This window comes from Lentzea rhizosphaerae, from assembly GCF_042649515.1.
In the GTDB taxonomy this organism is placed as follows: domain Bacteria; phylum Actinomycetota; class Actinomycetes; order Mycobacteriales; family Pseudonocardiaceae; genus Lentzea; species Lentzea aerocolonigenes.
Genome location: NZ_JBHRZI010000004.1, coordinates 289,902 through 335,630, shown reverse-complemented (window position 1 = coordinate 335,630; position 45,729 = coordinate 289,902). Strand labels below are relative to the sequence as shown.

The window sequence follows — 45,729 nt, the reverse complement described above, 5'->3', positions numbered from 1 at the left end:
CCTGGGCGGGAAACTCGCCTACTCCCTCTACCAGGACGACCCCGAGCCCCGCGACCCCGACCCGACACCGCCGCCTGCGAACGAGCACTTGATGCAGTGGAAGAACGGGCGGCTGGAGATCCGGGCGAAGCTGGACAAGGTCACCGGCGCCAAGTACGAGGCACTGCTCGATCCCTTGGCCAAGCCCCGCCCGGACACCGGCGAAGGCCCGGACCCGCGCACCCGCTCGCAGCGCGAAGGCGACGCCCTGGCCGAGCTGATCGAGTTGATGCTGCGCGCCGACCAGCTGCCCGAGCACGGCGGTGAGCCGGTCACGATGACGGTGACGATGCGCTACGAGGACCTGGTCAAGCAGATCGGGCAGGCGATGCTGGACACCGGCGAGCACCTCCCCGCCGATCAGCTCCGCCGGGTGGCTTGCGACGCGGGCATCATCCCGGCGGTGCTGGGCGGTGAGGGTCAGCCGCTGGACATCGGCCGCAAGACTCGTAGCTTCCCGGCCCGGATCCGCCGGGCCCTGGTTCTCAGGGATCGTGGCTGTGCCTTCCCTGGGTGTGACAGACCGCCCCGGCACTGCGACGGCCACCACGTCCGCCACTGGGCCGACGGCGGGGACACCTCGGTCGACAACGCGGTGCTGCTGTGCCGTGCGCACCACACGCTGATCCACCAGAGCAAGTGGGAAGTCCGGATGATCAACGGCATCCCGACCTTCTACCCGCCAGCCTGGCTCGATCCCCAGCGAACGCCCAGACGCAACCTGATCAACACCGCCTGACCACGGCCAAGCGGTGCCGATGAAGGCCGCCCCGGTCACGGCCAGGTGCCTCGCGTGCGACGACGTCCGGGCCGGACAACGCCACCGCGAGCCGCCAACGCCGACTTACCGACGGCTGCGTGGGGTACCGGCCGCTTGATCGCCTCGACCTGCGCGGTGTCACCGGCGACCTGCCGCAGCTGGTGTGCCTCGGTGCGGACCACATCGGCCAGCACATGCGCGTCCGCCGGATCACTCTTCGCCCCCGACACCCGATGCCGGTCCCGGAACCGCGACACCGACATCGGATTGATCGCGAACACCGAGTACCCCGCCGCGACCAACGTCTCCACCCAGGGGCCACGATCGGTCTCGATCCCGACCCGCACCTCGACATCATCCGGATCGGCGTCACCAGTGTGCTCGGCGATCAACGCATGCAACCGCGCCATCCCGGCCACCCCCTCCGGCAACCGCGCCTTCGCCAACCGGCGCCCACTGGCGTCCATCCACTCGACATCGTGGTGATCCTCGGCCCAGTCATCACCGACAAGCAACAACACCCTGTTCTCCCATCCCGCTACCGCGAATGTCAGCAGCCCGGGGAGAACTCGTCGCAAGCTGATGAACAGTGCTCACGCCACACTCGACGGGCACGACATCCCAGCAGCGATCACGTTCTCCCACCACTGGTGAGGGCACAGTCTTCGCCAAGGACTCCACAACTCCACCGAGCCAGAGTGCTCACCCACCAACGGCCACAGGTCGAGCCTGCCAGACGACCGGCTCAGCACTCATTAGCCGAGCCGGACAGGGCAATGCGTCATCGGGCAAGCGGTAATGGCGGAAGCCGAACAACAAACGCGACCACGCACGCTTGCGATTGGGGCTTGGCTTTGGGAGCGAGGTGCTAGCCTTTTCGGGTCGGGCGGGTGCGGAGCATCCGACCTTTTCCGCCCGACACAGCGCCTCGCAAGGGCCCCGAAGTCAAGCCCCAATCGCAATCGTCGCGAAGCGGCGATGACGCAACCAAAGCTCGTCATACGACCCAAAGCGGCCACCAACACAGGGGCGACCAAGACCAGCAAAAGAGCGCCTCCACCCGGCTCGTCGCGGGCAGTCCGGCCGCCGAGGTCGGGCCCGGTGAAACCCTCTGTCCACTGTGGTCGGCCTCCGCGACGGCGAACCGGGTGGCAGGGGCGAGTTCAGCGTCCGGCTGAGACCGTCCGGTTGACACCGGTGCATCGGCCACGAACACTTGGCGCGCCCAAAATGTGATCGCTAACATCATGGAGAACTCGTGCGTGCACAGCCTGGTGGTTCGGCGGCGGTGATCGCGCTCCTCCTCGCGGCCCTCAGCGCACCGGGCGCGGTCGCACAACCCGGCGGCAGGGACGTCACCGCCGACGTGCGCGCCAACAAGAACATCATTCTGAGCGGCGACACCGTCGTGCGCCTCCCCGGTGGCGTCACCACCTACACGGGCGTGATCTCCGGCGAAGGGGTCTTCACCGTCGGTGGAACCGGCACCCTGGTACTGGTGAAGAACAGCGACTTCACCCTGCCGAAGGACCGCCAGCGGCAGAAGATCCGCACCGTCGGCGGCAACCACCCGGTGACCACGATTGAGAACCCCGACCCGCCCGCCGTGGTCGTGCAGCGCGGGGCGACCCTCCAGTACGGCAGCGGATCAGGCGGCGACGGCGTCATCGCGCACTACACCCGTGCGCCCGAGGTGTCGCTGAACACGCTCAACCACCAGGTCGACGGCACCCTGGACCTCGCAGTGCACAGCCGGCTGAACCTCGGCGTCATCAGCGGCTCGGGCCTCGTCAAGCAACGCAGGGGCACGTGGCCCGGCATCGACCTGCCGGGCACGCACCCGTTCACGGGCACGCTCTACGTCGGCACCGGCGCGGACTACGGCAGCCTGCACTACCTCACCTCCATGGCGAAGGTGCGCAAGGTCGTGAACCAGGGCTCGTTCATTCACAACGCCCCGGACGCCGAGGTCGTCACCGATGCCGCCGACATCTACTCGCAGTACTACGGCAACGACATCAACTTCCACACCTGGGGCTCCGGCGTCGTGCGGATGTCGGGCGTGTACAGCTGGTCCGACAACGGGTCGGACACCGATCCCGCGCTCAGCGACCCCTCCCGCAACTTCACGACCGTGCCGCACCGCGACAACAAGCGCGGCATCAACATCGAGGGCGCCACGGTGACGTGGGGCGACGGCACGCACAACCGCTTCTTCCTGCCGGGCAACGAGAACACCGTCTACATCAACATGCACGCCGAGCGGAACGGCACCCGCAGCGTGCTGACGTTCGACTACAACGGACCGGTCACCCTCGACGCGCCCATCTCCGGCGGCAAGTACCACGACACGATGGCCGAGGTGGGCCGAGGCGACGTCGTCATCGCGGCGACACGCGGCAACGCGGTCACCTTCACCGCACCGCAGAACTACGACGGCAACACGACGATCGGCGAGGGAGCGTCGCTGCGGCTGGGCGACGGCAGTCCGCAGGGCGACAGCGCACTGCTGAGCACCGGCAAGATCGTCGACAACGGCGAGCTGATCCTCCAGAACGCCGCCAAGGGCCTCCAGCTCGGCCGGATCAGCGGCAAGGGTTCGCTGACCCAGGCCGGCCCGGCCACCACCACCCTGACCGGCGACCTCACCTACCAGGGCAAGACCACGGTGAAGGCGGGCACCCTCGCGCTCACCGGCGGCACCCTCGCCGCGAGCGCCGCCGTCGACCTGCCCGTGTCCGGCACGACACTGGACCTCGCCGGGGACCAGACGCTCAACAACCTCTCCGGTGCCGAGGGCAGCACGGTGAAGGCCGCCGGTGCCGTGACCCTCCACGCCACGACCGCGACGACGTTCGGCGGCACCATGACCGCCGGCAGCGTCACCAAGACCGGTGCCGAAACGCTCACCCTGACCGGGTTGGTGCAGGCGAAACAGCTCACCGTGGAACCCGCTGCCCCGCTGCGTGCCTCGGGCACGGTGGAAGGCGACGTCGACAACGCCGGAACGGTCGCAGCCGCCGGCCTGACCGTGCGCGGTGCCTACACCCAACGGCCCGGCGCGCGCCTGACCGGGAGCCGGATGAACGTCACCGGCGCGGTGACGCTCGCGGGCACGCTGGAAGCGGACGGCTCCGGCGTGATCATCGACAACCAGGGCACCGGTCAGGTGAACGGCACCTTCGACGGCCTGCCAGAGGGTGCCGCGGTGGGCGCGTTCCGGATCACCTACCGCGGTGGTGACGGCAACGACGTCGTCCTGACTGACGGTTCCGGCACGAGCGGGACCGACACCGTTGCGCAGGCTGCGACGACGTCCGGCTCCGGGTCGTGGTGGTGGTGGTTCGCGATGGCCGGCGCACTTGTGCTGCTGATCGCGGTCCTGTGGTTCCTCAGGCGATCGCGGCGCGAACGAGCGCGGGTCGCCGACTGATTCGTCGAATTCGACTGAGTTGTCGAACGGTGAAATGCTTCAGTGCGGCCGAGTGTGATCGGAATTAGCGACGCACGAGTGCCGATTGCGCGAGTCTGTGCTGGTCCCGGCCATGGGCCTCGCCCCTCGTCCGAGCTAAAGAATCCGCGGCAGTTTTAGCTTTTTCGACAATTCGGGCCGTGAGTCTTTGTCGCGTCTTGACCGTCCGGAGATGATCCTCCACAGTTTGAAGCGGTAATGCTTTTCGTTCAGAAGGGCGCGCGAAGACCACTCGGCGCAAGCGGTCGTTCGAACGTTGCCCGTGCCGCGAATTTGCCCGACCTCGACGATGAGGAGCACGCCCATGTCCGGATCAGGCCACCATCCGCCCGTCTCGGTGCCGCGAGGTCGCAGACGTCGTGCAGCGGGTCTCGCCGCCGCCGTCGCCGTGCTGCTCGGCGGGCTGGTGACGGCGTTCAGCGCGGCACCCGTGTCGGCGGCGACCGTCGACACGAGCGCCTGGTACGTGCTGGTCAACCGCAACAGCGGCAAGGCCTTGGACGTCTACAACTCCGCCACGAACGACGGCGCGCGCATCACCCAGTGGGCCCGCAACGACGGCAACCAGCAGCAGTGGCAGTTCGTCGACTCCGGCGGTGGCTACTACCGGCTGAAGTCGCGGCTGTCGAGCAAGGTCCTCGACGTCTACCAGCGCTCCACCGCCGACGGCGGCAGCATCGTCCAGTGGAGCGACAACAACGGCACCAACCAGCAGTTCCGCCTCGCCGACTCCGACGGCGGCCACGTCAGGTTGATCAACCGCAACAGCAACAAGGCCGTCGAGGTCCAGGGCGCCTCCACCGCCGACGGCGGCAACGTCGTCCAGTACAACGACTGGGGTGGCGCCAACCAGCAGTGGCAGCTCGTGCGCGTCGACGGCGGGACGGGTCCCACCACGACGACGACCACCCCGCCTGGCACGTGCTCGCTGCCGTCGACCTACCGCTGGTCGTCCACCGGCCCGCTGGCGCAGCCGAAGCAGGGATGGGTGTCGCTCAAGGACTTCACCCACGTCATGTACAACGGCAAGCACCTGGTCTACGCGACAACGCACGACACCGGCACGCGGTGGGGCTCGATGAACTTCGGGACCTTCACGAACTGGTCCGACATGGCCTCGGCCCCGCAGAACGGGATGAACAGCGGCACCGTCGCGCCCACGTTGTTCTACTTCGCACCGAAGAACATCTGGGTGCTGACCTACCAGTGGGGCGGCACCGCGTTCAGCTACCGGACGTCGACCGACCCGACCAACGCCAACGGGTGGTCGGCGCAGCAGACGCTGTTCACCGGCAGCCTCCCCGACTCCGGCACTGGTCCGATCGACCAGACGCTCATCGGCGACAGCCAGAACATGTACCTGTTCTTCGCCGGTGACAACGGCAAGATCTACCGCGCCAGCATGCCGATCGGGAACTTCCCCGGGAACTTCGGCTCGTCGTACACCACGATCATGAGCGACACGCAGGCCAACCTGTTCGAGGCCGTCGAGGTGTACAAGGTCCAGGGGCAGAACCAGTACCTCATGATCGTCGAGGCCATGGGCCGCAACGGGCGCTTCTTCCGCTCGTTCACGTCCAGCAGCCTCAACGGTTCGTGGACCCCGCAGGCCGCCACCGAGAGCAACCCGTTCGCGGGCAAGGCCAACAGCGGTGCCACGTGGACCAACGACATCAGCCACGGTGACATCATCCGCAGCAACCCCGACCAGACCAAGACCATCGACCCCTGCAACCTGCAGCTGCTCTACCAGGGACGGGACCCCCGCTCCGGTGGCGACTACGGTCTGCTGCCCTACCGTCCGGGTCTGCTGACCCTGCAACGCTGATCGCCTGAGACGGGTCCAGCATCCTCAGCTTGAGGGTGTTGGACCCGCTCTCACAGTGCTTACATGGACCGAGTTCTCGCGCTGCCGCCGCCACGGGACCCGACGAGGTCAAGGAGGCATGCATGGGATTTCGTGAAAGTCTGCTTCTCGCAACGGCTGTGGTCACGGGCCTGGCGTTGACACCGGGCACCGCCGCCGCCGTCGAACGTGACATGGCGACGAACCTGGCCGTTCCGTGGGACATCGCGTTCCTGCCGGACTCCTCCGCGCTGGTGACCGAGCGCGGCACCGCCCGTGTGCTGTCGATCAGCGGCGGCACCACGCGCGAGGTGGCCCAGATCCCCGGCGTCTCGGCGCAGGGGGAGGGCGGCCTGCTCGGCATCGCCGTGTCACCGAGCTACGCCACCGACGGGTACGTGTTCGTCTACTACACGTCCGCTTCGGACAATCGCATCGCCAGGTTCCGCCTCGGTGAGACACCGGTGCCGATCGTGACCGGCATCCCGCGCGGCACGTCGATCCACAACGGTGGCGCGCTGTCGTTCGGGCCGGACGGTCTGCTCTACGCGGGCACCGGCGACGCGGGCAACACCGCCAACGCGCAGAACCCCGCTTCGCTGGGCGGCAAGGTGCTGCGCATGACGACGACCGGCGCGCCCGCACCGGGCAACCCGTCCGCGTCCCTGGTCTACAGCCTGGGGCACCGCAACGTGCAGGGCCTGGCCTGGGACGGCGGAGGCCGGATGTTCGCGGCCGAGCTGGGCCAGAACCGCCTCGACGAGCTCAACCGCATCCAGCCCGGTGGCAACTACGGCTGGCCGACGTGCGAAGGCGCCTGCAACAATCCGAGGTTCGTCGATCCGGCGTTGACCTGGTCCACCGCGGCGGCCTCACCCAGCGGCCTCGCTTTCCACCAGGGCAACCTGTACATGGCGGCGCTGCGCGGGCAGCGGCTGTGGAAGATCCCGGTCGCCGCAGATGGTGCCGTCGGCCAACCGCAGGCGCTGTTCCAGGGCGTGTACGGCCGCGTGCGGGCTGCGGCTTCGTCTCCGGACGGCACGCTGTGGTTCTCGACGTCGAACCGCGACGGCCGCGCCACCCCGCGTCCCGGTGACGACCGCGTCGTCAGCACGACGGGCTGACCTGCGTGACGACCTCCGCCTCGACGCCGGGGCGGAGGTCCGTCAGGAAGCGGGGTACTGGGCGCCGGTCGGAACGTACGTCTGCCGGTCGCGGCCGGACATCCCGTCGCGGACCCCGGCGAGCAACGCCGTGAGGCAACTCCAGCGCTGCGGCTCGAACAGCGCGGTCTTGACCGTCCACCGCGCCAGGTACCGCACGGCGCCGAGCGACCAGCGCCAGTCCTTCGCGCGGCGCTCGCGCGCAAGAACGGTGCTGTTGCGCGCAATCCAGTAGTGCCGCCAAACCGGATAGTGCAACACGTGCGTCCGCAACGGACCGATCCGGTGCTCGCGCCGGTCTCCCAACGAATGCGGCAGCAGGACCGTGGTGTCCTGCACGACGCGGAAACCGCTGTCGCGCACCCGCAGGCAGAAGTCGAAGTCGACCCAGTCGACGAAGAAGTCCTCGCGGAACCGGCCGACGGCCCGCAGACAGTCGCGTCGCACCAGCATCCCGGAGGTCATGACCCCGTACCGGTTCACGAGAGCCGGTCCCGCCGCTCGCACGAGTTTCTCGTAGGACCCGCCGTGCACGGCGTCCCACGGATTCGGTGCGACCACTCCGATCGACGCGTCGGCGAGGTGGGCGGCGAGCGAGGGCACGAGGTCCGGTGGCAGCACGGAGTCCTGGTCCAGCAACAGCACCACGTCCGTGTCGGCGGGCAGCTCGTCGGCCGCCGAGTTCAACGCCGCGGCCAGACCGCGGTTGAAGCCCGTCCGCAGCACGGTGACCCTCGGGTCGTCGAGCTTCTCGGCCACCGAGGGCGACGTCGCCGGGGTGTTGTCGGAGACGATCACGCCGGAGCAGGTCAGCAGCGCGGACTCGACCACGGCCGCGAGCCGGTCGTCCGGGTGGTACGCCGTGACGAGAGCGGTCACCTTCACGGGCCCAGGCTAACGATCGTCCACTGTGGAACGCCGGTCGGTGCCTTCCGGGTGCTCGACCTCGACGAGGTGACGAAGCACAGCGGCCACGTAGCCGGCAGGCTCCTCGACACCACGCGCCAGCACCACGGCGCGCCCGTCTTCCTCGAAGGTCACCACGGCCCCGGGCCCCGGATCCGGCCCGAGCAGGTAACCGGGTTCACCGTCCAGCGCCGCCGCGAAGTCGTCCCAGTCCTCGTGCCGGAACCCCTTGAGCCGGTTGGCCCGGCGGATCTGGCGAGCCTTGCCCGCCGGGGGTGTGAACACGAACAGCCTGCGGTGCGCCCCCAGCTCCCTGATCACTCGGAACTCGTAGCGCAGCTCCGGCCAGTCACCCGGTGCCATGACCACGCACCGGGCCTCCGCGACCAGGTCGGCGAAGTGCTCGCGCCACGAGTCGTCGTTGGCGTAGTGGCGGTCGATGCCTTCGGGCGGGAGGTAGTCGCGTGGGTTGCCCAGGCCGTAGCCGCGGCCGAGTTCCGCGGCGATCGCCGGTGCGAAGTACTCGTCGAACGACATCGGATCCGGGCGGCGGCTGAAGATCTTCCTGAGCTCCGGGCGCTCGCGGGTCTCCTCCTTGTCGCGTCGCCGGAAGCCGAACAGGCGGCGTTCGTTGCCGAATCCGCGGATCCACACCACGGCCGGGCGCGGGTCGACCGGTGGCAGCGCGTCGAGGCGGTCCGCTCGCCGCGCGGCGGAGTGGCACAGGGCCGACAGCATCGCCATCGGCAGCATCAACTGGGCACCGGCCGTCGCGGGTCTTCCGTTCAGCAGCAGCACCGCCATCAGCAGCAGTGGTGTCGCCACCGCCAGGTTGCCCAGCACCCGGAACGGTGTTCGCGGCCGCCGTCGCCGGCCGGACCTGATGGGCCGTACGGGCACCAGGTGCACGGCCAGAGCAAGCCCCGCCAACGCCGCCACGACGCCGAACACCATACCGATGATCCCGCCGGCGTTGGGAGGGATCAGCACGGCGCCGAGGAATGTGGCGCCGATCGGAACGGTGAACACGGTCATCGTGAGGATCAAGGGCGTGACAGGGCCGGTGTACCCCTTTGCCTGCGCCCGCCGCCACACCCGCATGAAGGTCACGAGCGCCGAGTAGCACAAGACCATCGCCACGGCCACCGCGGCGGCGATGGCGAGCAGGCCGAGCACCACGCGGACCGTCACGACGTGCCGGCCGACTGGGCCGCGTCGACGAGCAACACCACCGGCACCTCCCCGTGGCCGTGGACGAGTCATGTCTATGCCCGCCGCGCCCGCGCTCGGCACCGCTGAACAGGGGATTCACGACGAGGCCCGTGGGAGCCGTCCGCGGCCAGGCTGCGCCGTTCGAGTGTCCGGCGCTAACGGCTCGATCGTGCTCCCGATGATCTCGGTACGTCCGAGGTCTGTCCCACGTGCGAGGAGTAGACGTGTACGACGCCTTCCTTTCCTACTCGCACAGGGACAAACACCTCGCCGCCGCCATCCGGGCGGCGATGCGCAGGCTCGGCACCCCACGCCGGCGCAGGTCGACGCTGCGGATCTTCCGCGACGACACGGACCTCGCCGCGACGCCGGAGTTGTGGCCGGACATCGCGGCCGCGCTCGACGCGTCGGCGCACCTGATCGTCATCGCCTCGCCGTCGGCGAGCCGCTCGGCGTACGTGGGCGACGAGATCACGCACTTCCTCGCACAGGAGCCGCGGCGGCCCGTGTACGTGGTGCTGGCCGACGGCACGCTGGTGTGGGACCGCGACACCGGGCGCTTCGATCCGGAGGTGTCCGACGCCGCGTTGCCCACGCTGGCCGAGGCGTTCCCGGTCGAACCGCTCGTGGTGGACGTTCGGACGTCCGCGCGATCGCGCTGCCGTCCGACGACGAGGTGGTGATCGCTGCCGCGTCCGGGTCGGTGACCAACTGGAACATCCGGACCGACAAGGCGGAGGAGTGGCGCCCGGCCGAGGGTGTGCCGTTCCTCGATCCGTCCGGTGAGTTCGTCGCGGTGGCGGACGAGGACAACGTGCTGACGATCTGGCGCCAGGACCACACGCGCGTCGCGACATTGCCGGCGGTGACCGAACAACCGGCCGTCGTCACCTTCAGCGCCGACCGGACCGGGGTCGCCGTCGTCGCGGATCGCGTGCTGTCGACGTTCCGCCTGCCCGGTGGTGAGCCCGCGCGCGAGCCCGTGCCGCTGGGTTCCGGTTACACCAGCGGCATCGCGGTGAGTCCGGACTTGAGCCGCGTCGTGGCCGACATCCGGGCCGCCGACGGCCACCTCGCGCTGACGGACCTCACCACCGGCGCCGTGGTGAAGCTGCCGCGGATGGGCGGGACCACGATCACGGCGCGGTTCAGCCGCGACGGCAGCAAGATCGTCGCCGGTGAGGAGGGCGGCCGGGTCGGCCTGTACGAGGTGACCGAGAACTTCGCTTCGTCGTACCGGGTCACCGCGGTGCCGGGACACGTCGGCCTCGTCACGGCCGTCGCCGTCGATGCGGCCGGCGAGCTCGCCGCCAGCGTCGACCAGACCGGGCGGGTGATCGTGCGTGACATCAGCATCCACGACGACATGGACAACGGACCGTTCGCCGAGGCACCCCGGCTGCGCATCGGCCGCGGCCGCGTGTCGTCGGTGGGCTTCGACATCACCGGCACCCGGCTGCTCAGCTCGGAGGGCTCGGGCACGACCCGGCTGCACGACCTGCGCGACGGCACGGCCCGGTCCCTGACCACCGCCGGTCTGCGTCTCGGCGTCACCGAGATCGTCGGCTCCGCCTTCACCGCCGACCAGGCCTTCTTCCTGCGGGACAACGCGTTGGTGCGCCAGCCCGTCAACGGCGGCACCGAGGAACGAATCGGCGACGTCGGCCCGCAGGCGGTGGTCGCGGCCTCGGGCGACACCGCGATCACCGGCGATCCCAAGGGCAAGACACTGCTCTGGCGCCGCGGGGACAACGGCTGGTCGAGCAGCGACCTGGCCGGCGACCCGGAGAAGGTGACGTCCGCAGCGATCAGCGCGGACGGGAGGTTCGCCGCCGTCGGCCGCTCCCCGGACCGTGTCGACGTCTGGGAGCTCGCCGGACCCACCAAGATCGAGACCATCGAAGGCGTCGACCGCGCCATCGTCGGCCTGAACAGCCCGGTCGTCGCCTTCCAGGCAGGCACCGCGACCCTTGCGATCGGCCGTGGCGACGGCACGGTGCTGATGTGGGACGCGGTGGCGCGCACCAGGTCCGAACCGTTGGTGGTGAGCGACAAGAGCATCGAGGCGATCGCGGTCAGTCCGGACGGGCGGTTCCTCGCGACGGGCCTCGCCAACACACCCGACGTCACCCTGTACGACCTGCCGTCACGGCAACCGATCGGCACGCTGCAGGCCAACCTCGGCACGGTCACCGCCCTCGGGTTCGCACCGGACGGTGGCCGGTTGGCCGCAGGGGACAACTCCGGCCGGGTCGCCGTGTTCGACACGTCCGTCGCGTCGTGGCGCGATCGGTTGTGCCGCATCGCCGGCAGGCCGTTCTCGGATGCCGAGTGGGCCGCGCTGATCGGCGCCGCCGACCGGCCGGCCGCGTGCAGGACCTGACTCAGCGGGCGGGAACCGCGTCAGGCTGCCACTCCCGCCTGAGCAGCCCGTACACCCACGAGTCCGACACGTCGCCGTTCACGACGCAGTCCTCCCGCAACGTGCCTTCACGCACGAAACCGAGCTTCTCCAGGACGCGGGCACACGCGGTGTTGCGCGTGTCGGCCTCGGCCTGGACCCGGTTCAGGTCCAGCGCGCCGAACGCCCACCGCAGTACGGCGCGCGCGGTCTCCGTCGCGTAGCCGTGGCCCCACGCCGCTTCGGTGAAGCAGTAACCCAGGGAGGCGCTGCGATAGTCCGGGTTCCAGCCGTACAGACCGCACCAGCCGATGAACGTCCCGTCGGACACGCGGTCGACGGCCAGCCTCGCCCCTGTGCCCTCCTCCTCCAACCGCCGGCACACCTCGATGAAGCGCTCGGCGCGGGCAGGGTCGTCCCACGGCGGCGAGTCCCAGTAGCGCAGCACGTGGGCGTTGCTGTGCAAGGAGAAGAGGGCGTCCGCGTCCGCGTCGGTGAAGGGACGCAGCCGAAGGCGAGTGGTGTGCAGCGTTGGAGTGGGCAGCGGCACAGGTGGGTCCCTCCGGTGAGTGGTGGCCGATCAACCTGACATCCGGTGACGGCCACTCGCAACGGGGTTTTTCGGTTGCACTGGAGGGCCGGGGCCTGCTCAACTGCGCATGACCAGTCATCCGGACAAGGAGAGGCACATGCGCGTGGCGTCCGTGTTCACCCAGAAGGTATTCGTTGCCTATCTAGAGGACATGACGCTTGTCGCGCACCTTGAACTTGGGAATTCTGGCTCACGTCGACGCTGGTAAGACCAGCCTCACCGAGCGGTTGCTGCACACCGCCGGTGTCATCGACGCACTCGGCAGCGTGGACGCCGGAAACACGCAGACCGACTCGCTCGCGCTCGAACGGCAGCGCGGCATCACGATCAAGTCCGCCGTGGCGTCGTTCGCCGTCGGTGACGTCGTGGTCAACCTGATCGACACACCGGGCCACCCGGACTTCATCGCCGAGGTGGAGCGGGTGCTCGACGTGCTCGACGGCGCCGTGCTGGTGGTGTCCGCCGTCGAGGGTGTGCAGGCGCAGACCCGCGTGCTCATGCGCACGTTGCGGCGCCTGGAGATCCCGACCGTCGTGTTCGTGAACAAGATGGACCGCCGCGGCGCCGATGGTGAGCGCGTGGCGCGCGAGGTTGCCGAGAAGCTCGCGACCGAGGCGCCGATCTACTTCGGATCCGCGATCACCGGTGACGGAGTGCGCGAACTGGTCGCCGGTGTCACTTCGTCGCTCGCGGTGGCCGACGTGCCCGACGGTCCGCTGTCCGGCACCGTGTTCAAGGTCGAACGCGGCCACGCGGGGGAGAAGGTCGCGTTCGTGCGGCTGTTCTCCGGGACCGTCCGAGTGCGTGACCGCGTGAAAATTGGTGAGAGGGAAGGCAAAGTCACCTCGATCGCGGTGTTCGAAGGCGGCACGGCGCCGCGTCGCACCGCCGCCAGGGCTGGGCAGATCGCGAAGCTCTGGGGCCTCGACGTCCGCATCGGCGACACCATCGGCGCCCCTCGGCACCACCGCGTCCACCACTTCGCGCCACCGACGCTCGAAACCGTTGTGGAATCAGAGAATCGCGTGGCTCTGCACGCCGCGCTCCTGCAACTCGCCGAGCAGGACCCGCTGATCAACCTGCGGCTCGACGGCGACGACATCGTGGTCTCCTTGTACGGCGAGGTGCAGAAGGAGGTCATCGAGGCGACGCTCGCGCTGGAGCACGGCATCGCCGTCACGTTCCGCGAAACGAGAACGGTCCGCGTGGAACGTCCGCGGGGCGTGGGCGAGGCGGTGCGGTTCCTCGGCCAGAACCCGTACGCGGCCACCATCGGGTTCAGGGTGGAACCGGGACCGGAGGAGTTCCGGCTGGAGGTGGAGCTGGGTTCGTTGCCGCTCGCCTTCTTCAGGGCCACCGAGGACGCCGTGCGCGACACGTTGTGCGCCGATCGGATCCATGACTGCACGGTCACGATGACGCACTCCGGCTACTCCTCACCGGTGACCGTGGCGGGCGACTTCCGCGGCCTCGCACCGATCGTGCTGCGGGAAGCGTTGCGCCGAGCGGGAACCGTGACGTGCGAACCGGTGCACCGCTTCCGGCTGGAGATCCCGGCGGACGCGCTCGCCGCGGTGCTCACCGCGCTGGGCAAGGTCGGCGGCGTTCCGCTGACGACGACCGCGACCGTCCTCGAAGGACACGTTCCCGCCGCACGGGTGCACGAGCTGCAACGACGACTGCCGTCGCTGACCCGCGGGGAGGGTGTGCTGGAAAGCGAGTTCGACCACTACGCCTGAGGTCAGGCCCTGGTCCACAGGGTGATGTCGCTGCTGGTCGCCACCACCTGCGATGCCCCGGAAGGGGAGAACCCGGCCGCACGCAGCTCGGAGTGGGTCGATGTGCCACCACGTCTCGCCGTGGGCACCGCCGGTGTACGGACTTCCGGTGGACAACAGCACCCGCTCGTGCGGCCAGTCCGGGCTGGCGACGTCCACCGACCACCCCGCGGTGCCGGTGCTCACCGGTGACGGTGTCGAACAACCCGAGCCCGCGGGTGGACGCGACCAGCAGCAGGTCGCGGCCGCTGCCGGGATCAGCGGCGAACCCGACGCCGAGCCATGAGACATCCATCCCGTTGCACGACACGGCGTTTCATGGCTTCGTCTGGTGTGGGCACCCTGACCTGCGGCATGCGACCTCGATGGTGGCCGGTTCAGCCTTTTCGTTGCACAGAAAGGAATTTCGTGCCCTCTGCGGCAGGTCAATACCTTCGAATTCATGAGCTTTCAGACGGCCCAGGAGCAGCTGACCGCGTTGCGTGCGGGTGAAGTGACGTCGATCGAGCTGACCGACGAGACGATCGCCCGCATCGAGCGGGAGGACGGAGTGATCAACGCGATCTGCGTGCGGGACTTCGACCGTGCGCGGGCTGCGGCGCGCGAGGCCGACCGGGCGCGTGCCCGCGGCGAGGACCGGCCGCTGCTCGGCGTTCCGGTGACGGTGAAGGAGTGCTACAACATCGCCGGACTGCCCACGACCTGGGGCATGCCGCAGCACCGTGACCACGTGCCGGCCGAGGACGCGGTGCAGGTGTCGCGGGTCAAGGCCGCGGGCGCGGTGGTGCTGGGCAAGACGAACGTGCCGTTGGGGCTGCAAGACCTGCAGAGCTTCAACGACATCTACGGCACCACCGCCAACCCGTGGAACCACGACCGCACGCCGGGCGGTTCCTCCGGCGGATCGGCGGCGGCCCTGGCGGCGGGGTTCGGCGCGCTGTCCCTCGGCACCGACATCGCCGGCTCGCTGCGCACCCCCGCGCACTTCTGCGGTGTCTACGCGCACAAACCGACAGTCGGCCTGGCGGCGACCCGCGGCATGGTCCCGCCCGCCACGCCGGCCCTGCCGGTCGAGCAGGACCTCGCCGTCGTCGGCCCGATGGCGCGCACCGCCCGCGACCTCACCCTCCTGCTCGACGTCATGGCCGGACCGGACCCGTTGACGCTCGGCGTGGCGCACAACCTGACGCTGCCGCCCGCACGCCACGATCGTCTCGCCGACTTCCGCGTGCTCGTCCTCGACGAACATCCGTTCCTTCCCACCGGATCCGCCGTGCGGGCGGGCGTGAACCGCGTGGCCGACGCACTGGCCGACGGCGGCGCCCGCGTCGAACGGCACAGCCCGCTGCTGCCCGACCTGGCCGAAGCCGCGACGCTCTACACGCAACTGCTGTTCTCGGGCTCCGTCGCACACTTCCCCGTCGAAGCGCTCGTGACCCGCGCCGCCGAACTGAGCGACCAGAGTCTCGGCGCGGCACGGCTGCGCGGCATGGCGCTCAGCCACAGCGACTGGCTGCAGGTGAACTCCCGTCGTGAGCTCCACCGCCACGGCTGGCGGCAGCTCTTCGCCGAGTTCGACGCCGTGGTCTGTCCGATCACACCGACCCCCGCGTTCCCACACGACCACAGCCCCGATCTGCTGCAACGCCGCATCGACATCGACGGCGTCGAGCACCCGTTCTTCGACCAGCTCGTCTGGCCAGGCCTGGCCACGATGCCCGGCCTGCCCGCCACCGCGGTGCCGGCGGGACTGTCTCCCGACGGCCTGCCGGTGGGCGTGCAGCTCATCGGTCCGATGTTCGAGGACCGCACGCCGTTGCGCCTGGCCGAACTTCTCGAACGGAAGATCGGGGGCTTCCGGGGACCGGCCAAGATCACGGCGGCCGGAGGTTTGGAGGCCCGCGGCGAGAGGTAGCTCTGTGCATCCGGTGCGGAGGTACCGATACGGCACGAATCGAAGAGGAGATCCGTCGTGCTGACTGAATCGGCCACGGTGAAGCAGTGGCTCGCGTTGTCCCACAACGATCTGGTGAGTCACGTCGACCGGTTGGCCCGTGAACGCGGGGCGGACGACGCGGTCTGGACGCAGCTGACGGCTCATCCCGTTCTGGCTGCACGAGTGCGCGGCATTCTCTCCGCTCTTCGCTCCGAAGACCGCCGGCCGAGGCACGTGCCGCCGGTCGTGTTCATCGCTCCCGGCCAGGCGGTCCCCGACGCGGTACCTGGTCGCTCGGTGGAACTGTCCGCTCAGGGCCGGAGCGGCAGCAGGCGGGGACGAGCCCGACGGCGGTGAGGGCGCCGCTGGAACGGGTGGGCGCGGTGGTGTCGGTCATGATCTCTGTCCGAGGCACCGGGCCGCACGTTGCGCATGAGTGAGCTGGCCGGGCTCGCCGAGGGCTCGTTGTCCCGCCTTTCGCAGGCCGTCTCGCGGCTCGAAGCCAAGGGGTGGGTGCGCCGCACGCCCGATCCGGAGGACACGGGCGCTACACCCTCGCGATCCTCACCGCCATCGACCCCGAGGGCGACTTCCTCGTCGATCCCACCCGCCAGCGCCGGTCCTGACCCGTTCGACAGCGAATCGACGGCGTGACGGTTCGACGATTCTCGTGCGATCGTGCTGTCGATGAGCGACAACACGGAAGCAACGCTCGTGGTGGACTCGCGGTTCACCATCGCACCGCTGGACCCGCGACTCTTCGGATCCTTTGTCGAGCACATGGGTCGTGCCGTCTACACAGGACTGTTCGAGCCCGGTCACCCGGCCGCGGACGACAACGGCTTCCGGACCGACGTGCTCGCGCTGACCCGCGAACTGGGCGTGACGGTCGTGCGGTACCCCGGCGGCAACTTCGTGTCGGGTTACCGGTGGGAGGACGGTGTCGGGCCGGTCGGCAGCAGGCCCGCTCGCCTCGACCTGGCGTGGCGCCAGATCGAGAGCAACCGGTTCGGCCTGGACGAGTTCGTGCGGTGGGCACGTCTGGCCGGCGTGGAGCCGATGATGGCGGTCAACCTCGGCACACGTGGTGTCCAGGAAGCGTGCGACGTGCTGGAGTACGCGAACCACCCGGGAGGAACGCGGCTCTCGGACCAGCGCATCGCGAACGGTGCCGCGGACCCGCACGGGATCCGGCTGTGGTGCCTGGGCAACGAGCTCGACGGCGACTGGCAGATCGGGCAGAAGACGGCTCACGAGTACGGCAGGCTCGCCAACGAGACCGGCAAGGCGATGCGTCTGGTCGACCCGGACATCGAGTTGGTGCTGTGCGGCAGCTCCGGCTCCGCCATGCCCACGTTCGGCCGGTGGGAAGCCGTTGCGCTCGAAGCCGCGTACGACGTCGTCGACTACATCTCGCTGCACGCCTACTACGAAGAACGGGACGGCGACCTCGCCAGCTTCCTGGCGAGCCCCGTCGACATGGACGGCTTCATCTCCTCCGTCGTCGCCACGGCCGACCACGTCCGCGCGGTGCTGCGCAAGCAGAAGAAGATCATGCTGGCGTTCGACGAGTGGAACGTCTGGTACATGAGCCGCATGGCGTCGGCGCCGGACTGGCGGCACGCGCCACCCCTGGCCGAGGACCCCTACACCGCCGCCGACGCGGTTGTCGTCGGCGGTTGCCTGATCACGCTGTTGCGGCACGCCGACCGCGTGCGCATCGGGTGCCTCGCCCAGCTGGTGAACACCATCGCGCCGATCAGGACGGAAGCGGGCGGTCCCGCGTGGCGGCAGAGCACCTTCCACCCGTTCGCGCTCACCGCCCTGCACGCGCGCGGAACCGTTCTGCGGATGGAGATCACCGCGCCGGACGTGTCCACCGAGGTCCACGGTTCGGTGCCGGTGGTCGACGCCGTTGCGACTCACGACGAGGAATCGGGCCGCCTGGCCGTTTTCTGCGTCAACCGCGGCACGGCCGCGTCGGTGCCGGTTCGAGTGCACCTCAGCGCCTTCGGGCCGCTGCGGGTCGCCGTGGCGACCGTGCTGGGAGGCGGTGATCCTCACGCCTGCAACTCGAGCTCGACCGAGCAGGTGCAGCCGCAGGAGCTGTGCGACGTCCAGGTCGACGGGCAGGAGCTGAGGTTCGTGCTTCCGCCCGTGTGCTGGGCCGTCGTCGTGCTGCGCCCGGAACTCCCGGACGAATGAGCGGAGGTGTCGTCGCGCGCCAGCCGTGGTAGCCGGTGGGATCACCAGCTGAAGCGGAGGACGACGATGAGTGACACGACCACGGTCGACAGGCTGCGCACGGTGCTGGCGGATGTGGTTTATCCCGTCAGCAAGGGGCAGTTGGTGGACCACGCCTCGCGCAACAACGCCGACGAGGACACCGTGCACGCGCTGCACGCCGTTCCGGATCGCCCGTACGGGTCGTTCGACGAGGTGCTGGGAGTGGTCGCCGTCGACCAGAGCCGGGAGGCCTGACTCGGGCGGTGCGGCAGCCTTCCCCCTGATTTCCGTCACGAGGTCGACAAACCCCATACGCTGTCGGTGTGGTGCGCATGATCGAGTCGCCCGAGCGCGACTTCCGTCGTTACCTCGCCGCGCGGGTGTTGTCGGTGACCGGTGCCGTGGTGGCGGCGGTGACGATGCCCGTGCTGGTCTACCAGCTGACCGGGTCGGCGGGCTGGACGTCGGCGGTCGCGGCGGCGGAAGCGTTGCCGTACCTGGTCTTCGGGTTGCTGGCGGGTGCGCTCGCGGATCGGCTCGACCGCCGGAAGATGATGGTGGCGCTGGACTTCACGGTGGCCGGGGTGCTGTTGAGCGTGCCGCTGGCGTGGCTGGCGGGTGCGTTGGTCGCGCCGCACGTCGTGGCGGTGGCGTTCGCGGCGCAGACGGCGTTCGTGTTCTTCGACGCGGCGAACTTCGGTGCGCTGCCAGCGTTGGTGGGCAAGGAGCGGCTGACCGCCGCCTATTCGACGCTCTTCGGGCGCACGACCGCGGTGGAGCTCGTGCTGCCCGGCCTGACGGGTCTGCTGGTGGCGGTCGTGGCTCCGGCGGCGCTGCTGGCGGTGAACGCGTTGACCGGTGTGGGTTCGGCGTTGTTGTTGCGCGGCATCACGAGCAGCATGGCCAATCCGCGGCCGGTGCGCGGGGCGGGCGAGCTCGCCGGCGACGTGCGGGAGGGACTGCGGTTCCTGTGGAACGAGCCGATCATCCGCACGCTCACGCTGGTGGGCGCCGCGCACTCGGTCGCGGGAGGCGCGTGGACCGCGGTGCTGGTGCCGTTCGCCGACCGCGTGCTGCACGTCGCACCACGCGGTGACTTCCGGCTCGCCGCGCTGTTCAGCTGCTGGGGTCTGGGAGCGATCATCGCGTCCCGGTTGCTGCCGCGGCTGACCGAACGCTGGGGCGAGGCGCGCGTGGCGTTGGGGGCCTTGCCGTTGTCGTTGCTCGGCGGAGTGCTAGTGCTGGTGAGCGGGCACTGGCTGCTGACGTGCGTGGCGGCGGTGTACTGGGGTGTGGCGCAGGCCGTCGTGATCATCAACGGGATCACCTACCGGCAGAAGGTGTGTCCGGAGGAGCTCCAGTCGCGGGTGAACACGACGGCCAGGATGGTGGCCTGGGGTGCGGGCCAGCCGTTCGGCGCGTTCCTCGCCGGTGCCGTGTCGGTGGTGGCGGGAAATCCACGCGCCGGGCTCGCGGCCGGTGTGGTGGTCGTTCTGGGCGGTGTGGTGATGGCGTGGGCGACGCCCGTGCTGAGGCAGGCCGCCCGGAGCGGTGCGTGAGCGCCACTCCGGGCGGCCGGGTTTCGTGGAGCCTGGGTCAGCTGACGCCTTCGGCCAGTTCGACCACCTGCTGCTGGGTGAAGCCGGCGGGGACCTGGAGCTGGAAGGCCCGGCCGTCGGGCAGGGGAGCCTGCAACATCCACTGCTTCCCGGGGATCTGGACGAGGTCGCCCTGCCGGCCGCGGACGGACACCGGGATGGTGTCCACGGGGCCTCCTTCAACGGCCTGCCCGTAGTTCGGGACGAGTCCGGACGTGGTGCTCACGTGGATGGTGCGGTCCGGGTTGGCCGGATCGCGCAGTGAGGTGACCGCACCCGCACCGTCCGGCCCGGCGTCCTTGAAGGCGTAGAGCTCCCAACCGGCCGGGGCGACGTTGATGTCCAGGCTCAACCGCTTGTCCGTGTCGACCAGGGTGCCGGCCAGCGAGCGGACGGTCTGCTCGTCGGCGAACCGGCCGATCCCGGTGAGTTTGATCCACTGGCCGGGTGACCGTTCCCAGCTGAGGGCCACCTCGTGGAACGTTGGTTCTTCCTGGTCGACCTCGTGGAGCACGGCCGGCTTGCCGTCGTAGGTCGTCTCGACACCGTCGCTCGGCCGGTTCGAGGCGATGACGTAGATGGCGCTCATCTCCGCGCCAGGTTTGTTGTCGCTGTAGACCGCGGCGAGCCAGCCGGGCTCCGCCGTGAAGCGCGGCCCGGTCACACCTTCGGGAACCGGGTTCAGTTCCGGTGGCGGGACAGGCATGTGGAACGTGACCAGCACCGGTGCCTTGTAGGTGGGGGACGGCGTCGGGATGGCGATGATCCCTGCGACGACCGCGGCAGCCGCGGCGGCGATGACCACGGTGCGGCGACGAAGTCGAACCGGCCGCGGGGTGGCGTGGATCTCGGCGAGCAGGTCGGCGCGCGCCTTGGCCAGCACCTCGTCGGACAGCGGCGTCGGCTGCGGCCCGTGCTCCCGGATCACGGTGAACTCGTTCATGCTGTCTCCTCGGTGGTCAGCCAGCGGTCGCCGAGACGCTCGCGAACCTTGCCGCGAGCGCGGTGCAGCCGGGACCGCACGGTGCCGACCGGAATGTCCAGCGCGACAGCGATCTCGGCGTAGGACAACTGCGGATACGTCCACAGCAACAACACGTCCCGGTCCTCACCGGCCAGCGAGGCCAGCGCGTCGGCCAACTCACCGCGCAACGCGTGGGCATCAACCCGCCCAGCCACCTCCCCGAGCTCGGTGGTGACCTCAAGACGTCCCGCCGCCCGCCCGAACGCCCGGTACCGCCGCTCCTCGTCGCGGGCGTGCCGGCGCACGAGGTTGGTGGCGATGCCGAACAGCCACGCCCGAACAGGCGCACGCCCGGGCACGTACTCGTCCCGCCCGCGAAACGCCAGCAGAAAGGTCTCGCTCATCAGGTCGTCCGCCAGCACCCCGACCCGCCGCGACAGGTACCCGTGCACGACCGGCGCGTACCGGTCGAAGATCGCCGCGAACCGCTCGGGCGTGACCAGGGACTCGGCGAGCAGGTCCTCGTCGGAGACCTCAGGCGGCGGCTCGCCGGGCGGGGCGGGCTCGGCGGAAGGTTTTGACATGGTCATGCTCTCTGTTGCCCGAAGTCGCGATCAGGTTCGTCTCCGGTGATCGTGGCTTGCGCGGCAGCGTCTCAGCGAGGCATCGTTGGCCGTGTTCAGCGGCGCACACGTGGTCCTCTCCAGCTGATGTGCGACGACCTGGACGCGGTCCTGACCACCCTGGCCGCAGCAGGTGTCGAGACCACTCGACCGGTGACCGAGGCGCGGTGGGGGCGGCTCACCGCGGTGCGGATGCCGAGTGGGGCCGAACTGCCGCTGTACCAGCCGCTTCACCCCGTCGCACACAGCCTCTGACCCTCGCCGAACGGTGTTGAGGGCCCCCGACAAGGGCGGACTCGGCTGCACCGTGCCGAGGCAGGGCCGGGTGAGCGTCTCCACCGAGTCGTTCCTGCGAGCCGTGGAGGAGTTCGATCGGGAACTGATCGCTGCGATGGACCGGCGCATCACGGAGATCGAAGCCGGCGGGCTGGATGCAGACGTCCAGCTCGACGTCGAGCAGCTCCGCCAGGAACATCGGCTCCGCTCAGGATCCCTGGCCGTCGCCCTGCGGCACGCACCCGCGACCGACTGGACAGCCGTCCGTGAGGGTGCCGCGCGCATCTTCTCGACGCGATAACCGGTGGACTGCCGCGTGCGCCCCACCTAGCCTTCCGTCGAACCGCATGTCCTTCCACCAGAAGAGGTGCATTTCATGACTGTCCGGGTAGCTCGGCCGTCGACGGCCGACACAGCGCTGACCACTGTGAACCACCCCTCGGACGTGAGGAATCACCGAAGTGGATCTACCCCGTAGCTTCACCATCCGCGAGAGCAGCCACCGCATCCACAACCCGCTCACCAGCCAGAAACTGGCGATCCTGGGCGAGGCGCTGGGCCCGTCACCCGGCACTCGGATTCTCGACCTGGCCTGTGGTTCGGGCGAGCTGCTGTGCACCTGGGCCCGCGATCACGGCATCACCGGAACCGGCGTCGACATCAGCACCGCGTTCCTGGCCAAGGCGCGGGCACGAGCGATCGAGCTGGAGGTCGCCGAACAGGTCACCTTCACCCATGGTGACGCGTCGGACCACGTTGCCGACGACCTGGTCGACATCGGGTCGTGTGTCGGCGCGACCTGGATCGGAGGTGGCGTCGCCGGCACCGTGGACCTGCTCCGACGCAGCCTGCGTCCCGGCGGTGTGATGCTGATCGGCGAACCGTACTGGCGCAAGGATCCCCCGGACCAGGCCACCGTCGAAGGCTGCCACGCCGCCAGTGCGGACGACTTCCGCGCCCTCCCGGAACTGCTGGAACAGTTCGGGGAGCTGGGATGTGACGTCGTGGAGATGGTCCTGGCCGACCAGGACGGCTGGGACAGGTACGTTGCGGCGCAATGGCTCAACACCCGCCGGTGGCTGGACGCCAATCCCGACGACGAGCTGGCCGAGCAGATGCGCGCGGAACTCACCGCGGGTCCCGTGCGCCACGTCCGGTACCAACGCGAGTACCTCGGCTGGGGTGTCTTCGCTCTGATGAACCGCTGACCCCAGCGGCAGCTCTGCCACCGTCCGATCTGGACGGTGCTATCCGCTGCCGAAGCACACCAGCGGCATGAACGGCACGTCCGCCACCGCGGCAGCCAGCGCGGCGGCGGGCGTGACGCCCTGGACCAGGCCGTGGTGGTAGCGGGCCATCACTCCCGAGGTGGTGGCGTCGTCGGGCAGGCGGGCCACGCCGGCGACGACGGTTCTGGTGCCGCTGTAGAGCAGGGCGGCGGTGAAGCCGAGCAGCTCGTCGCCTGAGCGCACGACCGTGCGGCCGATGTCGCAGCTCGACAGCACGACGTGGTGCGGCGCGGTGCCGAGTTGGTGGATGTCGTAGGCCATCAGCGGTCCGTCTGCCAGGTCCAGGCGGGAGAACAGCACGTTGTCCTCCTCGTGGTGACCGTGCGCGGCGAAGTGCACCAGGTCTCTTCCGTTGGCAGCGGCGAGTGTCGGGCGCACCGAGGCCTCTGGTCCACTGAGGACGGTGGCGTTCGGCAGGACGCGACTGATCTCGGTCACCTCCGCCACCGCGTGGTGCAGATCGGGGCCGGCGACCAACAGTGGTTGCCGCACAGCGTGATGACCGCCGGTCCGCCCGGCCAGCCACTGCGTCGCGGACGGTGCGACCGTGACCGGACGCCCGCGCAGCTGCGGTAGAAGTCCCCACGGCACAGCGGACAACGGGCCCGTTGGAACGATGACCAGGTCCCGGTCGCCGAGCACGGGGTGCAGCGGGCGCATCAGGCTGTCGGCCAGCACGGCGAGCTGGCGGTGGGCGGATTCCGAGACGACCTGGGCCAGCGCGGGACGAAGTCGCCTGCCGCACAAGGCGTCCAGATCGCTGCGCAGGCGGATCACGGCCTCCCGCACGACAGCGAGATCGCCCAGGTCCACCAGCCTGGGCGCGCGGTGGTCGGCGACCAGGGCGCGCAGCCGCGGGCCGTCCGCCACGAAGGTGACCAGGGTGCTGCCCGCCCCGCGCAGCTCGTCCACGACGTCGCTGAGGAAGGCCACCGGAGTGTGCGTTCCTCTGCCTCGCACGGTCCAGCCGCGGGACCGGATGGAGCGTTCCAGCTCGGCGCACCGCTGTTCCAGGGCGACGTTGCGGGAACCGGTCAGCTGGGCTGCCCGTGCCTCCAGCGCGCACCTGCGCAGCTGTGCCACCGCGTCCGTGGTCTCGTCGTCGGCGGTGGGGAACACGGGACGCAACCGGAAAGCCTGGGCACGGCAGCGTTCCAGCCAGTTGAACACCACGGACGGCGCGCTGTGGCGCAGGGCGACCGAGAGTCCGAGCTCGGCGAGCCGGACGCCCAACGTGGCCGACCCGGTTTGGAAGTCGATGCTCCCGAACCGTTCGCGGTGCTGACGCAGAACCATCAGGCCCGCCCTGATCTCCGCGTACGTCTGAGGCACCGCGCCGCGAGCGGCGTGCAGCCGGGCCTTGACGAGCCTGCGCGCGAGTTTCGTCTCCGTGGTCGGGCTGCCGGTCCGGCGCGCGGCCAGGTGGTCTTCGGCTTCCGCGAACCGTTTCAGCGCAACGCAGATCGAGGCGGCGAGCAGTTCGGCGTGCTCGGCGTCGTACGGCAACGCGAGTCCGGCCAGGCGGTCCGCGAGTGCGCGGGTCTGCTCGAGGAGACTCGCACGGCTGCGACCCGCGAGGAACTCGGCGCGCAGCCGGGTCAGCACGGCCAGCTCCGCCCACGCCTGGTTGCCGCGTCTGCGGAAGCTGCGCTCCGCCCGGCGGGCCCACTGCCTGGTCACGGTGAGCTCGCCCTGAGCGAGCGCGGTCTGGGCTCTCACCAGCTCCGTCTCGGCGCGTTCGTGGGTGGGGCGGCGGTCGGCCAGCACCGCGAGCGCGGCGTCGAGCTCGGTGGCCGCTTCTCTCGCGAGACCGGCGACGAGCAACGCGCGTGCCCGGTCCACGGCCAGCGACGCCAGCAGGTCTGGCGCGTGCACCGCGAGGCCGGACCGGGCCACGTCGAACGAGCGCAGCGCGGCCGGAATGTCTCCCAGCAACGTCTCGCAGTGCCCGCGGTTGAGCTGGGCCTTCGCCACGATCCTGGGCAGGTCGGCCGCCTGGGCCACGCGTTCGCACGCGTCCAGGTCGGTCAACGCCATCCGCACGCGACCCGCCAGGTCGTGCAACATCGCACGGTTCAGCAACCCCCGCGCCAACGACGTCTGGTCGCCGGCGGCACGCAGCAACGGCACCGCCTCGTCCATGTACCGCTGCGCCTCGTCCAACCGGCCCACCATCAACAGGAGCAGGCCGCGCTGATCGCGCAACACACCGGCTTCCGCTGGTGTGGCAAGGGTTTCCGCCTGGTCGAGCAGCGCGAACCCGGCCGCGTGGTCGCCCAGGTGCACTTCGGCGGCGGCCAGGCTGGCGAGCAGCTTGGCGGCGAGCGAACGTTCCGCCGGGTCGGCCGGTTCGCCGAGTGCGCGCAGGCCCGACCTGAGCAGGCGCACCGCCTCCTTGGGCTGGCCGCGCACGGCCGCGGCCAGACCGCGGCCGTGCAACGCCTGAGCCCGAGCGTTCACGAGAGGACCATCGCCGGCGTGACGAGGACGGTGCCGCCGGCACGCACCACCAGTTGCACCAGTCCTCGCGGTACCAGGTCGAACGCGAACCGGCCGCCGTCGTCGGACGACGTCCGCAGCAGGTCGTCCTGGACGCGCAGCTCGATCTGGTGGACACCGGGAGGGGTCAGCCAGCCGTCGATCCGCACCGCGGCACCGGCGGCGGGCGCGACGCTGACCATGACGGTCAGCTCGGTCCCGTCGAAGGTGATCGTCCTGGTGCTGTCGTCTCCCTTCGCCACGGGCAGCGCGTGTTCCTCGACGGCCCGCATGATCTCCTCCGTGCCGGAGGTCAGCTCGAGTGCGAAGTGGACGGTCTCGACGAGGTCCGGTGGCACGGGGTCGGCTTCGGTCCAGGCGCCGCGGAGCTGCCGCAGCACGTCGAGGTCGGCCGCGTCGAACGGAGGATCAGCGTTCATCGCGCACACCACCTGTCAACAACGAACGCAACCGGACCAGACACCGTCCGCGCATCGGGCCGATGCTGCCGCGTGCGATGTTCAGCAACGCACTGAGCTCGGTGTAGGTCAACTCCGGCAGGAACGCCATCGCACGCAGAATCTCCTGACACCGCTCGGAGAGCTGGGCCAGCGCGGTCCACAGCTCGCGGTGCGTGTCGGCGGTCGTGGCCAGGTCCTCCGGAGTGGGGGACCGGTCGAGCAGGTCGGCGAACTCCGCGCCGTCGACCGGTTCCTCGGCACGCGCCCGCCGGGCGACCCGCCAGGCCTCGCGTTTCGTGACCTGGACGAGCCACCCCGTCAGCGCGGCCGGCGAGCGGATGTCCGAAATGGACTTCAGCAGCGTCAGCCACGTGTGCTGCACGACGTCCGAACTGGACTCGCGATCGAGTCCCTGCGCCCTGGCGACGTGCCACAGCAACGGGGTGAGCTCGCGGACCAGTTCGTTCAGACTTTCCCGGTCCCCGGCCCGCGCCGCTTCCAGCAGCCGGCCCATCCGCTCGTTGTTCACGGGTCGACTGACATGTTCTCGGCCTTCATCTGTTCCTCGAGGGCTGACTTGAGCCGTGCGTGGTCCTGTTCAGCCAGCTCTCTTTGCATCTCGAGGTCCTTGAGTTCGGCGAGCATGCTCGTCCTGGCGAGCTCCCGCAACGCCGCCAGAGCCCTGTCCACCGTGGCCTGCGGGGTCAGCTCAGCCGAGGTTTTGACCTCGACCAGTTTCCTGGCCACGGCCGCGGCCAGCACCGGCGCGGCGAACGAGGTGCCGCTCCACAACGCGAAGCCACTGCGGAAGCTGTCCTCGTCGACCGACTGCCTGCCGTCGCTGGCAGCTTTGTCCGAAGGGCTGCGCGAGCCTTCGATGTCCGGCGGGAAGATGCTGACCACGCACGTTCCCGGCGCCTCGGCGCTGGCTGACGCACCACCGTTGCTGTACCAGGAGGTCGTCCCGTTCGGGTTCGCCGCGCCGACGCCCACCACCAGCCGCGCCGGGATGGTGGTGAGGCTCGCGATGGCAGCGGGAAGGAACGGCCTGCGCGACGAGTCGTTGCCCGCGGCGGCGACCACGACCACACCCAGCGACGTCAACTTCTCGATCACTGCGCTGAGCCGGGTGAGCTTCTCGGCCCGCCACGTCTCGTGGTAGTAGCCGAGCGAGATCGACACCACGTCGATCATCTCCTCGGCGTGCGCCGGGTGTTTCTGCGCTCGCTCGACCCGGTCCACGAGCAGCCACAGCGCGAGCAGCACGTCGCTCTCGTAGCCGACGTTGTCCGAGCGCATCACCCGCAACGACAGGACGTCGGCGTCCGGTGCGTGCTGGTGGATCAGTCCCGCGATGAACGTGCCGTGGCCGACCGCCCGGTTCACCCGGTCGGAGAGCTCCTCGGCGTAGATCGGCACGTCGTGGTAGTCGGACAACACGTTCGTGCTCGGCAGACCTGCCACCTTGGGTTGGTGCGCTTGGAGCGCGGCCTGAGTGGGGACGCTCAGGTGCAGGAAGTTCTCGGAGTGCCCCTCCGCGATCTTCTCCAAGGAGTCCACGAACCACGGGTGCTCCCGCACGCCGGTGTCCAGCACCGCCACGACCGGCCGCCGGTTCGTGGCGAAGACACCGCTTCCGTCGCGCTTCGGCAGGTCGACGAGTGCGGAGATCGGGTGACGTCCCTCCGGCCGGTATCCCCCGGACGGTGCCTGTCCCGGCACGTCGTGCTGTTCCCAGACCGGAACGCCGCCGTACGCGCCGATGAGCAGGTGGTCCAGCGAAACCTCCAGCAACCGCGCCCGTTCAGCCGGCGTCGGCGTGAAGGTCTCGTCGCCGACCTGCCACGTCAGCTCGTTCCTGCTGACCGCGCTGCGGATGCGCCGGAGTGCGGTCCAGGCGTCGACCGGGGCCGCTGAGGTGAGATCGGCGGGCGTCAGCGCCACCGGGCGGGGAACCTCGAGGAGCAGTTCAGGCTGGTTGTCGGGCAGCATCTCGGTGAGCAGCTCCGGGAGCTGGAACACCACCCCTGCCACCTGCTGCATCGCGGACATCAGGGGCTGGTTCCTTAGCAGGACGTCCGCTATCAGCAACGTGTCCGCGCGATACGCGGTCGACTCGATCGGCACGGCGAAGGGCTCGGCCGGTTGCGGGTCCTCCGGGATTTCCGGCTCCGGCACACCGACCGCGGGTGCGGCCTCACTCGGGAGCAACATGCGCCCCCGGTGGCGTTGCAGCAGCCACTCCGGCCACCGTGGCGGCTCGTCGTACGTGTCCTCGGCGAAGTCGGGCGGTTCGTCGAGCCAGCGGAACTTGATCGTCATCGAAAAGCACCTCCGCGTTGGGCTTGTCGGCTACACGACCGAGAGCGCTACAACGAACGCGCGGATTCACTCGTTCGGTCACGATGTCGTCACGCGGGCCCGCTGTATCCGGAAGGCGGTCGCGGCGCACTCGTCAGCACCTACGACAGTGAGGAGCCCGCCGTGACGACAGAAGAGACAGCAGCCGCCTACGACGGCAACGTGCTCGTCCCCGGCCGCGGCCACCCGTGGTTTCCCTGGTACTGCCCGAAACCGACAGTGCGGATCCTCTGCTACACCGATCATCCGCAGGTGAACTTCGAGCTCGCCCCGGACTTCGGTGTGCGGGAGATGAGGGATCTGATCGTCTCGCACAACACGTTCCACGCGAACTTCGAGATCGACGTGCTGAACCGCCACGCGGGCGGGCACGCGACCAATCTGCTCACCACCGACGTGCTCGGGAACTACGACCAGGTGTGGTTCTTCGGCGTCGAGCAGTGCAACCGCGGCACGGCGTTGCACAACGAGCTCACCGACGACGAGGTCGCGGCCCTGGACGACTGGATGGGCCCGGCGGCTCAGGGCGGCGTGCTGATCACCGGCGACCACGCCAACCCGCGGCCGGTCGACGCCGCCGACGCCGGTCTCGACCCGCTGCTCAACCTGGGCAGGGCGCTCGGCCACCGGGTGCCGCGCGCGGGCCGGTTGCGCCGCTGGGAAGGTCTGCCCAGCGCGGATCCGTCGACGGACCCGCGGTTCACGCACAACACCCAGGTTCCGGACGGTCTCGGCACGCCGCTGGACAACCTGACGCTGCAGGACGACGCGTTCCCGCAACGGCTCCGGCTCACCCCGTACCCGGTCGGCCGCCCGTGGCCGTGGCTGCCCGTCCGCTACCGCCCTCACCCGTTGTTCTGCGGCCGGTCCGGCCCTGTCGAGGTGTTCCCCGACCACATGCACGAGGGCGCGCTCGCGTTCCCCGCCACGTACCCGGAGGACGAATGGCCGTCCGGCCCGCACGGCCAGCCCCTGCCCGAGGTCGTCGCCTTCGGCACGGACAAGCGGTTCGCGCGCACCTACGAGCTCGTCAGCGCCTACGACGGCGCGCAGGCCTCCGTCGGCCGGATCGTCGCGGACACGACGTGGCACCACTACTTCAACGTGAACCTCCGCGGCTTCTCCGCCGGACCGGTGCGCGACGCCATCGCGGACTTCTACGTGAACCTCGCCGTGTGGCTGTCCCCGCCGGTGCTGCGGCACCGCATGCGGTGCTGGTTCTGGTGGAACCTCGCGACCCACCCCGCCGTGCAGATGGTCAAGGGCCACCACGTCGGAGTGCTGGGCCGGACCGCGGTCGACGTGCTCGGCGGCCGCGCCGGTCAGTGCCTGCTGACCGAGCTCACCTGGCCGTTCCACGTGCCCGTCGAGCAGCGGGTCAAGATGCCGTGGCCGCCGGACGAGGTGGTGATCGGTGGTGTGGTCAAGCACTACCACGACACCCTCGACCGTGCGCTCGGCGGCGACCGCGACCTGCCGGACATCAACGCGTTGGTGGACAACGGTGTTCAGCTCGCGGTGGACGAGCACACGGCCCAGTTGCGGGAGTTCGCCGCAGCCGCGGACGAACTGCCGGGTCTCGTTGACGAACTGCGTCGCTCGGAACCCGCTTTCGAGGGCTGAGGTGCTCACGACTGGACAGGCGACTGGCACCGATCTGGGCCGTCCTGCAGGGCGGCCCAGATCGCATGTCCCGTGAGATCCCTAGAAGTCCATCACTCCGGAGTGCGTCACGTAGTTCCGGCCGCCCTTGAAGACCCGCACGACGAACCGCGTGCCGTCCTTCACGTCGGTCGCGATGTTCACCCACGCCCCACTCGCCGGCACGGGCGTCGTGTAGTTGCAGTTCGGCCAGTACTTGATGAAGACGACGCACGCGCTGTAGCTCGTGCCGCTGGTCGACCTCAGGTTGATGTCGTTGCACTGCGAGGTCGTCGTGTACGTGCCCAGATCGACGGACCCCTCGGTCTCGAAGTAGGTGCTGAACGACGCGGAGTAGGGCGCCGCCCTGCACCCGGCGGCCGCGTTGATCGGCCCGTCCGCGGACGCCTGCGCCGTGCCGACTGCTCCGAACGTGGCGAGGAGTGCGAACGCGAGCAAGATCCTGGTCAGTGTCGTGCGCATGTGGATTCCTCCCGATTCCCTTGCGATGACGCACGAAGACTGCCGAGAGCCGGTTTCGCGGCGGTTTCACGGAGGATGTCGGGCCACGGTCAGGAACGCCGGTTCTCCTTGCGCCGGACGAACTTCAGCCCTGACCAGTCGTCACCGAGGGCGGCGACCTTCACGTCGACGACACCGAGCGGGAGGAACAGTTCGCGCAGGGCGTTCTCGGTGATGTCGCTGCGGTGCCCCGCCGCGCGGCGGGGCCAGGCGATCCAGAGCATCGCGTGATCGGCCAGGTCGTCCACCAGGCCGGGAGCGTCACTGGCCAGTTCGGCGAACGAGCTGTGGAACGCGAGGGTGACATCGCTGTGGTCCGCTCCGCTGGTGTCGTCGGACACCCGGCAGGTGCCAGGCACGTCCGGCACTTCCCACCGGCTGGGCCGGTGAACGAACCGGACGTGGTCACCCGGCCTGATCCCGATCTTCCTGACGAGAGGCGTACCCGAGTACCCTCCCGCGCCGCCGGGGCTCGTCACGACTGGGCCACCGCGTTCGCTCGGCGCTCTGCTCGCTCGTCCACGTCATGCCCCTCCGGAAGCCGGGTGCTCCCAGGCTATGTCGGAACAATCGGGAACAACAGTCCGACCGTTCGAGCCGGCGACGCCGAACGTCGTCACTTGGTGGCGTGCGGATGCAGGTGCACCAGCAGAACGGCGTCGAGCAACCGGAACCAGTCCGCCTCGGCGAGGTCGCGGCCGGCGAGCGCGGCGAGCGCGGCGAGCAGGCGCCGCGCGAGTTCCGCGGGCTGCTCGCCCGTTGCCTCCGCGATGGTCTGCACGTCCTTCCGGAAACGGGCGCCGCGACTCAGTCGTACCAGCGATGAGGGCATCGCGGCCGGTTGAGTTGTTGTCCCGCCTTCCGGCTCCACGCGCAACACGAACACGGCCCCGAGCGCGTCGGCAAGCCTGTTGACCGCGTCCACGGTCGGGTTGCCGCGTCCGTTCTCCAAGTTCGCGACGTACGGCACCGACAGGCCCGCCTCGGTCGCCACGGAGAGCAGCGTGCGTCCGCTCGCGGCCCGCAGTGCTCGCAACTGCTGCCCGAGCTCCTGGTTGCCCATGTCGATCCACCTGTCTTGACGGAACAATGCGGCCGATGATTATTCTGTCAGAATAACTTCGGGGGTGGTGTGTGCTCGAGGCTCTGCGGATTCGCGACTTCCGGCTGCTCTGGTTCGCGCGGCTGATCAGCCTGCTCGGATCGTGGCTGCTCGTGGTCGCCGTTCCGGCGCACGTCCTGCAGGTGACCGGTTCGCTCGCGGCCACCGGCCTGACGCTCGCCGCGGAGTTCCTGCCGCCGGTCCTGCTCGGGCCGATCGCGGGCGTGCTCGCCGACCGCTGGGACCGGCGCAAGCTGATGATCGCGACGGACGTGCTGCGAGCGGTCGCCGTCGCCCTGCTGCTGCTCGTGCGCGATCCCGGTGACGTGTGGCTGGTCTACCTGGCCCTGGTGGCGGAGAGCGTGGGCACTGTGCTCTTCCGTCCGGCCGCACAGGCGCACACCCCGGTGGTCGTCGGCACCGGGCCGGCTCTCACCAGCGCGAACTCGCTCAACGCGGTCACCGACGGCACTGTGCGCCTCCTGGGCGCCCCGTTGGGAGGTGCCCTGCTCGGGATCGCCGGGTTCGGTGCGCTGGTGTGGATCGATCTCGCGACCTACCTGATGTCCGCACTCGCGATCATGATGACCGCCCGGCTGGGCGCCGCCGGTGCACGCGAGGAGGGAAGCGCCGACAGGTTCTTCGCCCAGCTTCGCGAAGGCCTCGCTTTCCTCCGCGCTGAACGATCCGCCGCCTCGCTGCTCGTGGTGATCACGGTGTTCCTCGCCGCGAACGCGTCGTTGTCCGCACTGCTCGTGCCGTTCGGTGTGCGAGTCCTGGGCGGCAGCACGCAAACCGGACTGGTGATGTCCGCTCTGGGCGCCGGCTTTCTGATCGGGGCACCGCTGATCCGGCGCCTGGTCGACCGGACGCCGCTCGCGTACCTGCTGGGCGGTGCACTGGTGGCGACGGGAATGGCGTTCGTGCTGCTCTTCCTCTCTCGGTCACTCGTGGGCGCGTTGCCCGCCGCGGTGCTGATCGGTGTCTTCGGCTCGGCGGCACTGGTCACCACCCAGACCGCGTTGCAACGCGTCACACCGAACGCTGTTCTGGGCAGGGTCAGCGCGGTGCAGTTCACCGGTGAGGCGGTCGCGACGTTCTTCGGTGCGATCGCCGGCCCGGCGATCGCGCAAGTGGCATCACTGGACTTCGCCGCCTGCCTGGCAGGTGGCGTGACAGTCCTCAGTGGACTGATGGCGGTGGCACTCCTGTCGAGGACGCGTGTCGTGGCGGCACCGGCATGACCTCGGCGGGCGCCTTCGAGCAGTACCCCTTCTGGGCACCTTCTCGCCGAGAGGACGAAGCAGGCCAGCCGCCCGTTGTCGATCATCGCGGCGCGCACCAGGACCGGAGGAGGCCGGTCGCGCTCCCGTGCGTCCGGCCTCCCCTCATCGACCCCCCAGGCCCGTGCTCCACCTGGGCCACGTGCCCACTGTCGTCGACGGAGAGCCGCCGCGGTGTCAGGTGAACGCCCGACAGCCGGGTGCCCGTTTCGCCCGAACCGGACACCTCGGTCGGCGGTCGCTGGCAAGATCGGCAGGGGGTGCGTCGGCGGTGGGCGGTGAGGTGGCGGTGGCCGGGGAAGCGACACGGCTGCTGGAGCGGTTCGGTCGGCGGTGCGCGGCCGTCGTGCGGGTCGCCACGTTGCCGCCCGTAATCGCGGTGGGCCTGCTCAGGGCCTATCCGGAGCGGCTGTGGCCGACGTTGCTCGTTGTCGTCGTCGCGGCGGCCTGGACCTGTGGTTGCGCGTGGCGGCTGAGTCGGGAACGCGCGCGCCCGCCCGTGACCGCTGACGCCGCCGTGCTGCTGGCCGTGTGCCTGATCGCCCTCTGGTCCGGAGCCGTCGACGGCACCAACACCGGCTGGCTCCGGCTCCTGGTGACCTTCGCGTGCGTGACTTGGCAGTGGCACACCCCGCCACTGGCCGGCGCGGTGGCCGCACTGGTGACGGGTGGCGGGATGCTGGTCACCATCGACGTCGCAGGGCCGGACGTGCACGCGGGGCAGATCTGGGTGCTGGCCATGGCCGCCCTGTCGAGGGCGGTCTGGGTGCTCGTCACGCGTGCCGCGCGGCGCGCCGACCGGATGGCAGCCGTTGCCGAGGAGGTCCGCCGCGCGTCGGCGGTGGCCGCGGCCGTGCGCGACGAGGAGCGCGAACTCGCCAACGCGTTGCACGACACCGCCGCCACGACGCTGCTGATGGTCGGCACCGGACAGGTGCGGGCCGACGCGACCTGGCTGGCCGCCCAGGCCGGACGCGACCTCGCCCGGCTGCGGTCCCGCGGCGACGCCTCGCCTGCCGCGGCCGACCTGGTCGGTCTGCTGCGCGACGACGCCGACTCGACCCACCTGACCGTCGACCTCGACGCCCCGGACCACCTGGTGCTGCCGTTCGACGTGGCGAGCGCGATCGCCGGAGCGGCGCGGGAAGCCCTCAACAACGTGCGCCGTCACGCGGGCACGGACCGTGCGACGGTCCGGGTGCGCGGTGACGCGCGGGAGCTTTGCGTCGAGATCGTCGACGCCGGTCGCGGTTTCTCCGCCGAGGCAGGACCGGCCCGGCGCGGGCTGCGGGAGTCCGTGCACGGCCGGATGAACCGCGTAGGCGGCACGGCGACGATCACGTCCTCGGCGGGGACGGGCACGACGGTGCGGCTGGAGTGGCGGGCAGAGCGTGGCTGAGGACCAGACCAGGGCGCAGTTGCAGCGCGGCCTGCGGGTCGCCGTGCTGCTCGTGGCCGCGGGCTCGGCGCTGGGGCTCGGGTTGCTCAACCTGACGCAGAACCTGCACCGCTACGGCTCGCCCGCCGTCCAGTTCTGCGCGTGGGCGGCGCTGACCGCTGTGCTCGCCGTCGAAGCGGTGCTGGTCGTCCGCGAACGTCCGTGGAGCGTCTGGCGGACACCGGCAGTCGTCGTGGTGCTCGCCGCCAGTGCCGCGTCCTATTCCGCGCTGCCCGACGGCCGCACCTCGACCACCGCGGACTGGATCTTCGGCGCGGCGAACTGGGTCGGTCTGGTCGTCCTCCTCGACCGTCCACTCCGGACCACGGTGTCGTTCCTCGTCGCCCACGAGCTGCTCGCGTTCCTGAACCTGGTGCTGTTCCACGACGTGACCCGCTCGTCGCTCGCGCGGTTCGCCACCGGCTCGGTCACGGTGTTCGGAATCCCGCTGTGCGTCGCCGTGGTGGCCGTCGTGCTGGGGCGGATCAGCGAGGAGGCCGCGGCGGCCGCACGGGAGCTCGAACGTGTCCGGACGGCGGAGGCCGTGGCGGCGGCGTCGCACCGCCGGCGTGCGCAGCGGTTCGCCGAACTGTCGACCACGGCGGTGCCGCTGCTCGAAGGCCTGGCCGACGGTTCGCTCGTGCCGTCGGATCCCGGCGTGCGGCGCCGGGCCGCCATCGAGGCGGCCAGGATGCGGCGGCTGTTCGCCGAGACCGACGACGTGGAAAACCCTTTGCTGCACGAGCTTCGCCACTGCGCGGACATCGCCGACCGCAAGGGCGTGGAGGTGGAGCTGGACGCGCGCGGACGGTGGCCGGCGCCACCCGTGCCCGTCCGGCGCGATCTCACCGACGCGGCGCTCACGGTGCTCGCGACCGCGCGCTCGTGGGCCAGGGTCACCGTGGTGGGCGGCGACGAGCTGGTGTCGGTGAGCGTGGTCGCCGACTGCGGGGAACTGGTCCTGCCACCACCCCTGACGCCCGGCGTTCAGGTCGAGACGGTGGGCAGCGGTGCGACGACGTGGATGGAGGCCCGATGGCAGCCGAGCCGGAACTGATCACCGCGGTGATCGTGGACGACCACGTCGCGATCGCCGCGGGCGTGCGGTACTGGTGCGAGCAGGCGGATCCGCCGATTCACCTGATCGACGCGGGTGCCCGGCTCGCGGAGGTGTGGACCGGTCCCGGCGCCGAGGCCGACGTGGTGGTCTTCGACCTGGAACTGGTGCCGGGACAGCCGCAGTTCGGTGAGCTCCGCAGGCTGGTGGACAGCGGACGGCGCGTGGTCGTGTACTCCCAGCACGCCGACGACGCCACCGCGATCAAGTGCATCGACCTCGGCGCGCTCGCGTACCTGACCAAACGCGAAGGGCCCGACCACCTGGTGCCCGCCCTGCGCACGGCCGCACGCGGAATGCCTTACACAGCGCCATCTCTGTCCGGTGCGATCGTCGCCGACGACACGCCCGACCGGCCGCGGTTGTCCCCGCGCGAGATCGAGGTGCTGCGGTCCTGGTTCGCCTCGTCGTCGAAGGAGCTGGTGGCGGCGAAACTGAACATCGGCGTCAAGACCGTCGACACGCACATCACGCGCGTGCGCATCAAGTACGCCAACGCCGGACGTGCCGCCTCCACGAAGAGCGAGCTCGTGTCCCGTGCGCTCGACGACGGTCTCATCACGCTGGCCGAGCTCAACGAGCGCTGATCTTGTAGGGCGTTCACCGGACACCACCCCGCGCACGCCGTTCCTATCGTTGCCACGGGAGAGCGAAAGCGCTCTCACGCCAACGAAGGGGGAGACGTTGTGAAGGGATTGTTGCGTACGAGCGCGATCGGATTGGCCGTGGCCGCCGTGGGAGCGGTCACGTTCGCCGTTCCCGCGGCTGGGGCGGACCTGCCCACCTGCTCCAGGTACACGTTGATGAATCGCGGGGGCCACACCATCAACGTGCCGACCTCCAAGGGCAACAGCAGTTGCCAGATGGGCCGCGACTACGCGGTGGCGGACAGGAAGGTCGTCCTCGAGTTCCAGCTCGCCCTGAAGTTCTGCTACGCGAAGCTCAACCTGGCTTCGCCCTACTCGGACGAGAAGATCGCGAACCTCGACGCGGACGGGTTCTTCGGCTCTCGCACCGAGGCCGCGCTGAAGGCCGTGCAACGGTACGCCGGCGCCGGCGTCGACGGCATCTACGGCCGGAACACCCGTGACCACATCAAGTTCCTCGACTCGAACCGGCGCAACTGCTATGCGTACTGACCGGAAAGGACTCCTGATGAAGCCGAATCTCGGGCCGCTGCGCCGAGCAGGGCTGGGCATCGCCGCCGTCGCACTGGCGGTGAGCGGGATGGCCGTGTCGACCGGGTCGGCATCGGCCGCGACACCGCTGTGCCAAAAGATGATCACCTACGTGAACGCGGCGGGAAACCGCATCGTGGTGCCCGCCACCAACACCAATTCCACGACCTGCAACATCGGTAGCGACCTGGTCGCGAACACCGCCGTCGTGGCCGGCCTGCAGCGCGGGCTGATCCAGTGCTATCCCGGAGTCCGCCTGGCCGCGCCGTACGGCAACGAGTTCGTGCGCGATCTCGACCGGGACGGCAGCTTCGGCCCGCGCACGGAAGCCGCGGTGAAGGGCGTGCAGAAATACGTCCGGTCCGCGCCTGACGGGATCTACGGGCCCAACACGCGCGACCGGATGAAGTTCCCCAGCGGCACCACCTGCAAGCCGTACCGGGTCTGACCCGGCCGACGCTTGCCGTTTGGCGCGAAAAGCACGTTCGGGCCGATAGATGGCCCGAACGTGCTTTTCGCGCCAAAAAACATGTCCGGTATGGCTGGGCTTGGGCTCACATGGTCTCGACGAGGCCGGTGGCGAGCAGGACGACGCCGAGTGAGCCGACGAGTGCGGTGACGGACGCGGCTCTGGCCGGACCGGGCCGGTGTCTGGCCTGGGCGATGCCGTGCACGGTGGCCGCGGCCATGACCACGGTGAACAGCAGCAGTTTGGCGGCGAGGACGCGGCCGTAGCCGGGTTGCAGGAGCGCGGCCCAGGTGACGTCGTGCCGCCAGGCCAGCAGGATCCCGGTGGTGATCTGGCTGGGCAGGAAGAACACCGCGGTCACGAGAGCGAACCGCTTGCCCACGGTGCGCAGGACGTCCGTGCGGTCGGTGGTGGTGAGCAGTCGGCGCACGGGTGGCAGGACCACCGCGGTGATGGTCAGTTGTCCGCCGACCCAGATGATGGCGCCGAGCACGTGCAGGAACCGCACGATGGTCCACGGGTCGATCATCGGGGTGGCTCCGCGACGGTGAAGTGGCCGTGGGCGCCGTTTTCGGCGTGGCGCATGTCGTGGTCGACGAAGGGGTAGTGGCCGGGTTCGGGGAAGGACAGTTCGACGAACCCGCCCTGTGCCGGGGCCAGGTCGAGGACCTGGGCGCCGCCAGTGGTGTCGCTCGGCCGCAACAGCCAAGCGCCTTCGCGGTAGACCGTGTCGAACTGGGCGCCGACGACGTGGAACGCGGTGGTGTCGCCGGGGCCGGCGTTGACGAGCCAGATGCGGACGCGTTGTCCGGTGTGGACGGTGAGCGGGGCGTGGTCGTACTGGGCCGCGGTGCCGTTGAACGTCCAGCCGTCGGGTCGTCCCGCGCGGATCTTCGTCACCTGTGCGTCGCTGCCCGGTTCTCCGAGGTAGAGCTGGGAGCTGACCAGCAGGTACTCCTGGTCGGCGGCGGGGAGGCCGGGTGGGTCGATGATCACCGCGCCGTACATGCCGTTCGCGATGTGCTGGGACATGGGCATCGTGCTGCAGTGGTAGAGCCAGGCGCCGGCGCGGTGTGCGGTGAACCGGTAGAGCAGGCGCTCGCCGGGGGCGATGGTCCGCATCGGTCCGTCGGGGGCGAGGGCTCCGGCGTGGAAGTCGATGCCGTGGCCCATGGTGGTGTCGTTGATCAGGGTGACTTCGAACTGGTCGCCCACCCTGCCGCGCAGCGCGGGTCCGGGTGCTGATCCGGCGAACGTCCACTGCCGCTGGCGTCTGCCGGGGGCCACTTCCAGGTCCTGTTCGGTGACGCGGAGTTCGACCTGGTGCACCGTGCCCGTCGCGGGGGCCAGCCGGGCATCGCGCGGTTTCCAGCCCGGCGAGGGTGCGGCCGCCAGATCCAGGCCGCGGGTGTCGCCGTCCGGGACGGCAGGGGTGGCCGCGGTGTGCTGGTGGTCGTTCTGGGTCCGGATGGTCATGGTCATTCCGGCGGCGCGGTGCCCGGCGACGGCGCACCACGCCTGGTGCTCGCCACGGATCTGTCCGAGGTCGAGGTGCGCGGTTTCGCCCTGGCGCAGCCGGGGAGTGTGCGGTCCGTCGTCGACGCGCAGGTCGTGCGGCACGGCGTCCTGGTTGGTCACCCGCAGCACCAGCCGTGTGCCGGCCGGGACCTCGACGGTGTCCGGCCGGATCCGCATGCCGCTGAGCGTGACGTCGACGGTGCGGGCGTCCGCGCCTGCCGCGGAGGTGTCCGCGGGGCTTCCGTGGCCGCTCGTGGCCAGCGCCACGGCGAGCACGACCACGGCGAGGCCGGCGACGACACCGGTGGTGGTGCCGGCGGATCCGGACGTCGGGGACAGCGCACCGCGGAAGGCCACGGGGATCGCGGCGCGCAGCGCGAGTGCGGCGAAGGTGCCGGTGCTGAGGGCACCCAACGCCCAGCCGATCAGCGGCAGGGGAGCGGGCCATTCCCCGGCCACGAGAACGACGGCGACGTTGCCCGCGACGAGCCGTGCGCGCCAGCCCCGGTGCAGCACCTCGGAGATCGTTCTGTGTTCGGACGGTCCACGGCCCAGCACGACCGGCAACAGCTGGGTCAGCGCTCCGACGAGCACCTGGGCGGTGAAGCCGAGCACGAGTACCGGCATCACGGCGTCGGTGACGTCCGGGAGGGCGTCGATCGACCCGGCGACGAGCAGCCGGACGGCGTCCAGCAGGACCGCCACGCCGAGCCAGCCGGTGCCGGCCGCCAGCATCCACGCCGCGGGCCCACGTGGCCGGCGCGTGGCGACGGCTCGGACCAGCGGGATCGCCGCGAGCGCGACTCCGGCCGCGTACGCCGTGAGGCCTGCGACGGTCACCCACAGGTCGGCCGCCAGCATCCCGGCGACGGCGAGGACGAGCCCGGCGCCCAGAGCCGGTAGTGCCCGGCGCGTGGCGGAGGCGGTGCCGTCGGCGATCCGCGTGCCGAGGGTGGTCGGCCACAGGGTGAACAACGTGCCCAGCACGGCCAGCCCGACCCAGCCCAGCAGCGTGACGTGGACGTGCGCGGTGAACAGGCGGGCGTGCCATTCGGGAGCTCCCGCAGCCAGTCCGGCGCCCAGCACCGCGCCGACGGCCAACGAGGTGCTCGCCGCGCCGTAGAAGCCGATCAGGTAGCCGAACCGGCGTTGCAGCGACTTCCTGTGCGTCCGCACCAAAAACGCGGTGTGGACGGTGGCGATCATCGCGACACCGGCGCCGCCGAGTCCACTGAGGACAGCGGCGTCGACGACGACTCCGGTCAGCACCAGGAGCACGAACAGGTTCAGCGCACCCAGACCGAAGGCGATCCGGCGCGGCGGTGGACCGGGAACGCGGCACAGCGTGACGACGAAGTGTTCGGACCAGACCAGAACGGCGGTGGTCACCGACCCGAGCAACAGGGCGTGCAGTGCCAACCAGCTCGGCAGACCCAGTGCGTCGTGGACGGTGAACAGGACGACGGCGACGGCGAGCCACCCGAGCACGATCACGTTGGCCCACACGAACAACGGGCCGCGCGGTCCGTTCCGGCGTCGTGCCGCGGGCGGGGCGAGGTCGATGAGCTGGGTCACGGTTCTGTCCTGGACGGAGTTGTACTGCGCACGCGATCAGGGAACTCGGTGGGACGACCACCCCGGTAGGGACGTTCGTCCCGCCGGGCTCGGGACGTTGAAATCTGCTCCGCTGCCGCACCGCTCACGCACGCTGGACGCGTTCACCGACCTGGTGAGCCGTGGCTGAACCGCGAAGCCGAGCCGAGAGACCCTCCCGAGGCGATCATGACAACACCGACCACACACCGGACGAAGAACGCACCGGAGGGACTGCGGGTGCCGGGCGCCGACTCCCCGCCGACGACGGGTCGCCGGATGCTGATGCTGAGCCTGGCGACGCTCGGGTTCGCGGTGAACTTCTGGGCGTGGGCGCTGTTGAGCCCGTTGGGGCCGCTGTTCAAGGATTCCCTCGGACTGAGCGCGTTCCAGCAGGCTTTGCTGGTCGCCGTGCCCGTCGTGGTCGGCTCGGTGGGACGCGTTCCCGCCGGGGCGCTGACCGACCGGTTCGGCGGGCGGGTGATGTTCCCACTGGTCTCGGCGATCACGATCGTTCCCGTGCTGTTCTTGGGAGTTCTGGGTCACTCCTCACTGGTCGCCTTGCTGATCGGGGGGTTCTTCCTCGGTGTCGGCGGCACCTCGTTCGCGGTCGGAGTGCCGTTGGTCAACGCCTGGTTCCCGCCCGAGCGCCGCGGCCTGGCGATCGGCGTGTTCGGCGCGGGCATGGGCGGGACGGCGATCAGCGCGTTGACGACGGTGCGGCTGGTGGACGCCGGCGGTGTGGTGACGCCGTTCGTGGTCACCGCCGTGGTGCTGGCCGTGTACGCGGTCGTCGCGGCGGTGTTCCTGCGGGACGCACCGGGGCGGACGATCCCGGCGGAGTCGCTGGGACGCAGGCTGGCGGACACGGTCCGGCTGCCGATCACCTGGCAGGCATCGGCGCTGTACGCGATCGCGTTCGGCGGCTACGTGGCGTTCTCGGTCTACCTGCCCGCCTACCTGAAGACCGCGTACGGGCTGACCCAGGCCGACGCGGCCAACCGCATGGCCGGGTTCGTGCTGCTGGCGGTGCTGATGCGGCCGGTGGGCGGCTGGTTGTCCGACCGGATCGGCCCGGTGCGGGTGTTGGTCGGCGTGTTCACCGTGGTCACCGCAGGTGCGGTGCTGCAGTCGTTCACCCCGGCGCTGATGCCGCTGAGCACCATCGCGTTCCTGTCCATGGCGGCCGCACTGGGCGCGGGCAGCGGCGCGGTGTTCGCCCTGGTCGCCCTGCTCGCTCCGGCGAACAAGGTCGGCTCGGTCACCGGAATCGTCGGTGCGGCCGGCGGACTGGGCGGCTTCGTCCCGCCGCTGGTGATGGGCGCGCTGTACGGAGCGTTCTCCTCGTACGCGCTGGGACTGGCCGCACTGGCCGTGGTCGCCGCCGCAACCCTGGCCTTCACCACGACCACGGTGCATCGCGCCGTGCGCGCACACCAGCGCTGAGAGGCCTAGCGGCATTGGAAGGGAGCGCACAGCATGGCCGAGTACCCGGATGTCACGAACGTGACCGCCCTGGCCGCTGAGTTGCTGCAGCAGGCCCGCGGTCACCCCGCACGGCGCACCGCCAGAACCCTGGTGTCGGGGACGGTGCAGCGGGTCACGCTCATCGCGCTGGCCGACGGCGCCGAACTGGCCGAACACGACGCACCCGCGGCCGCGACCCTCCAGGTCCTCAGTGGACGGATCCGGTTGCACGCCGGCGATCACGAACGGGTGCTCGACAGCGGTGACCTGGCACCCGTCCCGGCTCAGCGACACGGGTTGCAGGCCCTCACCGATGCCGCCGTGCTCCTCACGGTCGCGCTCTCCTGACTCACACCGATCCGGGGCCTGACGGTCCGGCTGCCGCGGGCGCGAGCAGCTTGCGCCCGGTGACCTTCTGCGTGCGAATGCGCACGAAGTGGTCGCGCCTGCCGTCGGCCCAGGGCTGCAGCCACGTTCCCGAAATTTCCAGGAGTTCCGCCACCTCGGTGATCGGTTCCGCGTGGCCCACCACGGTCACGCTCCACCCCGTCCGCAGGTCGGGATCGAGCTCGTCGGCCTCGAAAGCCACCACCGAGCGGTCAGTCGCGGCGGCGAGCTTGGCCCCGCCGGCGACCCGGATCACGACCTGGCCCCGGTGCAGGCGGAAGTTCACGGGCTGCACCGCGGGCAGTGCGCTCTCGGTGAACACCAGCCGGCCCACGCGCACCGTCTGCAGCAACTCCAGGCACTGCTCGGGGTTCAACATCTCCAGCTGTCGGCGACTCACCATGGTCAACTCCCGGGCGATGGCGTTTCAGCGGTTCTTCTTCGAGGATTCCCGTCACCGTCGGGTGCGAGCAGGGTCGCAGGTCCTGTGTCACGAGAGCCCACCGGCGGTACAGCGTCCACTGAGGACAGTCGTCAGCGCGGATCGGCAGCCCGTGCGGCGACGTCCGCGTCGCTGCAGAAGCCGGCCAGATGGCGTTTGAGGCAGAGCAGGCCCAGCAGGTTGCCGTTGTCGTCGACCACGGCGCGGCGCCGCTGCCCACTCGTCACGAGGAGCTCGCGGGCTCGTTCGGCCGGCATGTCCGCCGGGATCGTGCGGCCCGACATGCGGGACCAGGGCAACGCGAGGTCCGCGTCGTCGAGGTCGTCGCGCAGGTCGGTTCGCACGAGGGTGCCGATGAGACGTCCGGACTCGGTGAGCAGGAGCAGGTGGACGTGGTCGTCGGTGAAGCAGGCGCGGGCCAGCCCGACGGAGGTGTCGACCGGCAAGGTCTTCGGGTGCCGCACCAGCACCTCGCCGACCGTGCTGCTGATCGGCGAGGCTTGCTGCGGGGTGGGAACAGGCACGGTGTGGCCATTCGGCTGGAGAGGTCAGTGTCGGATGTCGTGCAGGCCGCGGTCCCTGACGGTGGCCGGGGCCGGAGCAGCGGTGGCGGGTGACCCGCGGCGGGTGCGGTAGACGACGTAGGGTCGCCACAGGTACGCCAACGGTGCCGACCACACGTGCACGAGCCGGGTGAAGGGCCACAGCGCGAGGAAGAGGAAGCCGCCGATCGCGTGCAGCTGGTAGACCAGCGGCGCCCCGGTCATCAGATCGGTCTGCGGGGAGAACCAGAAGATGCCGCGGAACCAGACTGCGATCGTCTCGCGGTAGTCGTAGCCCTCACCGAGCAGGTTGGTCCCGACGGTGGCGGTCATGCCCAGCACGACCATCACCGCGAGTGCCACGTACAGAACCTTGTCCGTGGTCGTGGTGACGCGGCGGACACGGCCGTTGACGAAGCGGCGGGCGATCAGCAGGGCGAGGCCGGCGACGAGCATCACGCCGGTGATCGTGCCGCCCCACACCGCGATCGCGTGGTAAACGTGTTCGGAGACACCGATCTTCTCCGTCAGCGAGGCGGGCACGAGCAGGCCCGTGGCGTGGCCGCCGATGACCCCGAACGCGCCGAGGTGGAACAACGGCGAGCCCAGCCGCAGAATCCGGCTTTCGAGGAGCTGGCTGGTGTGGGTGGTCCAGCCGAACTGATCGCGCCGCCACCGCCACACGTGGCCGACGAGGAACACCGCCAGGCAGGCGTAGGGAACGACGATCCAGATGAGCGTGTTCAACGGGCACTCTCCATCGAAGGGCGGGCGTGCGCGCATGGTCCGGTGGCGCTGAGGTCGGTGAGGGCCGGGCCGAGACCGATCGAGTCGACGTCCGTGCCGTAGGGCGCCAGGCCGACGGACTCCACGGGCGGGCCGTCCTCGGCGAGCGCTCGGATCGCGTCGCGGTCGATCTCGGTCAGAGGCGGCAGCGCGGCGACGACCGCCTCGAGCAGATGCCGGTAGGGCGATCCGTTCTCGTCCAGGGCGGCACGCAGCAACTCCACCCCGCGGCGGTGCTGGCGCAGCGGCGCCTCGCCGTCGCCGGGGCCCGCGACGGCGGCGAACTCCAGCACCACCGGCAGCAGGTCGGGCAGTTCGCCCTCGGCCAGGCGCAACCCGTGGGCGCGATAGCGCTGCTTGAGGGTGAGCAGGGCGATCCCGCGCTTGCGGGTGTCGCCGTGCAGGTAGTAGGTCAGGTACAGGCCGGAGCGGCGGCGCAGGTCGAAGGTGTGCACGTAGTGGGTCTCGACCTCGATCGCGTCGGTGGTCAGGAACCAGTCGAGGAACGTCGCGAGTCGCGTCCGCACCTCGTCGTCGCCGATCTCGCCGACGGCGGCGCGCAGCTCGTCGCCCGCCGCGAGCAGGCGGGCGTCCGGGTAGGTGAGCAGTGCCGAAGCGAGACCGAACAGCCGGGATCGGTCCGCTCCGGCCACTGCGGACTGGGTGGTCACGAGCGCTCCCCGGCGGGGTCGATGGACAGGCCGAGCCGGCCGTCGCTGCGGCGGGCGAACAGGTTCCTGCGCCCCGGACGGGTCTGGCCGCTGTCGGCCACGAGGTGGAACCGCTCGGCGGTCGCGGCTTCGGTCATCCCGGGACCACCGGTGCAGTCCAGTGAACAGTCCGAAGTGGACGCTGCCTGGGCTTCCAGTGCGGCGGCGTCCTTGGCGTAGGCGGTGGGGATGACGTAGCGCTCGTCGTACTTGGCGATGGCGAGCAGCCGGTACATGCTCTCGATCTCCGCGCCCGACATGCCCACCGCCTCGCACAGCTCCTCGGCGACGGTGCCGTCGAGGGTCCTGGCCCGCATGTAGGACCGCATCGCGGCGAGCTTCATCAGCACACCGGCCACCGCGTCGGAGTCTCCGGCCGTGAACAGCTCGGCGAGGTACTCCACCGGGATCCGCAGGTCGCGGATGGTGTGGAAGACGTCGTCGGCGTCGGTGTCGTCCAGGCCCGCGGCGCCGACCGCGTCGAGCACGGGGGACAGCGGCGGGACGTACCAGACCATCGGCAGGGTGCGGTACTCCGGGTGCAGGGGGAGCGCGATCTGGTAGTCGCTGATCAACCGCCACACCGGCGACGCCTGCGCGGCGAGCACCCACTCCTCCGGCAGGCCTGCCTCGGTGGCCAGCCGCACGGTCTCGGGGTCGTGCGGGTCCAGGAACACCTTCCGTTGTGCCGCGAGCAGTTCCCGCTCGTCCTGCACCGAGGCGGCGGCGAGCACGGCGTCCTCGTCGTAGAAGACCAGGCCCAGATAGCGCAGCCGGCCCACGCAGGTCTCCGAGCAGATGGTGGGCTGCCCGGCTTCGACGCGGGGGAAGCAGAAGGTGCACTTCTCCGCCTTGCCGGTGGCGTGGTTGACGTAGACCTTCTTGTACGGGCAGGCGGTCACGCACATGCGCCAGCCGCGGCAGCGGTCCTGGTCGACCAGGACGATGCCGTCCTCCTCGCGCTTGTACATCGCGCCCGACGGGCACGCCGAGACGCAGGCGGGGTTGAGGCAGTGCTCGCAGATGCGCGGCAGGTGGAACATGAAGGTCTTCTCGAACTCGAACTTCACCCGCGCCGCCGCGTCGGGAGCCATCGCGGTGATGTTTGGGTCGGTGGCGCCGCGTTCGTGGGCACCACCGAGACCGTCCTCCC

At 70.1% G+C, this 45,729-nt stretch carries 44 protein-coding genes and 2 pseudogenes (1 of these 46 cut by a window edge); 26 read left to right on the top strand and 20 right to left on the bottom strand.

Annotation, left to right across the window (positions count from 1 at the left end; translation table 11 throughout):
• Positions 1-778: HNH endonuclease signature motif containing protein (locus ACFOWZ_RS03130; RefSeq protein ID WP_382368267.1), on the top strand; the 778-nt coding region annotated here is incomplete at its 5' end.
• 134 nt (positions 779-912) lie between these two features.
• Here the strand turns inward: ACFOWZ_RS03130 and ACFOWZ_RS03125 are convergent.
• A pseudogene (locus ACFOWZ_RS03125) lies at positions 913-1,317 on the bottom strand (IS110 family transposase); the annotation flags it as partial.
• Positions 1,318-2,057: 740 nt separating this feature from the next.
• On the opposite strand from ACFOWZ_RS03125, the gene ACFOWZ_RS03120 reads away from it, so the two are divergent.
• From ACFOWZ_RS03120 to ACFOWZ_RS03110, 3 genes are all read left to right on the top strand, one after another.
• Positions 2,058-4,232 carry an autotransporter-associated beta strand repeat-containing protein gene (locus ACFOWZ_RS03120; protein ID WP_382368264.1) on the top strand — a complete coding sequence of 725 codons (2,175 nt, stop codon included), beginning with the start codon at positions 2,058-2,060 and terminating at the stop codon, positions 4,230-4,232.
• Positions 4,233-4,575: 343 nt separating this feature from the next.
• Entirely contained in the window at positions 4,576-6,099 is a 1,524-nt protein-coding gene (locus tag ACFOWZ_RS03115) for a non-reducing end alpha-L-arabinofuranosidase family hydrolase (protein ID WP_382368261.1), read from the top strand.
• Positions 6,100-6,221: 122 nt separating this feature from the next.
• Positions 6,222-7,241 carry a PQQ-dependent sugar dehydrogenase gene (locus ACFOWZ_RS03110; RefSeq protein ID WP_382368258.1) on the top strand — a complete coding sequence of 340 codons (1,020 nt, stop codon included), beginning with the start codon at positions 6,222-6,224 and terminating at the stop codon, positions 7,239-7,241.
• Positions 7,242-7,283: 42 nt separating this feature from the next.
• Here ACFOWZ_RS03110 and ACFOWZ_RS03105 read toward each other — a convergent pair whose 3' ends face one another.
• Both ACFOWZ_RS03105 and ACFOWZ_RS03100 read right to left on the bottom strand, forming a co-directional pair.
• The gene (locus ACFOWZ_RS03105; RefSeq protein ID WP_382368255.1) at positions 7,284-8,165 is read right to left on the bottom strand and encodes a glycosyltransferase; all 882 of its coding nucleotides are present in this window, start codon (positions 8,163-8,165) and stop codon (positions 7,284-7,286) included.
• A gap of 9 nt (positions 8,166-8,174) precedes the next feature.
• Positions 8,175-9,377 carry a hypothetical protein gene (locus ACFOWZ_RS03100; protein ID WP_382368252.1) on the bottom strand — a complete coding sequence of 401 codons (1,203 nt, stop codon included), beginning with the start codon at positions 9,375-9,377 and terminating at the stop codon, positions 8,175-8,177.
• A gap of 245 nt (positions 9,378-9,622) precedes the next feature.
• On the opposite strand from ACFOWZ_RS03100, the gene ACFOWZ_RS03095 reads away from it, so the two are divergent.
• Both ACFOWZ_RS03095 and ACFOWZ_RS03090 read left to right on the top strand, forming a co-directional pair.
• On the top strand, positions 9,623-10,081 hold the full coding sequence (locus tag ACFOWZ_RS03095; protein ID WP_382368249.1) for a TIR domain-containing protein: 459 nt from the start codon (positions 9,623-9,625) through the stop codon (positions 10,079-10,081).
• The gene (locus ACFOWZ_RS03090; protein ID WP_382368246.1) at positions 10,078-11,781 is read left to right on the top strand and encodes a WD40 repeat domain-containing protein; all 1,704 of its coding nucleotides are present in this window, start codon (positions 10,078-10,080) and stop codon (positions 11,779-11,781) included. The genes ACFOWZ_RS03095 and ACFOWZ_RS03090 overlap by 4 nt, the downstream gene beginning before the upstream one ends.
• Position 11,782: 1 nt before the next feature.
• Here ACFOWZ_RS03090 and ACFOWZ_RS03085 read toward each other — a convergent pair whose 3' ends face one another.
• Positions 11,783-12,349, bottom strand: coding sequence for a GNAT family N-acetyltransferase (locus ACFOWZ_RS03085; RefSeq protein ID WP_382368243.1), 567 nt, complete (start codon positions 12,347-12,349; stop codon positions 11,783-11,785).
• Positions 12,350-12,549: 200 nt separating this feature from the next.
• Here ACFOWZ_RS03085 and ACFOWZ_RS03080 point away from each other — a divergent pair, with 200 nt between their 5' ends.
• The 8 genes and pseudogenes from ACFOWZ_RS03080 (at position 12,550) to ACFOWZ_RS03045 (ending at position 19,890) form a co-directional block, all read left to right on the top strand.
• Positions 12,550-14,130 carry a GTP-binding protein gene (locus ACFOWZ_RS03080; protein WP_382368240.1) on the top strand — a complete coding sequence of 527 codons (1,581 nt, stop codon included), beginning with the start codon at positions 12,550-12,552 and terminating at the stop codon, positions 14,128-14,130.
• A gap of 100 nt (positions 14,131-14,230) precedes the next feature.
• A complete protein-coding gene (locus tag ACFOWZ_RS03075) occupies positions 14,231-14,455 on the top strand; it encodes a hypothetical protein (RefSeq protein ID WP_382368237.1) in 225 nt (74 codons plus the stop codon).
• A gap of 156 nt (positions 14,456-14,611) precedes the next feature.
• A complete protein-coding gene (locus ACFOWZ_RS03070; RefSeq protein ID WP_382368234.1) occupies positions 14,612-16,084 on the top strand; it encodes an amidase in 1,473 nt (490 codons plus the stop codon).
• A 57-nt stretch (positions 16,085-16,141) separates the two neighbouring features.
• On the top strand, positions 16,142-16,462 hold the full coding sequence (locus tag ACFOWZ_RS03065; RefSeq protein ID WP_382368231.1) for a hypothetical protein: 321 nt from the start codon (positions 16,142-16,144) through the stop codon (positions 16,460-16,462).
• Between the two features lie 45 nt (positions 16,463-16,507).
• A pseudogene (locus ACFOWZ_RS03060) lies at positions 16,508-16,674 on the top strand (MarR family winged helix-turn-helix transcriptional regulator); the annotation flags it as partial.
• Between the two features lie 118 nt (positions 16,675-16,792).
• Positions 16,793-18,310, top strand: a complete 1,518-nt coding sequence (gene arfA / locus ACFOWZ_RS03055; RefSeq protein WP_382368228.1) for an arabinosylfuranosidase ArfA — start codon at positions 16,793-16,795, stop codon at positions 18,308-18,310.
• 66 nt (positions 18,311-18,376) lie between these two features.
• Complete coding sequence (locus ACFOWZ_RS03050) at positions 18,377-18,586, top strand: DUF2795 domain-containing protein (protein WP_382368225.1); 210 nt, start codon at positions 18,377-18,379, stop codon at positions 18,584-18,586.
• A gap of 77 nt (positions 18,587-18,663) precedes the next feature.
• Positions 18,664-19,890, top strand: coding sequence for an MFS transporter (locus ACFOWZ_RS03045; protein WP_382368304.1), 1,227 nt, complete (start codon positions 18,664-18,666; stop codon positions 19,888-19,890).
• Between the two features lie 37 nt (positions 19,891-19,927).
• On the opposite strand, the gene ACFOWZ_RS03040 is transcribed toward ACFOWZ_RS03045, so the two are convergent.
• Entirely contained in the window at positions 19,928-20,872 is a 945-nt protein-coding gene (locus tag ACFOWZ_RS03040; protein ID WP_382368222.1) for a hypothetical protein, read from the bottom strand.
• A complete protein-coding gene (locus ACFOWZ_RS03035; RefSeq protein ID WP_382368219.1) occupies positions 20,869-21,477 on the bottom strand; it encodes an RNA polymerase sigma factor in 609 nt (202 codons plus the stop codon). The genes ACFOWZ_RS03040 and ACFOWZ_RS03035 overlap by 4 nt, the downstream gene beginning before the upstream one ends.
• A 126-nt stretch (positions 21,478-21,603) precedes the next feature.
• Between ACFOWZ_RS03035 and ACFOWZ_RS03030 the strand changes: the two genes are divergently transcribed.
• The 3 genes from ACFOWZ_RS03030 (at position 21,604) to ACFOWZ_RS03020 (ending at position 23,000) form a co-directional block, all read left to right on the top strand.
• Entirely contained in the window at positions 21,604-21,771 is a 168-nt protein-coding gene (locus ACFOWZ_RS03030) for a VOC family protein (protein ID WP_382368216.1), read from the top strand.
• A 13-nt stretch (positions 21,772-21,784) separates the two neighbouring features.
• The gene (locus ACFOWZ_RS03025; protein WP_382368213.1) at positions 21,785-22,093 is read left to right on the top strand and encodes a DUF5984 family protein; all 309 of its coding nucleotides are present in this window, start codon (positions 21,785-21,787) and stop codon (positions 22,091-22,093) included.
• A gap of 160 nt (positions 22,094-22,253) precedes the next feature.
• The gene (locus tag ACFOWZ_RS03020; protein WP_382368210.1) at positions 22,254-23,000 is read left to right on the top strand and encodes an SAM-dependent methyltransferase; all 747 of its coding nucleotides are present in this window, start codon (positions 22,254-22,256) and stop codon (positions 22,998-23,000) included.
• A 39-nt stretch (positions 23,001-23,039) separates the two neighbouring features.
• Here ACFOWZ_RS03020 and ACFOWZ_RS03015 read toward each other — a convergent pair whose 3' ends face one another.
• From ACFOWZ_RS03015 to ACFOWZ_RS03000, 4 genes are read right to left on the bottom strand one after another with little or no spacing between them, the layout of a single operon-like run.
• Complete coding sequence (locus ACFOWZ_RS03015) at positions 23,040-25,541, bottom strand: CHAT domain-containing protein (protein WP_382368207.1); 2,502 nt, start codon at positions 25,539-25,541, stop codon at positions 23,040-23,042.
• Positions 25,538-25,999: a hypothetical protein gene (locus ACFOWZ_RS03010; protein WP_382368204.1), complete on the bottom strand. Its 462-nt coding sequence runs from the start codon at positions 25,997-25,999 to the stop codon at positions 25,538-25,540. The genes ACFOWZ_RS03015 and ACFOWZ_RS03010 overlap by 4 nt, the downstream gene beginning before the upstream one ends.
• The gene (locus tag ACFOWZ_RS03005; protein ID WP_382368201.1) at positions 25,989-26,549 is read right to left on the bottom strand and encodes an RNA polymerase sigma factor; all 561 of its coding nucleotides are present in this window, start codon (positions 26,547-26,549) and stop codon (positions 25,989-25,991) included. Before ACFOWZ_RS03005 ends, ACFOWZ_RS03010 begins: the two co-directional genes overlap by 11 nt.
• Positions 26,546-28,342, bottom strand: a complete 1,797-nt coding sequence (locus ACFOWZ_RS03000) for a S8 family peptidase (protein WP_382368198.1) — start codon at positions 28,340-28,342, stop codon at positions 26,546-26,548. The genes ACFOWZ_RS03005 and ACFOWZ_RS03000 overlap by 4 nt, the downstream gene beginning before the upstream one ends.
• Positions 28,343-28,504: 162 nt before the next feature.
• Here ACFOWZ_RS03000 and ACFOWZ_RS02995 point away from each other — a divergent pair, with 162 nt between their 5' ends.
• The gene (locus ACFOWZ_RS02995) at positions 28,505-30,004 is read left to right on the top strand and encodes a hypothetical protein (protein WP_382368195.1); all 1,500 of its coding nucleotides are present in this window, start codon (positions 28,505-28,507) and stop codon (positions 30,002-30,004) included.
• Between the two features lie 81 nt (positions 30,005-30,085).
• Here ACFOWZ_RS02995 and ACFOWZ_RS02990 read toward each other — a convergent pair whose 3' ends face one another.
• From ACFOWZ_RS02990 to ACFOWZ_RS02980, 3 genes are all read right to left on the bottom strand, one after another.
• Positions 30,086-30,505: a hypothetical protein gene (locus ACFOWZ_RS02990; protein WP_382368192.1), complete on the bottom strand. Its 420-nt coding sequence runs from the start codon at positions 30,503-30,505 to the stop codon at positions 30,086-30,088.
• Between the two features lie 89 nt (positions 30,506-30,594).
• Entirely contained in the window at positions 30,595-31,023 is a 429-nt protein-coding gene (locus ACFOWZ_RS02985; protein WP_382368189.1) for a DUF3052 domain-containing protein, read from the bottom strand.
• Positions 31,024-31,160: 137 nt separating this feature from the next.
• On the bottom strand, positions 31,161-31,607 hold the full coding sequence (locus tag ACFOWZ_RS02980; RefSeq protein ID WP_382368186.1) for a helix-turn-helix domain-containing protein: 447 nt from the start codon (positions 31,605-31,607) through the stop codon (positions 31,161-31,163).
• 71 nt (positions 31,608-31,678) lie between these two features.
• On the opposite strand from ACFOWZ_RS02980, the gene ACFOWZ_RS02975 reads away from it, so the two are divergent.
• From ACFOWZ_RS02975 to ACFOWZ_RS02950, 6 genes are all read left to right on the top strand, one after another.
• Positions 31,679-32,890 (top strand): MFS transporter, encoded by a 1,212-nt coding sequence (locus ACFOWZ_RS02975; RefSeq protein WP_382368183.1) that lies wholly within the window; start codon positions 31,679-31,681, stop codon positions 32,888-32,890.
• 310 nt (positions 32,891-33,200) lie between these two features.
• A complete protein-coding gene (locus ACFOWZ_RS02970; protein WP_382368180.1) occupies positions 33,201-34,328 on the top strand; it encodes a sensor histidine kinase in 1,128 nt (375 codons plus the stop codon).
• Positions 34,321-35,424: a hypothetical protein gene (locus tag ACFOWZ_RS02965; protein ID WP_382368177.1), complete on the top strand. Its 1,104-nt coding sequence runs from the start codon at positions 34,321-34,323 to the stop codon at positions 35,422-35,424. Before ACFOWZ_RS02970 ends, ACFOWZ_RS02965 begins: the two co-directional genes overlap by 8 nt.
• Positions 35,403-36,071, top strand: a complete 669-nt coding sequence (locus tag ACFOWZ_RS02960; RefSeq protein WP_382368174.1) for a response regulator — start codon at positions 35,403-35,405, stop codon at positions 36,069-36,071. The genes ACFOWZ_RS02965 and ACFOWZ_RS02960 overlap by 22 nt, the downstream gene beginning before the upstream one ends.
• Before the next feature lie 99 nt (positions 36,072-36,170).
• On the top strand, positions 36,171-36,623 hold the full coding sequence (locus tag ACFOWZ_RS02955; protein ID WP_382368171.1) for a peptidoglycan-binding domain-containing protein: 453 nt from the start codon (positions 36,171-36,173) through the stop codon (positions 36,621-36,623).
• Positions 36,624-36,639: 16 nt separating this feature from the next.
• Positions 36,640-37,110, top strand: coding sequence for a peptidoglycan-binding domain-containing protein (locus tag ACFOWZ_RS02950; protein ID WP_382368168.1), 471 nt, complete (start codon positions 36,640-36,642; stop codon positions 37,108-37,110).
• Between the two features lie 106 nt (positions 37,111-37,216).
• Here ACFOWZ_RS02950 and ACFOWZ_RS02945 read toward each other — a convergent pair whose 3' ends face one another.
• A complete protein-coding gene (locus ACFOWZ_RS02945) occupies positions 37,217-37,660 on the bottom strand; it encodes a hypothetical protein (protein ID WP_382368165.1) in 444 nt (147 codons plus the stop codon).
• On the bottom strand, positions 37,657-40,224 hold the full coding sequence (locus ACFOWZ_RS02940; protein WP_382368162.1) for a multicopper oxidase domain-containing protein: 2,568 nt from the start codon (positions 40,222-40,224) through the stop codon (positions 37,657-37,659). Before ACFOWZ_RS02940 ends, ACFOWZ_RS02945 begins: the two co-directional genes overlap by 4 nt.
• A 303-nt stretch (positions 40,225-40,527) precedes the next feature.
• Between ACFOWZ_RS02940 and ACFOWZ_RS02935 the strand changes: the two genes are divergently transcribed.
• Together ACFOWZ_RS02935 and ACFOWZ_RS02930 are read left to right on the top strand one after the other, a co-directional pair.
• Positions 40,528-41,688, top strand: a complete 1,161-nt coding sequence (locus ACFOWZ_RS02935; RefSeq protein WP_382368301.1) for an MFS transporter — start codon at positions 40,528-40,530, stop codon at positions 41,686-41,688.
• Positions 41,689-41,721: 33 nt separating this feature from the next.
• Positions 41,722-42,057, top strand: a complete 336-nt coding sequence (locus ACFOWZ_RS02930; protein ID WP_382368159.1) for a cupin domain-containing protein — start codon at positions 41,722-41,724, stop codon at positions 42,055-42,057.
• A gap of 1 nt (position 42,058) precedes the next feature.
• On the opposite strand, the gene ACFOWZ_RS02925 is transcribed toward ACFOWZ_RS02930, so the two are convergent.
• From ACFOWZ_RS02925 to narH, 5 genes are all read right to left on the bottom strand, one after another.
• Positions 42,059-42,499 (bottom strand): pyridoxamine 5'-phosphate oxidase family protein, encoded by a 441-nt coding sequence (locus ACFOWZ_RS02925; RefSeq protein WP_382368156.1) that lies wholly within the window; start codon positions 42,497-42,499, stop codon positions 42,059-42,061.
• Between the two features lie 131 nt (positions 42,500-42,630).
• A complete protein-coding gene (locus ACFOWZ_RS02920) occupies positions 42,631-43,062 on the bottom strand; it encodes a CBS domain-containing protein (RefSeq protein ID WP_382368153.1) in 432 nt (143 codons plus the stop codon).
• 24 nt (positions 43,063-43,086) lie between these two features.
• Positions 43,087-43,827: a respiratory nitrate reductase subunit gamma gene (gene narI / locus ACFOWZ_RS02915; protein ID WP_382368150.1), complete on the bottom strand. Its 741-nt coding sequence runs from the start codon at positions 43,825-43,827 to the stop codon at positions 43,087-43,089.
• Positions 43,824-44,537, bottom strand: coding sequence for a nitrate reductase molybdenum cofactor assembly chaperone (gene narJ / locus ACFOWZ_RS02910; RefSeq protein ID WP_382368147.1), 714 nt, complete (start codon positions 44,535-44,537; stop codon positions 43,824-43,826). The genes narI and narJ overlap by 4 nt, the downstream gene beginning before the upstream one ends.
• Positions 44,534-45,729, bottom strand: partial view of a nitrate reductase subunit beta gene (gene narH, locus ACFOWZ_RS02905; protein ID WP_382368144.1) — the 3' portion only. Its footprint extends 427 nt past the window's final position; 1,196 of the gene's 1,623 nt are visible here — the last part of the coding sequence; its start codon lies off the right edge, out of view — the gene reads right to left on this strand; its stop codon occupies positions 44,534-44,536. Before narH ends, narJ begins: the two co-directional genes overlap by 4 nt.

Bases quoted from the DNA above. Each gene is read 5' to 3' on its own strand.
- ACFOWZ_RS03115 (WP_382368261.1), top strand. From the start codon at position 4,576: ATGTCCGGATCAGGCCACCATCCGCCCGTCTCGGTGCCGCGAGGTCGC.
- ACFOWZ_RS03110 (WP_382368258.1), top strand. From the start codon at position 6,222: ATGGGATTTCGTGAAAGTCTGCTTCTCGCAACGGCTGTGGTCACGGGC.
- ACFOWZ_RS03075 (WP_382368237.1), top strand. From the start codon at position 14,231: ATGTGCCACCACGTCTCGCCGTGGGCACCGCCGGTGTACGGACTTCCG.
- ACFOWZ_RS03070 (WP_382368234.1), top strand. From the start codon at position 14,612: ATGAGCTTTCAGACGGCCCAGGAGCAGCTGACCGCGTTGCGTGCGGGT.
- arfA (WP_382368228.1), top strand. From the start codon at position 16,793: ATGAGCGACAACACGGAAGCAACGCTCGTGGTGGACTCGCGGTTCACC.
- ACFOWZ_RS03050 (WP_382368225.1), top strand. From the start codon at position 18,377: ATGAGTGACACGACCACGGTCGACAGGCTGCGCACGGTGCTGGCGGAT.
- ACFOWZ_RS03045 (WP_382368304.1), top strand. From the start codon at position 18,664: ATGATCGAGTCGCCCGAGCGCGACTTCCGTCGTTACCTCGCCGCGCGG.
- ACFOWZ_RS03040 (WP_382368222.1), bottom strand. From the start codon at position 20,872: ATGAACGAGTTCACCGTGATCCGGGAGCACGGGCCGCAGCCGACGCCG.
- ACFOWZ_RS03035 (WP_382368219.1), bottom strand. From the start codon at position 21,477: ATGTCAAAACCTTCCGCCGAGCCCGCCCCGCCCGGCGAGCCGCCGCCT.
- ACFOWZ_RS03030 (WP_382368216.1), top strand. From the start codon at position 21,604: ATGTGCGACGACCTGGACGCGGTCCTGACCACCCTGGCCGCAGCAGGT.
- ACFOWZ_RS03010 (WP_382368204.1), bottom strand. From the start codon at position 25,999: ATGAACGCTGATCCTCCGTTCGACGCGGCCGACCTCGACGTGCTGCGG.
- ACFOWZ_RS03000 (WP_382368198.1), bottom strand. From the start codon at position 28,342: ATGACGATCAAGTTCCGCTGGCTCGACGAACCGCCCGACTTCGCCGAG.
- ACFOWZ_RS02990 (WP_382368192.1), bottom strand. From the start codon at position 30,505: ATGCGCACGACACTGACCAGGATCTTGCTCGCGTTCGCACTCCTCGCC.
- ACFOWZ_RS02980 (WP_382368186.1), bottom strand. From the start codon at position 31,607: ATGGGCAACCAGGAGCTCGGGCAGCAGTTGCGAGCACTGCGGGCCGCG.
- ACFOWZ_RS02960 (WP_382368174.1), top strand. From the start codon at position 35,403: ATGGCAGCCGAGCCGGAACTGATCACCGCGGTGATCGTGGACGACCAC.
- ACFOWZ_RS02950 (WP_382368168.1), top strand. From the start codon at position 36,640: ATGAAGCCGAATCTCGGGCCGCTGCGCCGAGCAGGGCTGGGCATCGCC.
- ACFOWZ_RS02945 (WP_382368165.1), bottom strand. From the start codon at position 37,660: ATGATCGACCCGTGGACCATCGTGCGGTTCCTGCACGTGCTCGGCGCC.
- ACFOWZ_RS02935 (WP_382368301.1), top strand. From the start codon at position 40,528: ATGCTGAGCCTGGCGACGCTCGGGTTCGCGGTGAACTTCTGGGCGTGG.
- ACFOWZ_RS02930 (WP_382368159.1), top strand. From the start codon at position 41,722: ATGGCCGAGTACCCGGATGTCACGAACGTGACCGCCCTGGCCGCTGAG.
- ACFOWZ_RS02925 (WP_382368156.1), bottom strand. From the start codon at position 42,499: ATGGTGAGTCGCCGACAGCTGGAGATGTTGAACCCCGAGCAGTGCCTG.